The organism is Acinetobacter sp. 24-47-62 (assembly GCF_056779765.1).
Genome location: NZ_JBWYIN010000015.1, coordinates 57,672 through 99,643 on the forward strand (window position 1 = coordinate 57,672; position 41,972 = coordinate 99,643).

Below are 41,972 nucleotides of genomic sequence, written 5' to 3' on the forward strand. Positions count from 1 at the left end.
TCTGAAAGGCGAAATATATGAATCAACCTTTAATGCCACCGAGTACAACTCAAATAAACGAGCTGCTCTTGAATACACAAAAAATGAACGAACTCATGAAGTTACATCAGACGATTATCTTGAAAGAATGCTCGCCGGACGAGCAAAACGTAAAGAATATAACAAAAAAAAATACCCAGATCGAAGTAATGATCTAAAGACAATTAAAGAAATCTATAGCCAAAAATCGGGAATACAAGCTGCTCAACAGTCAAATGGAATTACAGCTAAATCAAATTTTTCAAAATTATATGAAGGTCCCTTAGCAAAAGGAAGAATAATACATGCAAATCAAAGTTCATTTACAGGCGATATGTCATCAACAACAGGAGCTGATTCTAACGCTCTAAACGACTCAGCAAAGTATTCAAAAAAAAGTCGATTCATCTATGAATCAGAATCAACAATTAGAGATCACCCGATCCTTAAATATATTACAAAAAAAACTAAAGAGAGGAAATTACATAATCCTGACAGTAGTGTTATGCATTTTGGTCACTCAAATATTCATGGAGTACATTTAAATGAACGAAATAAACTATCTCATACAGGAGCAAATTCAAATCTTAAAGACCGAGAATTTGCGACTGAAAAAGAATTTACAACAACAACAAGAATTGGACGAAAAATTATGCCATACAGTGAATTTTATAGAAAAATTTCTGAACAATCTGATCGAGCAAAACAATTCTTTGAAGAAAGAAATCGAGCAACAGAACGAGATTATCGACCTTCAAAGGAAATCAATACAGGAGAACCAAGTACCGCCAGATATACAAAATTTAATCAAAGAGATGGAGCAACGATTATTGTTAGAATTAAACAATTTTTTGAAAGATTCATTAGTTCAAGAGCACATCTTGACAACCATACAAAATCAATTGAAACCATATCAACCCGCGATGCAGAAGTTGTCACAAATCAATTGGGCCGATTTGGAGCCTTTAGACGACAAAGTCGTTCAGACATACAGAGATTCTTTGATGAAATTAGATGTTCTGATCATAGATTTGGAAACTATGCGGAGAGAGTTCAGAAGGTGACTGAATTCTTAATAACCAGAAAACTACCTCAAAACACCTTTCAAAAAAGACTTAAAGCAATTGCATACGATAATCCAATTCTGATTTCATTTGAATGTTTCAAATATGCAAAACAAGTCGACAATTATATTCAAAAGCATTATGAGAATAAGATGAAAAATTGGTTAACAAATAGGGATGCCCATATAGATAAAGATTATTTTTCAGATGTAAAGAGGATGTTTAAGGAGATTGATAACAATCTTGATAGAATCAAAAATGAGGAAGAATATAAGTCTTTGTATGAAATCATTGAGCTAGCTAACCATTACGCTTTACTAATTAGTAGCTTGTATTTAAAGAGTGATACTCAAACATCTTTTCAATTTCAAAATGAAGAAATTCAATCGATTACAGATCAATTTAAATATAGTTTAGATATGTCGAGACATAAATTTTTATCAAGTAAATTATCACGAATAGATAAGGACATAACAGACAACTTGGACAAAAAAGATACCGAGTTGATTTTATTGACACAAATTTATAATGATCTTAATCATTAGGGTTCTTTCATAAATCATTTTTTACTCAGTTCTAAATTATAAATCCCTGCGATTAAACTCAATCTTAATCCCAATCTTTTGCCACGGTTGCGATATCGCTCAGCAAGGATTTTGAAGGTCTTCAAAGTCCCAAATACATGCTCAATCCCAATTCTTCTTTTATTGATTTCTTGATTGTAAACTTTTAGCTCAGGTTCTAGTTTACAGTGCTTTTTTGCTTTTAATGGCAATAGACTATTTGGATACACCGTATAAATCCCTTGATAGCCTTTATCTGCAAGGATAAAAGACCCTTTAGGAATTTGATTCAGGTTACGTTTGAAGAGCTCGAAGTCATGTACTGCACCACGACTCGTGCATAAACTTAGAACTTGCTGTGTTCTATAATGGATAATGGCTTGAACTTTAAAAGTATGTGCCTTCTTCTTGCCACTATAGCTTTTCTTCTGTTTTTTTAGGTCTTTGTATTGGAATTTCTGTGGCATCTACGATCACCACATTCCAGTCGATACCTTCGCCTTCAGGCAAACTCTTGGGTAAATTAAATAGATTGGACTTGATCAGGCAATCCTCTACGTGGCGGACGATTCTTGAAGCAGTAGGCTCTGACACACCATAACTCGTTGCGACATGAAACAATGTTCGATATTCACGCCAATAACTTAAGCACAGAAGGCTTTGATCTTCTACACTTAACTTAGATGGTCTACCTTTAGCAGGTACAAGCATTTTTAGCTGTTCAGCCATTAAATCAAAGGTTGACCATGAGATGCCTGTATATCGCTTAAACTGTGTTTCAGAAAGCTTTTTTGAGTCGATGTATTTCATTCGCAAATTATGCATGAATATTTAAAATTATTCGGTACAAATAGTCAGCAAGGGATAGATCGTTTTTTGATTTATGAAAGAGATATATTAATTATCGCTTAAACTATGTTTCAGAAAGATTCTTTGAGTCGATGTATTTCATCCGCAATTACGTATGATTATTTAAATTTATTCGTATAAATAATCAGCAAGAGATAGAACGCTTTTGATTTATGAAAGTTATCTAATTATCTGAAATTTAGTGAGTCTTGATAAAAAAAGATTTGATTTGAGATTCAATCTAATTTATGAGATCTGAAATTTGGTTTTAAGTCTTAACGAAAAAATTATGTAAAAATACATTATATTTTTAAAAAATTTGAAATTTAAAAGATCTTTTCATTCATGATAAAAACTCATGTATTGAATATTATTTTTCACTTAATTTTACGAGCTGATTATGACATCTTATCAAAAGGAAAATAAGCAATTCTATTTCTTAAAATTTGTATAATTTAACAAATTGACATTGATAGTCTCACATAGAGTGACATCAAGGATCGTACTAGAAAATGTACAGTGAGGACAAATTGGGAGTGTCCATGAAAATTAGGCCCTTGCCACCAATGAACAGCTTAATTGTTTTCGAGGCAGCTGCACGCCACCTTAGCTTTACAAAAGCTGCAAACGAACTAAATGTTACTCAAGGAGCAATAAGTCGACAAATAAGACAATTAGAAGATTATTTAGGAAAAGAATTATTTATTCGAGCAAATCGTAATATTTACATGTCACCAACTGGATTACAATATTATCAATCAATTTATAATGCACTGTTAGAAGTAGCTAGAGCAACAGGTGAAATTAAAAAATGGCAAGGTGAACATCAAGTTACTGTAGCGACTTCAAATGCTATGGCAGCCTTATGGTTATTACCAAAAGTTGCTGAATTTCAGCAAAGTGCTGGTATTGATTTAAGAATTTTAACTACTGAAAATATTCAAGATCTGCATAAAATGGATTTCGATATAGCCCTATTTTATTGTCGGACTCCCCCAGAAGGGATGAATATTACTACTTTATTCCCAGAAGAAGTATTTCCTGTGTGTAGCCCTAGCTACTTAGCTCAGTTCCATGAAAATCCTTCACCAGAAAATATTCTTAGTAAAACGTTATTGTATTTAGATGATTCTCAAAAAGATTGGAATAATTGGGAAGATTGGTTTGAAAGCGTTAATTTACCTGTAATAAAACCTAGGAATAGAGTCAATATCAATAATTATCCTATGCTATTGCAGGCTGCTATAAATGGTCAAGGAGTTGCTTTAGCATGGGCTTCCTTAGGCGATAACTATCTTCAAACTGGTGCACTAGTCCGCCCTATTGAAGGTATATTAAGAACTAATGCTAATTTCTGTATGTTGGAACCGAAAGATAGAGGGGTAATTCCTCAAAGTGTTAAATTATTCCGAAAATGGCTCTTAGCCCAATTGACTGGTCCAATAGGAGAAAAAGGTTTAGCTTAGTACTCTCTTATTTGCTCAAAGTTGAGAATGGAATAAAACCATTCTCAATAGTCTTATTTTTTTTGAGAGAAGTAAGCTTTAAAAAGATGATTTGATTCTCGAGGCTGAAAGCGGAAATATTGTGGAGCGATTGCAATGGTTTCATTTAAAACAGCTGCTGCATGCCAAGGCCAGCGCGGATCATAGAGAATACCTCGAGCAATACCGATAGCATCAGCCTGTTTAGATTGTAATATTCTTTCAGCTTGCTGAGCATCTGTAATTAATCCAACAGCGATAACAGGTATATTGATCTTTTTCTTTATTTCTGCGCAAAAGGTACTTGGTATTCAGGATAGACTTCAATTTTTTGATCAACATGTAGACCACCACTAGTAACATGAATATAAGCTGCACCTAATGCTTCTAAAGCTTTAGATAATTCAATAATTGATTTTAGATCCCATCCACCCTCTACCCAATCAGTAGCTGAAATTCTTATACCAACTGGATAATCTTTTGGAACCACTTTTTTAATAGCTTCAAAAACTTGTAATGTAAGTCGGATTCGATTTTCAAAACTTCCTCCATACTCATCATTTCGTTGATTAGAAAGAGGAGACAAAAATTGATGTAGTAGATAACCATGGGCTGCATGAAGTTCAATTAATTCAAATCCTGCTTCTACAGAACGTTTTGCTGATAATACAAAATCTTCAATTATTTCTTTAATTTCCGATATTGATAAAGCAATAGGGGGATTTTCTGAAATTTGGAAAGGAATTTCACTTGGGCCATAGGTTTGCCAGCTATGAATTTCATTTGGATGATATTGTCCTTTTCTTTCGCCCCAAGGTTTATCACAGGAAGCTTTACGGCCTGCATGTGCTAACTGTATGGCAAATGGTGTAGGAGAAATTGTTTTAATTTTTGCTAGGAGAGTCTTTATTTGTTCACTCTGTTTATCATTCCATAGTCCTAAATCAGCATAACTGATTCGTCCATCAGGCCGTATTGCAGTCGCTTCAACTATACATAAGCCTGCTCCAGATAAAGCATAACTTGCCCATTATTGTTCATGCCAAAAGCTTAATTCACCATTTTCAGAGGAATATTGACACATAGGTGCAATAATAATTCTATTATCAATTTTAAGGCTTCCTAATAGAAGTGGTTGGAACAAAAGTGACTTATATAATTTCCAGATCTAAGAATATGAGAAAGTAGATAGGAATAGAGATATTCCTATCTTTTAATTTTTTATTGTTGAGTTGACAACAACCTTGATTCAAAAGGATATAAGGTTAGAACTTCTGGATCATTTTCTGTAATTAGAATTTGATTTTCTAATTTTACACCTGGGCCACCTGATTTATGCCCTACATAGCTTTCGACACATATAATCATTCCTGGCTCTAATAAACCGTCATATCCATAGCTATCCCATGCTTCTTTAAAATAAATACCGGGTGCTTCATCACATAAACCAACACCATGGTAGAGGAAAGAATAATGGTTATATTCATTTGGATCATACTGAAGTGCTTTATAGGTAAGTTCTTTATAAGTTACGCCAGCACGCAATAATTCGGTATTAAACTGAATTTGATCATAAGCCATTTGATAAATTTTTTTTTGTTCATCTGTTGGTTTTTTATCACCACATAACCATGTACGGGATGTGTCAACACAGATGCCATAGGCGCCAATCATATCCGTATCGAAACCTACTAGATCTCCATTTTGAATAATTCGCCCACTACATTCTTGATACCAGGGATTACATCTTGGGCCAGATGAAAGTAAACGTGTTTCAATCCACTCACCACCACGAGCGATATTTTCAGCATGTAAAAATGACCATAAACGTTGCTCAGAAATTCCAGGCTCAAGATGGTCATGCATCACTTTTATAGCTTTATCCGTTGCATGAACGGCACAACGCATTGCATTGATTTCGTCCTCACCTTTAATTGAGCGAGCAAGCTCCATAACTTCTTCACCATTTACAATGCTTAATCCAAGATGTTCTAGTTCTTTTATACCTTCATCATTACATTTATCGATAGCTATTTTTTTATTACCTTTGCCATACTCTAAAACTACATCATAAATTTCATTCGCCCATTTTTTCACTTGTTCATCAATACGACTACCTGCACAGAAATAAAACCAAGATATACATGGACGAACTTCATTGATTACTTTTGAATGATCGGCTAGGAAATCACAATGGTCAAATTCCCAAAGTATTACTTTACCTTCAGCTGACACATAGGTATAACGTCCAGCATTGTGTAAAAGCCATACCTGCATGTTGGTAGTACCAGTGGCATAACGAATATTGATAGGATCGTAAAGTAAAATTCCTGCTAATTCCCGTTGTTTTAAGAAGGTACAGATTCGATCTAAACGATATTGATGCATGCGATCGAGGTTGGGAAGAGTTAAACCTGCTTGTTGCCATTCAGCAGTTGCTAAATCACCCGGTCCAATCTGATGCATATTTAAGTGTTCTGGATGGCGATTGCCAATTATATTTTGGTGAGGTCTTTTATTTATCATCTTTTTTCCTTAAAACTTATGCTGTCCTGTTCATAGAGGATGATTAATAATATATTTGAGGACAAGTGATTTTTTTTGTGGATGATAATGAGTTAAACTCATTTTATTGATGGATTAGTCTATTTCAGTGAATGAAGCATAAATGTTAGAAAAGAGAGCCATTTTTTAAAATGGTTCTCTTTTTTCAAAAAAACATTTAAGAAAAAATAATTGTTTAACTTTCTTTTGGGTTTTGTGGATGTTTTGGTATATCACTAATATTGGAAATATATTCCTGTTTTAGTGATTTCATTAGTGCTATCATCGCAATTGTTAAGAATACAATAATTGGAAAGCCAAAAAGAATAACAGCTGCCTGAATGGTTTTTAAACCTCCAGCATAAAGTAAACCTAAGCTAATAGCTGTGACAAATACACACCAAATAACTCGTGTCCGGATGGGTGTGTCATTTTCGGATCGAGTATCTAAGAAACACAGTACATGTGTACCTGCATCTTGTGATGTGACTAGATAAGTAATAAGAAGAAGACATGTGGCGATACTTAGAATTGTGCCAAATAGACCACTATCAATTGCATTGAAAAGCTCAAAGACTGCAAGAGTATTATCTTTTTGAGTGGCTTTAACAATTAGACCACCAGTAAATTCCGTAGTGGATTGAGTCATATCACTTACTTGTGGTGTTTTAGTTACATTTGTCTGACTAGCAATTGAAGAAGTTTTTTCAACTAATATGCTTTGTTGATTTTCAAAGGCAAGGCGAGCATTCTGTTCAACTTTAAGAGCGGAACCTCCGAACACGGCAAACCAGAAGAATGTGACTAAGGTTGGAACAATAAGTACCCCTGAAATGAGTTGGCGAATGGTCCGGCCTTTAGAAATCTTGGCGATAAACATCCCCACAAAAGGTGCCCATGTTGGCCACCATAACCAATAGAATGCTGTCCACCAATTTTGCCATTCGGTGTCTTTTTGTGTGTCACTCCATAAACTCATTCCAATAAAGTTTGAAGCATAATTACCAATTCCCTCTAAATACGTGTTAGTAATATAACGTGCGGGACCAATAAGCATTAAAATAATGATGAGAAAAATTGAAAGAATAATATTGAGTTCAGATAGACGACGCATTCCAGTTCCTATACCTCGCACTACAGAGAAAGTGGCAATACTGGATAAGGTGATCATGAGAATGAATTGAACAGTGACACTGATTTCTACACCAAAAACTTTATGTAAGCCTGAGTTTATTTGTAAAACTCCAATAGCAAGAGTTTGGGAGATACCAAAAGTTGTGATAATTATGATTAAAATATCAACAATATGGCCTATTCGGCCATAAATACGATCCCCAATTAGTGGGTATAAAATCGAACGTAAAGAAAAAGGTAATCCCTTTCGAAATGAAAAGTAGGCAATTGCAAGAGCAGCTAAGCAATAAATTGACCAAGCATGTAAGCCCCAGTGAAAATAAGTGATTTGCATTGCAATACTTGCAGCTTCATCTGTCAGGCCTTTAGTAAATGGGTTACTGGCATAATGGTTCATTGGTTCAGCTACACCCCAAAATACAAGTCCCACACCCATTGCACATGAAAATAGCATGGAAATCCATGCGAAGTAGCTGTATTCAGGTTTATCTGAATCTTTCCCAATTTTGAGTAAACCATATCGACTGCACATGATATAAATTAGAAAAAAACACATCCCCGCAACAGAAGATAGAATAAACCACTTCAAGTTGTATAATAAAATACTTGAAAAATCACTGAATATTTTCCCTGCAGACTCTGCAAAAACAGCACAAAAAATAACGAATGCTACGATAAATATTTTAGAAATAATTGAAACTGCTGAATTGGATTCAGAAGCTCCTGTAGTAGTACGCATAATTCCTCCTTGGATGCGTTGCAAAACAGCTAAGACATAGCTATCAGATGCGAATAATACAGAATAGTAATTAGTAGAAAGTTATCTCAACTGATTTATTCTCATTTATTGGTGAGTTTTAATCATGCTCTATTATTTTTATAAAAATACATAATCCATCTAAAAAATTATTATCAAATTACATGATAAAAACTCATAAATACCCATCGAAAAAGTCGTTTGTCACTTTGAGTAGTGTTTACCAAAATCATTATTAAGCAGCACGCGGTGCTAACGCATAGTTAATACTAACGCAGGGAGTTCTGCGTTATTCGAAATAAATGGAGATTATGAGATGAACAGTCAAGTTAGTCAGAAACTCATCACGGTTCAGCAAATCGACAATGTTTTAAACCCAATTACTGAATCTAATGGTATGCCAAATTTAGCATACATCAGTGATGCTTATTTTAATTTTGAGCGTGACAATATCTTAAGTAAAACATGGGTCTGTGTTGGTTTTGCTTCAGATTTACCTAAAAATAGCTATGTGAAGCCTGTTAATTTTATGGGCATGCCCTTGGTAATGATGCGCAACCGTGAAGGGGAAATTCAGGTTTTCCATAATGTTTGTAGCCATCGCGGTATGATTTTGGTGCAAGCAGAAGGCACTATTGAAGGTGTGATTCGATGCCAGTATCACTCTTGGAGTTACGACTTAAACGGTAACTTAAAAGGTACTCCACATGTTGGTGGAATTAACCAGCATAAAGATGAACGTTTTAAATGTGAAAAGCATGGCTTAAAGGCTCTTCGTTCAGCAGTTTGGATGGATATGGTATTTGTAAATATTTCTGGTGATGCTCCTGCTTTTGAAGAACATATTGCACCGTTGGTTGAGCGTTGGAAGCCATTCTTGGGCGAAAACGGTTTAGAGCTTATTCGTTGCAGTAAAGTAGGTTCAACTTTTGAGTTGCCTGTAAAAAGTAACTGGAAACTTACTGTTGAAAACTATTGTGAAGCTTATCACTTGCCATGGGTACATCCAGCATTAAATACGTATTCAAAACTTGAAGATCATTACAACATTATGTTCGAAGATCGCTTTTCTGGTCAGGGCAGTTATAAATATAACTTGTCAGCTACTGCGGGTACGCATTTACCAAAATTCCCAAGCTGGCCAGAAGACCAGTTACGTCATGCAGAATATGTAGCTGTTTTCCCAAACGTATTGTTAGGGATTCAAGCTGATCATGCATTTGCAATGATGATTGATCCAATTGCTCCAGAACAAACAATTGAAAGATTACGCTTGTATTACGTTGGTGATGAATCACTTGATCCTAAATATGATGCATGCCGTGAAGCAACTCTAGAATCATGGAAAGTTGTATTTACTGAAGATGTGTTTGCAGTAGAAACCATGCAAAAAGGTCGTCATTCACCTGGGTTTGGTGGTGGAGTTTTCTCTCCAGAGATGGATTTACCAACTCACTTCTTCCAAAAGTGGTTAGCAACTCAAGCTAAGAAAGCCTTGGAGTCATAATATGCAACATTACCTCAACTATGTTGATGGCCAATGGCGAGATGCTTCTCGCCAATTGGAAGTTGTCAATCCAGCAACTGATAAAGTTTTTGCAACAGTGGCACGTGCAAGTATTGAGGATGCAGATGCAGCAATGGCAGCAGCTCGACGTTGTGTAAACAGCGGCGCCTTAACAGATGTGCGTCCTGCAAAACGTACAGCTTGGATGTTAAAAGCTGCAGAAGCGATTCGTAAAATTGCTGATGAAGGTGCATTAATTCTATGTCGTGAAAATGGCAAAAATATTGATACGGCACGTGAAGAGTTCGATGAAGCCGCTCGCTATTTTGAATACTACGCAGGTATGGCAGATAAAGTTGAAGGTATCTCGGTACCTTTAGGTAAAGATTATGTTGATTTTACCTCATATATTCCAATGGGTGTATCTGTTCAAATCGTACCTTGGAACTTTCCTGTTTCTATCTGTGCACGCTCACTAGCACCTGCTTTAGCTGCTGGTAATGCAGTTGTAATTAAGTCACCTGAAGTTTCACCTTTAGGAATGGTTTTGCTCATCAAAGCTATAGAGGAGGCTGGTTTTCCTCAGGGTGCAGTGAACTTACTTTGTGGTAAAGGTTCAGAAGTTGGTACTCATCTAGTTAAACATCAAGATACGAATCAAATCGTATTTACCGGTTCAGTTCCAACAGGCCAACGCATTTTGAAAGATGCAGCTGAACGTGCAACCCCTTCAGTAATGGAATTAGGCGGTAAGTCAGCTGCAATTGCTTTTGCTGATGTTGATCTTGAGCAATTACTACGTAGCGTTAAAGTCGGAATTTTCTATAACTCTGGTCAAGTTTGCTCAGCGATGTCTCGTTTATTGGTTCATCGCAGTCGCTATGAAGAAGTTAAAGCAGCAGTCGTTAATCTTGCAGAGAGTTTAACTGTAGGTATTGGCGAAAGTAATGCTGAACTTACTCCAGTTGTATCTAAAGATCAGCAACAACAGATTCTTGCCATGATTGATAAGGCACGTGAAGAAGGTGCCAATGTTTTAACAGGTGGGAAAGCTGCAGATCTAGAAGGTTACTTCGTTCTGCCAACAATTATTGAAGCAAAAGATGATATGTCGATTGCTCAAGAAGAAGTTTTTGGACCTGTAATGGTGATCATGCCATTCGATGACGAAGACCAGGCAGTTGCAATCGCAAATGGTACGGACTTTGGACTTGTTGCAGGTGTATTTGGTGAAAATCTGAATCAAACACTTCGAGTAGCAAACCGTCTTATTGCTGGTCAAGTCTTTATTAATGAATGGTTTGCTGGCGGTATCGAAACACCATTTGGTGGTGTAGGCTTATCTGGTTTTGGTCGCGAAAAAGGGCAGGAAGCCATCTACAGTTATGTTCAAACTCGCAATATCGGTATCCGTTTGAAACATAGCGTGTAATTTGTAAAAAATAAGGGAAATAGACAAGATGAGAAAGTGGTTATGTATTGTCTGTGGCTGGATCTATGATGAAGCTAAAGGCTGGCCTGATGACGGGATAGCACCAGGAACAAAATGGGAAGATATTCCAGATGACTGGATGTGTCCAGAGTGTCAGGTGGGTAAAGCTGACTTCGAAATGCTTGATATCACAGATATTGAAGAGGACGAAATCCCTCAAGTAGCAGCCGCTGCAGTCATTGAACCAGTTGTTATTATTGGTAGTGGCCATGCTGGTTATCAAGTGGCTTCGACTTTACGTGCACAATCTCCAGACTTGTCTATTACCGTATTTACTGCTGATGACGGTGCTTTATATAGCAAACCAGCTTTATCTAATGCTTTAGCATTAGGTAAAGACGGAGATAGTTTAGTTCGTGAGTCTGCTCTAAGTTGGGAACAACGTTTAAATATCCGCGTTTATCCACATACGAAAGTAACTCATATTGACCGTGCCAATAAGAAGCTTCAAACCACTATTGGTGATTATCCTTACGGTAGACTCGTGCTCGCTACTGGGGCAACACCAGTTGTAATTCCAATTGATGGCGATTCGTCTGCAACATTAAGCGTAAACGATCTAGCAGATTATCGCCGTTTCCGTCAGCAATTATCAAATAAAGAGCATGTCACAATTCTTGGTGATGGTCTGATCGGCTGTGAATTTGCCAATGATTTAGCTGCACATGGTATCAAAGTTACAGTTGTCGGTCTTGGCAAATGGGCAATGGAACGTCTTATTCCAGAGCCTTTAGGTCATGCTCTACAAAATGCTCTAAGCCAGTTAGGCGTAGAGTGGAAATTACAAAATAGTATCCGTTCTATTCAATCTGAAAACGGTCGCTACCATTTAACACTCCAAGACGGTCAAATTGTTGAGACTGACTTGGTATTAAGTGCCGTAGGACTGAGACCGAATATTGCACTTGCTCAAGCAGCTGGTCTAAAGACAGCGCGTGGTATTTGTACAGGACTTGATCATCGTAGTAGTGATCCTGCAATTTTTGCTTTAGGTGATTGTGCAGAAGTGAACGGCCAGTGGGCACCTTATATCAACCCAATCACGCAAGCATTACCAGCTTTGGTGAATAATCTTTTAGGTCAGTCAACTGCTGCAGATTTGAAATCAACACCAGTTTTAGTAAAAACACCAATTTTGCCGCTTTCTGTTTTGCCAGCAATGGGAACAGGTGAGTGGAAAGTGGAACAATATGACGGCGAATTAGCTGCAGGTTTTTATAATGAACAAGGCAAATTAACAGGCTTTGCCTTACTTGGCCGCCAATTACAGCACCATCGTAGCGAGTGGCTTGAAAAACTAAATTCGTGTCCATCCACAGTTTAAGTTAAGGGAATAACAAAATGATTGCTTTACCAAATGATGATAGTACCTGTGGTTGGTATGCGGCATTACCACCAGCAAGACCTGCTAAAAAATTAATTGGCCCACAAAAAGCTGACTATGCCATTATTGGAGCAGGCTTTGCAGGATTAGCAGCAGCTCGCAGATTAGCTGAACTCAAACCGGATGCCCGTATTATTCTAGTAGATGCACAACGTGTAGCTGAAGGTGCTTCCGGTCGTAACTCAGGGTTTGTAATTGATTTACCTCATAAGTTTGCGTTATCGCATCCTGACCCTTCTCATAAGCAAAAATTATTAAATCTGAATCGTTCAGCAATTGCTCAATTACAAGGCCTCGTGGAGCGCCATAACATTGATTGCCAATGGTCTGCCGCCGGTAAATATCAAGGTGCTGTAGGTGAGCGTGGCGAAGCACATCTCAATTATTTCGAGCATCTAATGAAAGATTTAGGTGAACCATATCGTTGGGTCGAAAAAGCAGAACTTAAAAAAGTTTTAGGTACCGATTTTTATAGCCGGGCGATTTTTACTCCTGGTTCATATTTGATGCAACCAGCAGCTTTAGTGCGCGGTATGGGTGATCACTTACCGGACAGCGTTGAGTTATTAGAGCAATCACCAATTCGTAATTTGCAAAAAACCAATAGCCAATGGCTTTTACAAGGTGATCATGGATCAATCACAACACCTAAAGTACTACTTGCGACAAGTATTTTTACACGTGAATTTGGATACTTAAAAAACCGTTTGTTACCGGTCATGACCTTTGCGAGCTGGACACGTCCATTAACTGATCAAGAAATGAAAGTTTATCGTGGTCAGTTGGATTGGGGGCTTACTCCAGCCGATCATGCAGGAACAACGTTAAGAATGACGGCTGATCACCGTATTCTAATTCGTAATACTTATAAGCATGTGCCTAAATATGGTGCAAATATAAACGATGACACTCGTCGCTGGATACAAGAAGATCATCGCAAAGCATATTTAGCTCGTTATCCAGATTTGGCCAATGTTCCATTTACCCATACATGGGGTGGTGTTTACGCAATTTCTCGTAACTTTACTAACTTCTTTGGGGAGTTAGAAGACGGCGTCTATGCAAGTGCTTGTGACAATGGTGTAGGAGCAGCATGGGGCACAATTTCAGGAACATTATTAGCTGATCTCGTTCTTGGCTCAGATTCCCAAGCTTTAAAAGATATTCAGTATGTAACTGGTATGCCTAGTTTAAATCCACCAGAACCGTTCTTAGGTTTAGGTGTTAGAACACGTATCAGATTTGAAAAATGGCGCAGTCGTAGTGAATTGTAAACGGGAGAAATAGATGAAAGAAGTAAAGTTAGTTGATAGCGCTCAACTCGATTTTAATTTACGTGGCGAAACACCAGATGGTACGGCCTATGTTGCAAGGGCATTAGGAGCTGATGTTTCCCCAAATATGGGTATTGGTTTTGCACGTTGGGAAGGGGCAGAAGTAAGTTGGAAATTGCTTTATGACGAAGTCATTTTTGTAATTGAAGGCTGTTTTGAACTTACAGCTAACGGTCACAAATATGAAGTTCGTCCAGGACAAATGTTGTGGATTCCTGAAGGAACCGAGCTAATTTATGGTGGACATGCGGTATTTAGTTACGTAGTACATCCAGGTAACTGGAAAGAATTGCACGGAATTGCATAAAAGAAACGACCCATATTGTTCAGGAAAAGAATAATGTGGGTCGTTTTATTCTTTCTGAGAACATAGCTCTGAATTAGGGCTAATACAAATTAACGAAAATTTTAAATTTCAGGAGCTTCTCCTGAACAGGGAAGTGTTGTCTGAAAAAAATAAGCAGATGACAGGAAAGGTTTTCTGCAAATCTTCATTTAAACAAGGATTTGTAAATGAGCAAAGTCTATTTAACACTTGGATTTGGGTTAATTTCGGTTGGAATGGCATTACCTGCTTTTGCTGGAGTAACTTTTGGAGATCCTAAAAGTGATACGGGTGCTTTAACAATTTCAGGTGCTATACGTGGAAATTATCAAGATAAGGATTACGACGAGTCTGCATCAGACCAGAAAATAAAATTTGATGCAGCTATTTTAAGACTAGGTTATGAGTCACCCGACTGGTTTGGAAAAGTCGAATATCGTTGTTATCAATACGATAAATTTTGCGATTTCTCGACTCTAGTTTATGGCTATGCTGGCTACCATTTAAACGCAACAGATCATGTTACTGTAGGTGTGCAACCCATTCCTTTTGGTCCAGGTCGTTTTTGGGATAGCAGCTTTTACGCTGGTATTAACAACACTATGGGTTTGCAGGATGCTTCTAATCTAGGAGCAAACTATCACTTTGAATTACCGTCTGCGACTAAAGTGGATTTGGCTTATTTCGCAACTGATGGCGGTAACTATCACGGGACTAGTAAAGACTCAGCGCGTTATACGGCTAATGTTGTTATCTCATCTGATCCACTCAAAACCAATCTTAATGAAAAAAATATGTGGATGGCACGTGTAGATCAAGATCTTAAGTTTTTAAGTACAGATGATCTCAAGGTATCGGTTGGGGGAAGTTATTGGTATTCAGACATTGAGAATAAAAAAACTTCTGCAGATGGTACGAGAAATACATGGGCGCTATTTAACCGTATTAACTATAAAAATCTGAATGTCGTGCTTACTGGAGGACGACAATCGATTAGTAATAAAGATGCTTTGAGTCCAGCTAGCTCAACTTTAGGATCATTTGATAGTGAATATGACATTGCCAACAAAGGTCATTTTTATACTGTTGATACGAGCTATACATTTAAGAATATTAAAGATTCGCTAAATGTTACGCCATATATTGTTTTTAGTGGTTTTAACAAAAAAGAAAAAGGATTCGATGACTCTCAGCGCAACATTGTTGGCGTGGCTTGGGACTACAAAAAAGTTTCTTTATATACCGAATATGTGATGAGTAAAAACGATCCGTTTGTTGGCGGCAATGGTAGCTCCCTTGCAGCAGGTGATGATGGGGAATGGAACAAACTCTTAAATTTCATGCTGATTTATAGCTTCTAAAAGTTTACTTGGTTTTTTTATTTATCAATTTTCAGGAAGTTTAAAAGCTTCCTGAAGTCGTTTAGGAATAATAAAAATGTCATCCCCCTTCATTAATACATTTATATTGTTTTTCTCACTACTTAATCCATTCCTCATGAGTATCTATATGATCGGGTTAATTCGTCATACAGAAACTAAGGTATTTAATAGGGCTTTAATTCAAGGTGGTCTTATTGCATATGTTGTTTTTCTCTTATTTGCATGGGGGGGAGAGGCAATTTTTAATCGATATTTAAATGTAAGGTTTGAATCATTTCTAATTTTTGGAGGCCTGATTTTTCTGGTAATTGGATATCGATATGTATTTCAGGGTGCTGATACCATTGGTGAAATGCGAGGAGCGCCTGAACATTTGGCTGGGACTGTGGCTATGCCATTTATGATTGGTCCTGGAACGATTAGTGCTGCTGTAGTGACAGGCATGAATATGTCTTTTGTGGAGGCAGCTTTAGTTATTGCTTTAGTGCTATTTCTGAGTTGTAGTGTTTTAATAGCAATGAAATTTTCTCATGATCACTTGCGTTATAGTCACGCCAAATATATTGATCGTTATTTTGATATTGTAGGGCGGTTAGCGGCACTATTAATTGGAACAATTGCAGTTGACATGATTGTGAATGGTGTAATGCGTTTGATTGATAAAATTTGAAACAAGTAAAAGTCACAGCCAAAATACGCTGGCTGTGACTAATAAAATTAAGAAACTAATTTTGCTTGCTCATGTTGGTTATGGTTTTTTCTAATTGAGAACCAGCAGATCAATGATCCTACAGTAACTGTTAATGCGCCATACCAAAAATTGATTGTTAAGTTAGAGTCCAAAACAAAAGCTGAAAATGCCGATGAGAATATTGGAGAAAAATAAGAAAGCATAACCAGAATGGGCATATTACCTTTGATAATACCAATATTCCATGCTAGATAACCCATCGAGAAAAAAATAGCATTGATGAAGACAAACAGATAGCCATTAATTTCCTGAGTATGAGGTAAGTTAAAGCCCTGAGTTGAGATAGTAAGAATCCATAAAGCTATAGCAGTTAAGATAAAATAAAGTGATACAGCATTAGTTCCATTGCTTTGCTTTTTGATATATATACAATATATAGCCCAAAGAACAGCAGCTAAAAAAATGAGAACGTAACTAGTTGGGTTTGTTGAAAAATTATCAATAAAATTTAAATTAGGGTGATAGTTAATAATAACTATTCCAGCAAAACTTACGCTCACTCCTAATATGGTCAAAAAGTTTATTTTTTCTTCTTTTAATACTGCCATCATAATAATAATAAGAGTTGGCCACATATTAAAAATAATATTCATTTCAATCGATTTTTCTGACGAATTAGCTAGAGTAATTGAAAAAGCAAAGCACAATTCAAAAATAACAAAAAGTAAGCTAGATAAAAAGAGAAACTTTTTTGGAACCTTTTTTAAATCAGGTAGACCACATGTTAGGTATAAAATTATAGCACTTATTGTATATACATATGTCACTGTATGGATAGGACCAAAACTTTCTGTAGAAAGTCTGAGTAAGCCAACTAAAGTGGACCAAAGCAATAAAGCTGAAATACCGATTAAGGTTGAGATATGGAGGTTCATACATTAAGTCAGATTAAATATTAATAATAGTTTTTAAATATCAGCTTTATTAGTTTTTCTACAACGATAAATATTCATGAACTTATGATTATTTAACATTATAAAAAATATTTATAGTAATATTTTATAGAATAATAATTATTTAATTTTAATAGTAATAAGCATTACACCCAAAATATTTAGAAAACAACCTAACCATTGAATAGCACTCAAATACTCGTTCAAAAGTAATACGGATAAGAGAATAGTCACTATTGGACTAATTGATGAAATAATAGCTGATTTTGTTGTACCTATGTATTCAATACTTAATATAAGTAAAAGTGTTGGTAGAACTGTAACAAATAAACCTAAACAGATCCCGTACCAAATTACCTCTATCGGTAAAGAGGTAAGAATCTCTACAGGGTGATTAGTTACCATTAGAAAATGTATAATTGTACCAATACAAGCTGCAGATAGAGAAAGACCTGTTAAATTCCATGAGCCGAACTTTTTTATTAATGGTGGGGTAAGTAAAAGGTAGCAAGCAAATGCAACAGCACTAGCAAAAACTAAGCTAGCACCAAGCCAGAAGTTATTATGATCTGGAAGCGCTTTCAGCTCTTGGATCATTACAATAACTGTTCCACCATAACTTAAGATCAGTGCAAATATCGTTTTAGAGCTTAATTTTTGTTTGAGTATTAAACTAGATGCCAATACGGTAATGGTAGGATATAAGAATAAAATGATTCGCTCTAGTGAAGCGGTAATAAACATTAGACCATAGAAATCGAGCCAGCTTGAAAAATAATAGCCTAGTAAACCTACTGAAAATAAATAAAGATAATCAATTAACTTAATTTTTTTATTTTTACAGCGAAAAAACCAACAAATAACTAAAAAAAATGGTAATGCAATACTCATTCGGATAGTCATTAGTGTAATGGCATCTAATGAAGGAGTAAGGCTATAAGCATGTTTTATGAAAATAGCTTTACTGCTAAAAAGAAATGCAGCGATAAAAGCAAATAAGGAACCAAGTTGTATTAAGGAAATATTAGACTTCATATAATTTGGTTGCTTGTGTAGTGATTATTTAAGATAGATATAAATTATATGAATTATTTTTTTGATTCTGAAATTTTATAATAATCAACATTATATATTGCTTTTCTATAAGCCTCGTAAGAGGCTTTACTAATAATAACTGCAGAATCTCGACCTCTTCTAGTAATTTCTACAGGATGTCCAGCAATTGCTTGATCCATAAGCATGCTCAATTGTGCTCTAGCGTTTGAATAATTCCATTGCTTCATTAGTAATTTCCTAGATTAATTCATGCTCAAGATAGACTAAATGTACACGTCAATACAATGGATATATTTTCAAGATATGATGAGTTTTAATCATGGGTATATACCATTTATTATTTAAACTAGCCATTGAGAAAAGTTAAAGAATTACATTGATCGTTTTAAATTCAAGAGTATTCACATTATTCTCAAGTTATAATATTAGTAAAATGATCTTGGTTCTTGCAAAATTAGATAATCAAAAATCGTTTCTATTTAATCGCTTTGTTGCAAAAAAAATTATAATTTGAACCTGTTCCCAACTCACTTAAATTTAAGTTACAACTCTGGTAGGGGCGACTCAATTCTAGAAATTTACTCAGTACAGTGATGTAGGAATGTATTTCATTTATTTGACCTACAAATTGCCTAGCTGACAACTTATCGCCTAATAATTTAATGCTAAGCATTTCGTTTTGACCAAACACTGCTGATGATAGCCTGATCATTTCATCCATCGGATTTTGCCTAAATGTTTAAATGTTCGAAGTAATTCATTTTGCCCCCTGCGAATGAACTTTGATATCTTTCTAAAGCTTTGCTTTTTCTATGTAGAATAACTGTGTGTGCTTGTCGCTCTGTAATGACCTTACGCATTGTTTTGTGTCAAACCGGCCATCTATACAGACTGATTCAATCTGTTCATACAACCGAATTTGATCACGTAAATTTCCGAAGACTTGTGAATCACTAGCATTTTTCGTTGTGAGCTCAACTGCACATATTTGTAGTGTTTAAGCATCTATAACAACATGTGGTTTATATTGCTGTCGGCGATATTTAGGCCGATGTTTATTGCGCTTCGATTCACATTCACCTAGAAATTTTAAGTAAGTAGAATTAGTCGGTTGAATAGCCACCAAAACTCTAGATACACATAACCATCTTTCTGGGTGCCATAGATTATCAAAGTGATCAATACAATATTCAATCCAACTTTTAAGATTTCGCCACGTTTATTGCCACAATTTAAGATTTAAAATGGCATCAAACCAAAAAAAACTGTACAATAAAAAATATAAGTGTTTGATTTTATTTGTTGTTTCTTTTTTTTTATATAGGGGAAGTGGGTTCGACTCCCGCCATCTCCACCAAAATTCTTGTTATAAATCAGCCACTTTTTTAAGTGGCTTTTTTATTGCTAATTAAAACTGATAAAACGAAAAAGTACGATGCTTATTTAATATTCGTATGGGTAGGGGGAGGCATATGGAACTGAAGCAACTTAGATACTTTATTACGATTGTTGAGTCAGGAAGTTTAGGTAAAGCTGCGCAGAAGTTAGATGTGGGCACATCAGCACTTAGCCAGCAAATTGCAAAGTTAGAAGATGAGCTGTGTACACGGTTATTGCAACGTAACTCTACAGGTGTGACTCCAACGCCTGCAGGTTTAGCGTTTTTCAAACAGGCACAACTTTCACTTCGTCATGCGCAATATGCAATAGAAGCGGCGCATTCATCACGCTTGACAGGTCATGTGAGTGTGGGATTTTCACCCAGTATTGCATCAGTACTCGGCATTCCCTTCATGCAACTAATGTCGGAGCGTTATCCCGATATAAAAATTCATTTAGTCGAGAGCCTATCTGGTAATCTCACCAATTTAGTCAATGCAAGGCAACTAGATATTGCGATCATTTTTACTAAAGATGTCGATAGTAACTGGGCTGTTCAACCTTTATTGAAAGAGCAAATGTTCATGATGGCCAATTGTGCTTTGTTAAAAGAGCAGGGTTATGAACAATGTATTTTAGAAGGAAAAATTGATTTAGAAAAAGTGAATAGCTTACCACTTGTATTGCCAAGTCAGAGACATGGTTTGCGTAAATTTCTTGATCAAAAAGTTGAATTATTAGATGTTGACTATGAAGTAGATGGTCTACATCTTCTGATGAATTGTGTTAGCAATTTAAACATGGCAACCATTCAACCTGTCAGTGCACATTTTGATTATCTAAAGTCGGATATTTGTTTATTAAAAGTGGTTGAACCAGAACTTGATCGAATTAATTATTTAATTAGTTTGGCTGAAGAAGAGCTTTCACCCGCGAGCTTAGCAACTAAAGTGGCGATTAAAAGCACAGTTAAAAGCTTGATTCAGAAAGGACTATGGCCAAGTGCTGAGTTATTAGACTTTTAACCTATTTAATTTTATTAAACACCTATTTAAATTCTGCCTATCACGTTAATTCGCACTTTTAGTCTTAAATTACATCAAATTCGAGAGGGAAGACATCGAATGCATGATGTAATTGTGATTGGCGGTGGGAATGCCGCATTGTGTGCTGCACTGACAGCAAGAGAACAAGGCGCATCTGTCTTATTATTGGAAGCTGCACCCAAAGAGTGGCGTGGGGGGAACTCTCAGCACACTCGTAATTTACGTTGTATGCATGACGCACCACAAGATGTTTTGGTGGACGCTTATCCTGAGGAAGAGTACTGGCAGGATTTGTTAAAAGTTACCGCGGGCAAGACCAATGAACATTTGGCACGCTTGGTGATTCGAAGTACAGCAACTTGTCGAGATTGGATGCGTAAGCATGGGGTGAATTTCCAACCACCGCTGTCAGGGGCACTGCATGTCGCACGTACTAATGCATTTTTTATGGGCGGTGGAAAAGCTTTAGTTAATGCCTATTTTAGAAGCGCACAAGATTTAGGTGTTGAGGTTCGCTATAGCACCAAAATTGTTGACTTGGACATAGAAGACAATACTTTCAAAGCTGCTATTGCTGAAGATGGTACACGTTTTGAAGGAGCGGCTTGTGTTCTTGCTGCAGGTGGTTTTGAATCGAACATCGCATGGCTTAAAGAAGCTTGGGGACAAAACGAAAATGGTGAGTGGCCAGCGGATAATTTTATTATTCGTGGTACACGTTTCAACCAAGGCAACTTACTCAAATTTATGATGGATCAAGGAGCCGATATCATTGGCGATCCATCTCAATCGCATTGTGTCGCTGTCGATGCACGTGCTCCTTTATATGATGGTGGAATTTGTACCCGTATTGACTGTGTATCTTTAGGGATTGTCGTCAACAAAAATGCAGAGCGTTTCTACGATGAAGGTGAAGACTTCTGGCCAAAACGTTATGCGATTTGGGGGCGTTTAGTTGCGAAGCAGCCGAATCAAATTGCCTATTCAATAATTGATTCAAAATCCGTTGGACGTTTCATGCCCCCCGTATTTGAAGGCACGAAAGCAGATAGCATTGAAGAGTTAGCAGCAAAGCTAAATTTAGATGTGGCGACCCTCTCGAAAACGGTGGATGAGTTTAACCAAGCCTGTGTTGTTGGTGAGTTTAATCATACTGTGCTTGATAATTGTCATACTGAAAATTTAAGCCCTGCGAAAACCCATTGGGCTGTTCCGCTGAATCAACCCCCTTTCTATGCTTATGCACTTCGTCCGGGGATCACTTTTACTTATCTCGGCTTAAAAGTAGAGGATGATGCGGCCGTTCGTTTCAATAATCGGCCAAGCCCAAATTTATTCGTTGCAGGTGAAATGATGGCTGGCAATGTGTTAGGTCAGGGTTATACCGCAGGTGTGGGGATGTCAATTGGAACGACATTTGGTCGTATTGCAGGAAAAAATGCGGCGAATGCTGCACTGATATTGGGAGTTTAATTATGAATGCCAATGCAAAAAATTTAATTCCTATCGTGCAGTTGAGTCAGAACGAAGATCAAGTCAAACAAGCCTTACAGATTTGTAATGCTTGTCGTTACTGTGAAACATTTTGTGCGGTTTTCCCTGCCATGACCAAACGTCTTGAGTTTACGCAGGCGGATATCCACTATATGGCTAATCTTTGTCATAACTGTGGCGCGTGTTTACATGCTTGCCAATATGCGCCACCGCATGAATTTGGCGTCAATATTCCGCAAGCCATGGCACAAGTTCGATTAGAGACTTATCAAGAATTTGCAGTCCCTGCTGCATTTGGATCAATCTATCAAAAAACAGGCATTCCACTGGTTTCTGCAATGTCAGTACTATTTTTCTTACTAATGTTGGCAGGTGTTTGGATGAATGGCACCGATCTATTTGGTCGCTACCAAGGTGATTTCTACGCCATTTTTCCTCACAATTTCTTAGCAGTGCTGTTTGGTTCAGTGTTTATTTTAGCGTTTGTGCTATTGGGTTTAGGCATTGCAAAATTCTGGAAGCAAACCTCTAAAATTATTCCTGAAGGCGTGGCGCAGCCAGATATTCTACAAGCATCTAAAAATGTTCTGACGCTCAAATATTTAGATGGTGGGCATGGCAAAGGGTGTAATGAAGAAGATGATCGATATACACAAATCCGTCGTGTTTATCATCACTTCACGATGTATGGCTTTTTACTCTGTTTTGCAGCAACAAGCGTTGCAACGTTCTATCACTATTTTCTTGGTCTTCAAGCACCATATGCCTACAGCAGTTTACCCGTAATTTTAGGTACGTTGGGTGGGATTGGCTTAATCATTGGCCCAGTAGGATTGTTATATCTCAATATTAAACGTCATCCTTTACATGGTGATGTGAAGCAAAAGCCAATGGACCGTGGATTTATTTTCTTGCTTCTGCTGATCAGTGTCACAGGCCTATTATTGTTGGCATTCCGCGATACTTCAGCCATGGCGTTATTGCTGATTATTCATCTCGCAACAGTTATGACTTTCTTCCTAACGATTCCTTTTGGCAAGTTTGCCCACGGTTTCTACCGCAGTGCAGCTTTATTAAAGTTTGCTGTCGAAGAGCGTATTGCAAAAAATCGAGCGAAAGCGAAGTAAAGACCCAAACCAATCTAGGCCAGAGGTTAGATTGGAAATAGGTAAAACATGGACATACATCAATTAATAATTCAGCAATAAGGATAGTTTGCTATGAAAAAAATGAAATGGTTAGCATTGGCATGTACGGGCGCTGTGTTAATGGGCTGTGGTACAGGAAATGCCTCCAAAGAACCTGGTCAACCTAAGCGTGCAGAATGTATTGCACCTGCTAAGCCAGGTGGCGGATTCGATATGACCTGTAAATTAATACAATCTGGTTTTAAAGAAACTGGCGTGATGACTGACCCAATGCGTGTGACTTATATGCCAGGCGGTGTAGGTGCAGTGGCGTATAACAAAATCGTCAACAACGATCCTGCAAATAACAACGCTGTTGTAGCATTTTCAACGGGATCGCTATTGAACTTAGCTCAAGGCAAATTCGGTAATTTCACAGAGAAAGATGTGAAGTGGCTTTCAGGCGTTGCGGTTGATTATGGTCTTGTCGCTGTTCACAAGGATTCACCTCTTAAAAACCTTGATGATCTCATGAAAGCGTTGCGGGACAATCCAAAGAAAATCAGTTTTGGTGGTGCTGGGAGTGTCGGTGGTCAGGACTGGATGCAAACCGCAATTTTGGCGAAAAAGGCAGGTATCAATCCTGCTGATATGAGTTTTGTTGCTCTAGAGGGTGGGGGTGAAGTTCTCACTTCACTTTTAGGCCAGCACATTCAAGTCGGTGTAGGGAACGTCAGTGAAATTGGCTCACATTTACAGTCAGGTTCAATCCGTGTACTGGCTGTATTTTCTAAAAATCGTTTGGAAGGCAAATTTGCAAGCTTGCCGACAGCACTTGAACAAGGCTATGACCTGGAATGGCCTGTGATTCGTGGTTTCTATATGGGACCTAAAGTGAGTGATGAAGCATATAGTTGGTGGAAAAATGCCTTTGACAAGATGATGATAGATCAGAAATTTGATGCAGTACGTGAAAACCAAGATTTACTCCCATTTGAAATGACAGGCAAGGAAATCCAAGCATACGTCTATAAACAAACGGATGAAATGCGTCAATTATCGGAAGAATACAAATTATCAAAATAACAAACAAACTGAGTTGGGGCGCATGTTCTCACTCAGTTTTTGTTTAGAGGGAAGATGATGAAATCTGAACGCATTCTTACAGCCATCATTTCAGTTATTGGATTGGGATTATTGATCTACGCGTGCAATTTTGAAGCACCGATTTCTTATGATCCTGTTGGGCCGAAAGCCTTTCCAATTCTTTTGATGGGGTTGATCACTTTTAGTGCTGTTTATCTAACTGTTCGTCCAGCCATTATGTTTGAGCCTGTAGAGCTGGGCTGGACCAAACATTTGCTCGGTAAATTAGTACTGTGTGCTGTCGCACTCACCATTTACGCGATGATTTTCGAATTCTTTGGTTTTGTCATTGCAACACTGCTCATGACGATTGCACTGGGTAAATTATTTGGCGGGAAAACCATTGCGACTGTGATCACAGGGATTGTGCTGAGTTTAAGTACCTATTATCTCTTTGATCGCGTACTTGATGTTCCATTACCACTTGGATTCTTTGGTTAAGGATAACACCCCATGGATGTATTAAATTTTCTCATGATGGGTTTTGAGGTTGCACTTCAGCCTCAGAATCTATTAATTGCCTTTATTGGTGCGTTTATTGGAACGGTGGTCGGTCTTTTACCGGGTTTAGGTCCAATTAATGGCGTCGCGATCCTGTTACCGTTTGCTTATGCCTTAGGTTTACCTGTAGATAGCGCACTGATTTTATTAGCAGCAGTATATTTAGGCTGTGAGTACGGCGGTCGTATCTCCGCAATTTTGCTGAATGTACCTGGAGATGCTGGTGCGATTATGACCACTTTAGATGGTTACCCGCTAGCACAGCAAGGTAAAGCGGGTATTGCACTTTCTTTGTCCTCTATTAGTTCTTTTATTGGTAGTACGATAGCATTTGTCGGGATCGTATTATTTGCTCCAATTTTAGCACGTTGGGCGGTGTCTTTCGGTCCTGCAGAATACTTTGCACTCATGGTATTTGCGATTGTGTGTTTGACAGGGCTAGTCAGTACGCAACCATTTAAAACCCTCATTATGGCTTTAATGGGTTTAGCACTTTCAACTGTTGGGATGGATGCGATTACAGGTGTTTATCGTTTTACCTTTGATAGTGTTGGTCTGAGTGATGGTATTGCGTTTACTACAGTTGTTATTGGTCTGTTTAGTATCAGTGAAATCTTACTTTTACTTGAGCGTACTACGCTAGGAAAAGTTGTTTTAGAACAGGGTAAGCGTTCTTTATTTAACTTTAAAGAATTCATGAGTACATTAGCGACCATGATTCGTGGTTCATTGTTGGGCTTCTTCTCAGGAATTTTACCAGGTGCGGGTGCGAGTGTTGCCAGTGCAATGGCGTATACTACTGAACGTAAAATGGCGAGTGATGGCAGTAAATTTGGTAAAGGGGATCTACGTGGTCTGGCTGCACCTGAAAGTGCCAATAATGCAGCAGCGTGTGGCTCTTTTGTGCCAATGTTGACGCTAGGTGTGCCAGGTTCGGGTACAACTGCTGTGATGATGGGTGCATTAACCATGTATAACATCACACCTGGCCCTCAACTGTTTGCTGAACAGCCAACACTCGTTTGGGCACTCATTGCATCTTTGATGGTTGGTAACATCATTCTACTGGTATTGAACTTACCATTGGTAGGCTTCTTTGCACGATTACTCAGTATTCCGAGTTATATCTTAATTCCTATTATTGCAACTGTAAGTTTCGTTGGTGTTTACGCAATTCATAGCACGATATTTGACTTATTGCTGTGTATGGGTTTGGGGATCATTGGCTATATCTTACGTAAGTTTGATTTCCCACTTGCACCACTCATTTTAGGTTTTGTATTGGGTGAATTGATGGAATCGAATTTGCGTCGTGCATTATCGATTTCTCAAGGTGAACTCAGCATCCTGTGGAGTAGTGGTATTAGCATCGGTCTGTGGATCATGTCGGCATTGCTTTTAATCCTTCCTTTTGTACGTAAGTACTTATTCATCAAAAAGCAAAAAACAATCTAATCCAAACATGAAGGTCAACGCTCTGTTGACCTTCATTGGTGAAGAATATGGAAAACATCAAATCGAATGCCAAAGGATTGGCAATTGCCTTGATTGGTGCATGGCTTGGTATTCTTGTTGGTCTACCACTACCTTGGTTATTAGGTCCACTTCTGATCACGCTCATCATTGGCAGTTTTGGGATATCTAATCCATGTCACGTCCGCTGGCCTCAGACAGGGCAAGTGATTATTGGTATGGTTTTGGGGCTGTATTTCACACCGGCGCTTGTGAAAGCATTATCGATTTATTGGATATTTATCTTGATGGGTATTTTATGGTCCATCGTGCTGAATTTAATTTTAGCGACTCTTCAATATTTTTTTAATCGCCTAGATTGGTCAACGGCGTGGTTTGCATCAGCGATTGGTAGTGCTAGTGAAATGGTCAATATTGCTGAAAAACATCGAGCACAGGTCGATAAAGTTGCAGCCACACATAGCCTAAGAATTGTGATTCTAGTTGTGTTATTACCCATTTTTATGAGCCTTTATTTGGGCGTTGATTGGCATATAACAGTGATAACCGTGCAGCATTTTGATGTGGGCTCCACCATTTTGATTTTTTTATTGGCTTTAGGCATCGCAAAATTATTTGAGCATTTCAATGTGCTGAATGCTTGGATATTAGGCCCGATTTTAATTATTGGTTTGCTGTCTTACATCGGTATGCTTCAGCATAGTTTGCCTAATTGGTTGATTGCATTTGGACAACTCTGTATCGGTTGGTCATTGGGCAGTAAATTTCCATTTGGCTTTTTAAAAGACACTAAACGTTTTTTATTGCTCACGATTCTTTTTAATTTATTGGCATTGATGCTCTCAATTTTATTTGTTCTTGGACTCATTCAATGGGCTTCAGTGGATGAAAAAGTTCTATTACTTGGACTGTCTCCGGGGGGGATTGCTGAAATGTCCTTAATGGCAAAAGTATTAGGTTTGTCAGTCCCAATCATTGTGGCATTTCAGTTGTCGCGCTTAATTTTTGTGATTCTTACCACAAAATATTTTTATCAAATCACTCACAAAATGTTTTTTTAGATATTAGGGTTCTTTCATAAATCATTTTTTACTCAGTTCTAAATTATAAATCCCTGCGATTAAACTGAATCTTAATCCCAATCTTTTGCCACGGTTGCGATATCGCTCAGCAAGGATTTTGAAGGTCTTCAAAGTCCCAAATACATGCTCAATCCCTATTCTTCTTTTATTGATTTCTTGATTGTAAACTTTTAGCTCGGGATCTAGTTTACAGTGCTTTTTTGCTTTTTATGGAAATAGACTATTTGGATACACCGTATAAATCCCTTGATAGCCTTTATCTGCAAGGATAAAAGACCCTTTAGGAATTTGATTCAGGTTGCGTTTGAAGAGCTCGAAATCATGTACTGCACCACGAATCGTGCATAAACTCAGAATTTGCTGAGTCTTATAGTGGATGATGGCTTGTACTTTGAAAGTATGAGCTTTCTTCTTACCACTATAGCTTTTCTTCTGTTTTTTTAGGTCTTTGTATTGGAATTTCTGTGGCATCTACGATCACCATATTCCAGTAGATACCTTCGCCTTCAGGCAAGCTCTTGGGTAAATTAAATAGATTGGACTTGATCAGGCAATCCTCTACGTGGCGGACGATTCTTGAAGCAGTAGGCTCTGACACACCATAACTCGTTGCGACATGAAACAATGTTCGATATTCACGCCAATAACTTAAGCACAGGAGGATTTGATCTTCTACACTTAACTTAGATGGTCTACCTTTAGCAGCTACAAGCATTTTTAGCTGTTCAGTCATTAAATCAAAGGTTGACCATGAGATATCGCTTAAACTGTGTTTCAGAAAGCTTCTTTGAGTCGATGTATTTCATTCGCAAATTATGCATGAATATTTAAAATTATTCGGTACAAATAATCAGCAAGGGGTAGATCTTTTTTTGATTTATGAAAGAGATCTATTTTTGTAATAAAAAGTTCTCATCAAATTAAATTTAAATAGATGATAGTAAGTTTAATAACTATAATTGATTCAAAAAAAGGTTCATTTGCTGTGTATAAGGAAATTTTAAAAAAATCAAATAAATCAATTGTTTTTATGCTTTTTTTGTACATGGTAATTAATTTTGCAGATAAAGCAGTTTTAGGTATTGTATCAACTGATTTGATCAATGATTTAAATTTAACCGCCTCTGAATATGGATTTATTGCGAGCAGTTTTTTCTTTTTCTTTTTTATATCAGGGATTGTTTTTGGCTTTTTAGCCAATAAATATCCAACCAAATGGATTATTATTTTATTGGTGTTTATTTGGTCTGTTGTACAGATTCCTATTATTTTATGGCCCTCTTTTTGTGTGTTGGTTATTTGTCGAATTTTACTGGGTATAGGTGAGGGTCCTGCTTATCCTGTTGCAATTCATGCCTTATATACATGGTTTCCTGACCAAAAACGCAATGTTGTCACCACGCTTATTTCACAAGGTGGGCCTGTAGGGATTATTTGTGCAGCACCTGTTTTGGCATGGATTACCTCAACCTACGGCTGGAAAAGTACATTTTTATTTTTAAGTCTAATTGGAATGATATGGCTATTTTTTTGGTGTTTGATTGGTAAAGAAGGACCACTGGTGGTACAGCCAGGCAGCTTAATCAGTGAAAATGTTCTGCATGTGAGTTATAGAACTTTAATTTTTAACCGAACCACTCTGGGTGTGGCTTTTTTATCATTTTCAGCTTATTGGATTTTAACGCTTTTATTGACGTGGTTGCCAGGCTATTTAAAAGTTGGTTTTGGGATTAATGCATTAAATATGGGCGTCTGGGTATCTGCCATTGTATTGATTACAATTCCAATGAGTATGGGAGGGGCATTTTTTTCTCAATATTTGGTTAATCAAGGTTTTAACAGTCGTTATAGTCGTGCTTTGCTGCTGAGTACATTTGTACTATTGGGGGGAATATGCACTTTATTAGCTGTGAGTTATGACCATGGCATGCTTATCGGATTTATATTACTTGCTTTAGGCTTTGCATTTCCAAATCTCGCGTTTAGTTTAGGTCCTACGATTATTGCTGAAATTACGCCTATTCGACAACGAGGAGCGCTATTGGCGATTGTGCATGCGATAGCCACATTTGCTGGTATTGTTTCTCCTTTGGTGACGGGGTGGTTGATTGACCATTCGACAGTTCCTTTATCGGGCTATATACAGGCATATTTGCTTTCAGCAGTACTGTTGTGTGTTGCAGGTGTTTCTGGGGCTTTTCTTATCACACCATCAAAAACTAAACAAAAATTATTATTTTCATAAGGTAAGTCGTACGCTTGTGGGATAAATTCTTGTTACATGTTTAATAGCTTCAACGCTATCACAAGGATAGCGCTTTTAAAGCTTTACGACCTTATGGGTTTAAAGATTTTGCTTCTATGTCGGTGTGTTTGACTGTTTTACGTGGTGCGGTTTCTTTAATAAATAAGCTGATGACAATACCTGCAATTGTGCCAATTAAGCTGAGGTAGAAAATATTTTCAATACCATAATGTTGTGCAACTAAGCCTGAAAGTACAGGTGCTACACCACCACCAAAAATTTCAGCTGTACCCACCACTAAGCCAATAGCAGAGGCAATTAAGCCAGCAGGTGCAGATTCTGCTGCAATTGGACCAGATAAAAGTGCGATCAGACCCAGGCTAAAAAATGACAATGCAAATAGCAGTGTAAATAGACTAGCTACAGATGTTGGTGCATTCATAAACAAAACAATAAATACAGTAGAACCAATGAAACTCAGGATAGAACTCATTCTACGACCTATCCAATCAGAAGCGGCAGGTACTAAGAATTGTCCTAAGAAACCACCAAAACCAATGGCAGATACAATAAAGCCCATTTGTTGAACATTCAATTTAAGGTGGTTTTCTAAGTACAGCGGTAACATCGCACTAATGACAAATACGCAAGACATGGTGCAGAACAGACCCAACATACTTAAAAAGATGTTGCGTGTTTTAAGAAGTGCCCACCAGTTAACATCTTTTTTGAGTTCGGTTTTTTTCTCAGTAATGAGAAGTTGTCCACCTTGTGTTTGTTCAGGTTCACGCAAAATATGGAATAAGAAAATTGCTAAAATAAAGCCTGGCACTGCCACAACTAGAAAAACTTCACGCCAAGAAGGTAAAATCAACAATAGCTGTGTGGCAATAATTGGGCCTAAACCTAAACCGAATAAAGCAAAGCCACTTTGCTGTAAACCTTGTAAAGTTCCACGACGTGATGGTTTTGCTGCGACAGCGGTCGCTGCAAAACTTGCAGGGCAGAAAGCACCCTCTGATACACCCATAATGGCGCGAATAAAAATTAAACTCGTGAGACCCATTGCAGCACCTGTAAAACCAGATGCTAAAGAAAACACTATTAAAGAAATGAGAAGAATCTTTCGATGGCCGATTTTATCTGACCAACGCCCTGCAAAAATAGCGCAGATTCCCCAAGTGATTCCTAATGCTCCAAAAATTAAACCAACATCCTGATAGTTTAATGAGAGGTCTTTCATGATGGAGGGTAACAATGGGGCAATGATCCAGCGATCTAGTCCGACTAATCCAAAGCCCAAAGTTAGTAATAGGACAATCTTCCATTCATAGGCAGTGTCCCATTTTTTTTGAATTTCCATATTTATTTTTCCTAATAACAATAATTATGCGTGTGTAGCGATAGTTAATCATTTTATGGGGAATCTCATTATAGGTTGTTATTTTTCGCATGATTGTTCGTAAATTACGAACTTTCATGTCGGGGAAGAGTTCATTGTTGTGGAGTTATTTTTATCTTAATTTTAAAACAGGAAATTTGTTAAAGGAAACAACAATGAATGCTTATACAACAAAGTTTGGCAGTTTAAAGCAGTATGACAAAGGGTCAATTCAGATCATTCAGGGAAAGGCAACGAACTATGCTTTTTCGAATGTGTTTGAGGTTGCTGAAAAAGCACAGTCTTATGATAAGACCATTGTTGGGTTAAATCAAAAATATGTGATTGAAACAGTACGTGCAGAAGGACAGTCACCTTGGTACACAGCATCACATGATGAATTTGTGATTGTGATGGATGGTGAGATTCGTATTGAGTTTTTAAAGTTGAAAAATCCATTAGATGCTGAAATTGAAGGAACACAACTTGCAGGTGAGCAGCCAGATGGTGTGCCAATGGGCTACGTGGTGTTGAAAAAAGGTCATCAAGCGATTCTACCTGCGGGTACTGCATACCGCTTTGATGCTGCAACAACATCAGTTTTATTGGTTCAAACAATTCAAGGGCCACTTTCATTAGAAAAATGGTCAGACATTTGTTTGAAATAATCATATTCAAGGAAGAAGGCAATGAATCAAATCGCTCAAATTGAACACGTAGATGTTATCGATACTAATCCAATCACTGGTTATCAATCTTTTAAATTAGGTAATTTTGTGATTAGCCGGGATGAATATTTTGCAAAAATCACATGGCAAGTTGAGGGCAAAGAACATTCACATTTAATGTCTGCTGATGCATTTTTACGTGCAGTGATGCGTGATGTAGCGTGGGGCTTTTTCTATGGTTGGGTGAACTTTGACCATGTGATTGGTACGCAAAACCATTATGGCAGCGTTGATTTTTACGCCGGTACCTTTAATGGCGTATTAAAAGCGGCAGGTGTGGATTATGTAGAAAACTTCCAAACACCTAAAATTATGGCAACGTTTAAAGCAATTTTACATGATTGGGTAAATGAAGGTTTTGACCCATTTGCAGCACCTGAAGAAACGGGCAGTGCATTTGGTCGTAAAAATGGCAATAACAGTGCTGCTATTGATCGTTACCGTGTAGCGACTAAACGTATGCCAGGTTTGGAGGGCGATTCACCTTTACGTGATGATTTGCCTGTAAATCGTCATTTCTTAGATGTCGATCAAGATGAGCCTTTAGTGCATTGTGAGCCGGGTTTCGAAGGTCAATTAAGTGGTTTTAATTTGTTTAAGTACTTGTCTAGGTCAGATGTGACATGGAATCCATCGGTAACATCGGTGTGTAAAGCAAGTTTATTCTGCCCAACGACTGAAGAGTATATTTTACCAATTTTCCATGGCAATGACCGCGTAGAGTGGTTCTTACAATTCTCAGATGTAATGACATGGAACATTGCCGATAAAGAAGATGGCTCACCTATCGCGCGTATTGAAATGAAACCAGGTGATATTTGTGCAATGCCAGCCAATATTCGTCACCAAGGTTATGCGACAAAACGCTCGATGATTTTGGTATGGGAAAATGCAACAGCTGATTTGCCAGAAAAATATGCAAGCGGTGAGCTACCTCCATATCCAATCGATTTCTAAATCATTCTCTCTATTTGTGGGGCGAGAATTCGCCCTCTTTTTTTTAAAATTAAGGTTAATATGAATACTCAATTATTTATTAACGGTCAATTTGTGCCGGCAAAAAATGGCGGTACTATCGACGTACTGAATCCTGCAAATGGAGAAATCATTACTCAAATTGCAGCAGCTGAAGCTGTGGATGTAGATTTGGCTGTTGAAGCAGCTAAGCAAGCATTTTCAGCATGGGCTGAAACGCCAGCAGCAGAGCGTGGGCGTTTATTGTTAAAATTAGCAGATTTAATTGAAGCAAATTTAGAAGAATTAGCGCAGTTAGAATCTTTAGATACAGGGCATCCTATTCGTGATTCTAGACGTTTAGATGTACCAAGAACAGCGGCTTGTTTCCGTTATTTTGGTGGTATTGCCGACAAAATTGAAGGGACGGTAATTCCTGTAGAACAAGGTTTCTTAAACTATGTGGTACGTGAACCAATTGGCGTAGTAGGGCAAATTGTACCTTGGAACTTCCCACTGATGTTTACCAGTTGGAAACTTGGTCCTGCATTGGCTGCAGGGAATACAGTGGTGTTAAAACCTTCAGAAATCACCCCATTATCTACCCTTAAAATTGCAGAATTAATTAAAGAAGCAGGTTTCCCAGATGGTGTGGTAAACGTAGTGCCAGGCTATGGTCAAACTGCGGGACAGCGTTTAGCGGAACATCCTGAAATTGGAAAAATTGCCTTTACAGGTTCTACGCTAACTGGTCAGGGCATTATCCATGCTTCTGCGGACAATCTGAAAAAAGTACAACTTGAGCTAGGTGGTAAAGGCGCGAATATTGTATTTGAAGATGCCAATATTGATGCTGCTGTAAATGGTGCGGCATGGGCAATTTTCCATAACCAAGGTCAAGCATGTATCGCAGGTTCTCGCTTAGTTTTGCACGAAGATATTGCAGATGAATTCTTAGAAAAATTCATCAAACTTGCATCATCTATTCGTTTGGGTGATCCAATGGATCCTGCAACAGAAATGGGTCCTTTAACCTCAGAAGCGCATCGCAATAAAGTATTGTCGTATACGCAAATTGCCAAAGAACAAGGTGGACGTGTGTTACTCGGTGGTGAAGTACCATCTGACCCTAGCTTACAAAATGGTTATTACGTTTTACCAACGATTGTTGAAGCAAAACCACATGACCGTGTGGCGCAAGAAGAAGTATTTGGTCCATTTGTCACCGTCCTGCGTTTTAAAAATGATGCTGAGGCACTCGAAATTGCAAACTGTACTGAATATGGTTTAGGCAGTGGCTTATGGACGCAGAATATCCATCGTGCACATTTATTTGCACGTAAGATTAAAGCGGGTATGTGCTGGATTAACAGCTATAAACGTGTGAGCCCGGGTAGTCCATTTGGTGGTGTCGGTAAGTCAGGTTATGGTCGTGAAATGGGCTTTGAAGCGATTCATGATTACACCGAAGCTAAATCAATTTGGGTAAACGTAGATGCGAAAATTCCACCGCATTTTCAGCGAGGTGAATAATGAATTTTTTTAATTATAAAGCGTTACCTATTAATGTACATTTTGGTGCAGGACGTTTAAAAGAAACTGCATCAATTTTAAAAGAATATGGTTATCAATCTGTATTGATTATCACCACACCTGAACAAGAACAAGATGGTCAAAAACTCGCAACACAGCTCGGTGAGCTGTGTGTGGGTGTGCATCCAAAAGCGGTGATGCACGTGCCTGTAGAAGTGGCAAATCAAGCCATTGCTGAGGCAGAGCGTCTTGGGGTGGATTGCTGTTTGGCACTAGGTGGTGGTTCTACCATCGGTTTAGCCAAAGCGATTGCGCTTAAAACAGCTTTACCAATTGTCGCGATTCCGACCACCTATGCGGGTAGTGAAATGACGACCGTTTATGGTCTGACAGAAAATCGTTTAAAAACGACAGGTAAAGATCTAAAAGTGTTACCAAAAGTGGTGATTTATGATCCTGAGTTAAGCTTGACTTTACCTGCCAAAATCTCTGCATGTTCAGGCATGAATGCGATGGCACATGCCATTGAAGCACTGTATGCACAGGATAAAAACCCGATTATTCAGTTAATGGCGATTGAGTCTATCCGTGCATTAAGTGAAGCCTTGCCACAGATTGTGCAAGATCCACACAATATCAGCGCACGTGAAAAAGCCACGTATGGCGCATGGTTAGCCGGTATTTGCTTGGGTTCTGTCGGCATGGCGATTCATCATAAAATTTGCCATACCTTAGGTGGAACATACAACTTGCCACATGCCGAAGCTCATGCGATTAGTTTGGCTTACTCGGTACATTACAACCGTAATGCTGATGTTGATGCGATGACCAAATTGGCACAAGCTTTAGGTGGCGAAGACCATACACAGGTTGGACAATTGATTTATGCATTAAATCAAAAGCTCAATATTCCAATGGCACTCAAAGACATTGGTTTACCTGAAGATGGCCCACAAACCGTTGCACGTATTGTATGTGACAGCCCGTATTACAACCCACGCGCATACGATTACCCAGAGCTAGAAGCATTGTTACAACGCGCTTATCAAGGACTCCCACCACAATAATTGTGGTGGCGTATAAACAAGGGAGGTGCCATGGGACAACTCACTCAAGAGGTGGTGCGTAGTTTTTCTAATATTGAAAATACGCGCCAACGATTGCTACTCACACGTTTAATCGAAAGTCTACATCACTATGTCAAAGACGTAGAGCTGACTCAAGACGAGTGGGCACTTGCGATCGACTTTCTGACGCAAACGGGTCAGAAATGCCACGCACAACGACAAGAATTTATTTTGTTGTCAGATGTGCTTGGGGTGTCGATGTTGGTGGATGAAATTAATCATCATCGGCATGAACAGCAAACGCCAAGTACGGTATTTGGACCCTTTTATTTACCAGATATGCCTGTACGGGACTATGGAAGTGCCATTTTTAGTACGTTGGATGAAGGGCAATTGCCCCTGTTGATCACGGGTCGGATTGTGGATCAAGATTTAAATCCAATCGAAAATGCTAAAATTGATATTTGGCAGACTGCTCATAATGGTATGTATTCAGGTCAAGACCCCGAGCAGGAAATTGATCATTTACGTGGTGTGTTTTATAGCCAAGCACAAGGTGAATATGCCATTCAAAGCATTTTACCTGTCAGCTATCAAATTCCATCCGATGGCCCTGTCGGGACTTTACTGAATTTTGCCGAACGTCATTTTTGGCGACCTGCACATATTCATTTTAAAATTCAGGCAGCAGGACACCATGATTTGGTCACACATCTGTTTATTGAAAATGATCCCTATCTAAGCTCAGACACAGTTTTTGGCGTCAAAGCACCGTTGATTGTTAATTATCATTACTGTGAATATAGCCCTGAAATAGAAGAAAAATTTAATATTTCTTCGGCGTACTATCACATCGAATATCAATTTGTACTCAGCAAGGAGTAAAGCAAATTGTCAAAAAAAATCTTGCTTTGCCAAATTGTAGAGCTAGAGGATGTCGCCACGAAAAAAGTTGCGCATCCTCTGCAAAAGAATCTTGATCTGGTCTTGATTAAAAAACAACAAGATTACTATGCCTACCACAACATCTGTCCGCATTTTTCTGTGCAATTAGACAACGCCAAAGGTCAATTTTTTACCTATGACCACCGCTGGATTATGTGTGCCCATCATTCGGCAATGTTTGAAATTGAAACAGGACTTTGCGTGGATGGCCCATGTAAATCGCGACAACTCACGGCAGAGCCGATAGTCGTTGAAAATGGTGGGATTTATCTACAAGATTGTTCGGAGAACATGAATAGTTAATTCGGTTTGAAGCGATTTTTCTCTTCAAGTTTTATCGTTAAATTCTCAATAAGCAAGGATTTTGCTCAATCACACAACTCAAGGATATTGTTATGGTGATGAAAAAATTAGCAATGGCAGCACTATTTGTGCCGACTTTACTCAGCATGTCATTGGCACAAGCCGCAGAAATTAAAAAACCAAACATATTGGTGATCGTTGCAGATGACCTTGGTTTTTCAGACACTGAGCCATTTGGTGGTGAAATTTCTACCCCAAATATTAAAAAGTTGGCAAAAGAAGGTGCAGTACTCACTAACTTTTACACAGGCCCGACATGTTCTGTCACGCGCTCAATGCTTTTAACAGGTAACGATAACCACCAAGCAGGTTTCGGTACAATGGCTGAATATTTACAGCCAGAACAAAAAGGTAAGCCGGGGTATGAAGGTCGTTTAAATAACCGTGTAATGACCTTAGCTGAAATTTTAAAAACTGAAGGTTATGCATCTTTTGTAACAGGTAAATGGCACTTAGGTGCAACTGAAGATAGCCATGCTAAAGCACGTGGGTTTGATCGTTCATTTACTTTAATGCCGGGTGGTGCAGCACACATGGATGCGAGCCAAATGTTCCCAGGCAACTATAAGGCGCGTTACCTAGAAGATGGTAAAGATGCGACCTTGCCAGAAGAGTTTTTCTCAAGTGATTTCTTTACCTCTAAATTAATTTCATATTTAGAAAATGACCGTAAAAAAGATCAACCATTCTTTGGTTATTTGGCATTTACAGCACCGCATTGGCCTTTACAAGCACCAGACCAATATTTGAAAAAGTATGAAAACTTCTATAAAGAAGGTTATGAGCAAGTTCGTCAATCACGTTTAGAGCGTATGATTGAGCTTGGCATTATGCCTAAAGGCACCAAGGTTAATAACCCATTAATGGATGCATTCCCAGCATGGGATAAATTGAGCGAAGCGCAAAAGCAAGATCAAGTGAAAACCATGCAGATCTATGCGGCGATGATTGACAACATGGACCATAACATCGGTCGTGTGATTGATTATCTCAAAAAGACAGGTGAATTAGACAATACCTTGATTTTATTCATGTCGGATAATGGTGCAGAGTCGGCTACACCAGAATCATTAGGCACGACTGAAGATAAAAATGGTATCCGTGAATGGGTAGATACGACCTTTGACAACAGCCTTGAAAACATGGGTAAAAAAGGCTCTTATGTGACTTTAGGTCCACAATGGGCGCAAGTTGCATCAACGCCATTACCATATTTCAAGAGTATTTTATCAAATGGTGGTATACACGTACCTGCGGTCATCCGTTACCCAGAGAAAATTAAAGCTGGTCAAATCCAATCAGAAACCATGCACGTGATTGACTTTGTACCAACGATTCTTGAATTAACGGGTGCAAAACGACCGAAGACACTCAATGGTCAAAAGTTGTTAAAAATGGAAGGGCGTTCATTCCTACCTGTATTTGAAAATAAAGCCTTACCTGAGCGCGCTTTAGGTTGGGAATTCAATACACGTCGCGCATTGTATAAAGGTGATTGGGCAGCACAGCTTCAAGTTCCTCCATATGGTACAGGTGAATGGGAATTGTATAACCGTAAAGCAGACCCAAGCTACAGCGTTAACCTTGCACTTGAAAACCCTAAAAAAGTGAAAGAGCTAAGCAAAGAGTGGGATAAGTATGCGAAACGTGTGGGTGTAGTAGAAGCACCAGTGCGTTACAAATACGGTCAAATGAACTGCTTCTATGATACGTGTATCCAACCTGAGTTCTTAAAAAATTTAGGTAAATCAATCAGCAATTGATTTACATGATGTTTGATGTCTAGAGATGTACTTTGTATACCAGCGCAATGCAAAGACATAAAAGGAAAATAACCGATAAAGAGTGCTCTGATCTCCTAGAGATAAGCTTTGTTATCGGTTATTGGCTCAAGGATGAGCACTGTATTTCTAAGTCTAGTATAGGTATTCAATTTGAAATGACCTATACAAATATAGATATAAGATGAAGATAGGATTACTTCAATACTTTATAAGGATAATTAAGGATGATGAAAATTTTAAAATCAGTATTACTTACATCAAGTGTATTGGTGACTGCATGTGGATCATCATCAAAATTATCAGAAGAGCCTATTGAAGTGAGTCTGCCTTTAGGGAGCGTTGAACAATGCCAACAATATTCGGGTTTACCAGAAGGTTGGCAACAGAAACCCGAAGCTGGCATGGTCAAAATTACAGGCGGTCGTTTCCAAATTGGGAATAACGAAGCCTATCCAGAAGAACGCGCTTTATATCAAAGTGAACGTCAAGTGGATGATTTTTGGATTGATGCCACGGAAGTCACCAATGCACAATTTAAAAGTTTTGTAGAAGCAACAGGGTATATCACTGAAGCAGAGCAACAGGGTGAAGCCGCAGTTTTTACCGCACCTGAAGCACAAGTTGCTGAATTAGGTTGGTGGTTTTTAACAAAGGGTGCCAATTGGCAACAACCTTGGGGAGCTGATAGTACACGTAAAATTCAACCCAATGAACCTGTGCGTATGATTACCCTCAAAGATGCCATTGCCTATGCAAATTGGCTAGGTAGAGAACTGCCTACCGAAGAACAGTGGGAATACGCAGCCAAAGGGTTTAGCCAACAACGCGATGTCAGTGCAGATTTAGATCATATCAACGCGAATGTATGGCAAGGACAATTCCCATATCAAAATGAAAACAAAGATGGCTTTTCTGAATTAGCGCCTGTGGGGTGCTTTAAAGCCAATGGCTTTGGTCTGTATGACATGATCGGTAACGTGTGGGAATACACCAATAGTCCGTTTATTGGTTCACATGATGATCATATGGGGATGCAACAACTCAATACCCATAATCAGCCAAGTCATAAAAGCTACACCATCAAAGGCGGATCATTTTTATGTGCGGCCAACTACTGTATGCGCTATCGCGCATCAGCACGGCATGCGCAAGAAATTGATTTAGGAATTAGCCATGTTGGTTTCAGGACGATCAAAAAGATCAAATAATTTAATGGATTAAATATGAATAAACATATTTTAATTGCGCCATTGGTTTGTGCCATGGCTGCAACGGCAAACTTCGCCTTGGCGAAAGATGTAAACCTTGATATTCAACTTAAAAACTTATATGCAGAGCGTGATTTCGATGATCCTGCTAAGCCTTCTATTGGCAGTTGGACACAAGGCATCATTGCAAAAGCAGATGCGCAGCACAAACTGACAGAAGATACCGCTTTAACGGTGACAGGCTCGCTACAATATGCGCAGCGTTTAAGTTCAGATAAACATCGTGGCGATATGATTTTGCCTTTTGATCCTGTTACACAGGAACAAGCCTCAGAGTATCATAAGGTTGCTGGCTCAATTGGTGTCAAACATAAGCAGCATTACCTGAGTTGGGGGGAGCAATGGGTGAATACACCATTGGCTACGGTAGACTATAGCCGTCAGTTACTGACTACTTTTCATGGGGTCGTGTATTCAGGGCAATGGCATGATCAATTAAAAGTTGATATAGGTTATTTAGATAAATTCTCACCACGCAATGAAGAGAAGTTTCGAAAAATATCAGTCGCGAAACAAGATTCAGATGGTTTGGCATATTTAGATTTAAAACACAAGGCGTTTAACGATAAACTCGAAACACAAATCTTTGCCAGTGAATTAGAGGATCTATATAACCAATATTCATTGGGACTACAGTACAAGACACAATATGATGATGTTCATTTAAACACTAAACTTAGATACTATTATACCGAAGAGCAGGGTGAACAACGTCTTGGTAATATTGATAACCAATATTATGCCATTTTACAAGAAGTGCGCTATGGTCCTAACACATTTGGTTTTGGTGTACAAAAAATTGAAGGGGACAGTGACTTCCCTATGCTAGATGGAGCTGTCCCTGTATTAAGTTATGTAAACTGGACACAAGGGACATTTAACAAAGCCAATGAATTATCTTATCACTTCACATTCAATCATAATGCAAGTTGGTTAGTGCCAGGACTTAATGTCTTGGTACGTTATGTCGATGGTCAAGACTATAGTATTAATGGACTAAAAGGCTTCGATGAAAGTGAGCTCGATCTTATACTGAATTACCGTGTCAATGAAGGTAAGCTCAAGGGTGTAGGTTTCCAATGGTTAAATTTAAACTATAAAAATGATCTCAATGGGGATTATAAGGAAAACCGCTTCTTTACAACTTATAGTCGTAAGTTCTAAAACTCGTAAATTTTAAAAAGAGGGGCATAGCCCCTCTTTTTATGTTTGGATTTTACTTAATTGGCGTGGGCTGATACGCAAATAATTTCAAACCTTCTAAGGTCTTTTTCCAAACAGATAATGTTCGATTAACCAGTAAAGTTGGCTGCTCTTGTACTAATAAATTGGCTTCAAGATCGGCAAACACAAGAACTGTATCATTAAACTCAACAATATTTTTTATGTCATAATTCACATTTTGAAAAACATAAAAAGAATTATTTAATTTCTCCACGTAAGAGAACAGATTGTCTTGTTTTCCACTACTATGAATATAGGTTAAATTTTCATCGCATAGATTTTGAAATGTTGTATAGTCTTTCGCAATAAGTGATTCAAATCGAAGATTTTCAAGTGCCTTGACTGTTTGAATATTGTCCATACCTTAAAATCCTAAATGTAGAAAAAGCCTATATTATTTCAAAACAATCAAAAGTTTGTTCTAACAAAGAGAACAATAAGTTTGCATAAAGTGAATAATGTGGTGACATTAGTTGAATACAATATTGTGAAAGGATTACCAAAATTTGAAGTCGTATGATCAATAAAAGTTTGAATTCAATTATAGAAGTTCTTTCCCAAATTAAAGACGGTTCAACCATTATGATTGGTGGGTTTGGTACTGCAGGTCAGCCTGCTGAACTCATCGATGGCTTAATTGAACTCGGTATTAAAGACTTAGTGATCGTCAACAACAACGCAGGTAATGGTGATT

General features: G+C 38.0%; 37 protein-coding genes and 4 pseudogenes (1 of these 41 only partly in view). 28 read left to right on the forward strand and 13 right to left on the reverse strand.

The features are described from left to right. Positions 1 to 1,627: the 3' portion of a hypothetical protein gene (locus AC1M87_RS12455; RefSeq protein ID WP_481593859.1), read on the forward strand. Its footprint begins 716 nt before the window's first position; the window shows 1,627 of its 2,343 coding nt (coding positions 717-2,343); its start codon lies beyond the left edge, outside the window; the stop codon is at positions 1,625 to 1,627. A gap of 14 nt (positions 1,628 to 1,641) precedes the next feature. Here the strand turns inward: AC1M87_RS12455 and AC1M87_RS12460 are convergent, their stop codons facing one another. Further along, positions 1,642 to 2,112 carry a transposase family protein gene (locus AC1M87_RS12460; protein ID WP_481593860.1) on the reverse strand — a complete coding sequence of 157 codons (471 nt, stop codon included), beginning with the start codon at positions 2,110 to 2,112 and terminating at the stop codon, positions 1,642 to 1,644. Beyond that, positions 2,060 to 2,455 (reverse strand): transposase family protein, encoded by a 396-nt coding sequence (locus tag AC1M87_RS12465; RefSeq protein WP_481593861.1) that lies wholly within the window; start codon positions 2,453 to 2,455, stop codon positions 2,060 to 2,062. Before AC1M87_RS12465 ends, AC1M87_RS12460 begins: the two co-directional genes overlap by 53 nt. 581 nt (positions 2,456 to 3,036) lie before the next feature. On the opposite strand from AC1M87_RS12465, the gene AC1M87_RS12470 reads away from it, so the two are divergent. Then, a complete protein-coding gene (locus AC1M87_RS12470; protein ID WP_481593862.1) occupies positions 3,037 to 3,960 on the forward strand; it encodes a LysR substrate-binding domain-containing protein in 924 nt (307 codons plus the stop codon). Positions 3,961 to 4,013: 53 nt separating this feature from the next. Here the strand turns inward: AC1M87_RS12470 and AC1M87_RS12475 are convergent. From AC1M87_RS12475 to AC1M87_RS12485, 3 genes and pseudogenes are all read right to left on the reverse strand, one after another. Then, a pseudogene (locus AC1M87_RS12475) lies at positions 4,014 to 5,146 on the reverse strand (NADH:flavin oxidoreductase/NADH oxidase). Positions 5,147 to 5,199: 53 nt separating this feature from the next. Next, positions 5,200 to 6,504 (reverse strand): M24 family metallopeptidase, encoded by a 1,305-nt coding sequence (locus AC1M87_RS12480; RefSeq protein ID WP_481593863.1) that lies wholly within the window; start codon positions 6,502 to 6,504, stop codon positions 5,200 to 5,202. Between the two features lie 214 nt (positions 6,505 to 6,718). Beyond that, positions 6,719 to 8,395: a BCCT family transporter gene (locus AC1M87_RS12485; RefSeq protein WP_481593864.1), complete on the reverse strand. Its 1,677-nt coding sequence runs from the start codon at positions 8,393 to 8,395 to the stop codon at positions 6,719 to 6,721. A 334-nt stretch (positions 8,396 to 8,729) separates the two neighbouring features. Between AC1M87_RS12485 and AC1M87_RS12490 the strand changes: the two genes are divergently transcribed. The 8 genes and pseudogenes from AC1M87_RS12490 to AC1M87_RS12525 all read left to right on the forward strand — a co-directional run bounded on the left by AC1M87_RS12490 (position 8,730) and on the right by AC1M87_RS12525 (position 16,507). Then, the gene (locus AC1M87_RS12490) at positions 8,730 to 9,920 is read left to right on the forward strand and encodes an aromatic ring-hydroxylating oxygenase subunit alpha (RefSeq protein ID WP_481593865.1); all 1,191 of its coding nucleotides are present in this window, start codon (positions 8,730 to 8,732) and stop codon (positions 9,918 to 9,920) included. Between the two features lies 1 nt (position 9,921). Beyond that, positions 9,922 to 11,352, forward strand: a complete 1,431-nt coding sequence (locus AC1M87_RS12495; RefSeq protein ID WP_481593866.1) for an aldehyde dehydrogenase family protein — start codon at positions 9,922 to 9,924, stop codon at positions 11,350 to 11,352. A 28-nt stretch (positions 11,353 to 11,380) separates the two neighbouring features. Next, positions 11,381 to 11,542, forward strand: a pseudogene (locus AC1M87_RS12500) (rubredoxin); the annotation flags it as partial. Then, positions 11,531 to 12,736, forward strand: coding sequence for an NAD(P)/FAD-dependent oxidoreductase (locus tag AC1M87_RS12505; RefSeq protein ID WP_481593892.1), 1,206 nt, complete (start codon positions 11,531 to 11,533; stop codon positions 12,734 to 12,736). The pseudogene AC1M87_RS12500 and the gene AC1M87_RS12505, both read left to right, overlap by 12 nt. Before the next feature lie 17 nt (positions 12,737 to 12,753). Next, entirely contained in the window at positions 12,754 to 14,070 is a 1,317-nt protein-coding gene (locus AC1M87_RS12510) for an NAD(P)/FAD-dependent oxidoreductase (protein WP_481593867.1), read from the forward strand. A 13-nt stretch (positions 14,071 to 14,083) separates the two neighbouring features. Beyond that, entirely contained in the window at positions 14,084 to 14,437 is a 354-nt protein-coding gene (locus AC1M87_RS12515) for an ethanolamine utilization protein EutQ (RefSeq protein ID WP_481593868.1), read from the forward strand. A 206-nt stretch (positions 14,438 to 14,643) separates the two neighbouring features. Further along, entirely contained in the window at positions 14,644 to 15,816 is a 1,173-nt protein-coding gene (locus AC1M87_RS12520) for a hypothetical protein (protein WP_481593869.1), read from the forward strand. 76 nt (positions 15,817 to 15,892) lie between these two features. After that, complete coding sequence (locus AC1M87_RS12525; protein ID WP_481593870.1) at positions 15,893 to 16,507, forward strand: MarC family protein; 615 nt, start codon at positions 15,893 to 15,895, stop codon at positions 16,505 to 16,507. A gap of 47 nt (positions 16,508 to 16,554) precedes the next feature. On the opposite strand, the gene yddG is transcribed toward AC1M87_RS12525, so the two are convergent. From yddG to AC1M87_RS12545, 4 genes and pseudogenes are all read right to left on the reverse strand, one after another. Further along, the gene (gene yddG / locus AC1M87_RS12530; protein WP_481593871.1) at positions 16,555 to 17,463 is read right to left on the reverse strand and encodes an aromatic amino acid DMT transporter YddG; all 909 of its coding nucleotides are present in this window, start codon (positions 17,461 to 17,463) and stop codon (positions 16,555 to 16,557) included. A gap of 138 nt (positions 17,464 to 17,601) precedes the next feature. Then, the gene (locus tag AC1M87_RS12535) at positions 17,602 to 18,516 is read right to left on the reverse strand and encodes a DMT family transporter (protein WP_481593872.1); all 915 of its coding nucleotides are present in this window, start codon (positions 18,514 to 18,516) and stop codon (positions 17,602 to 17,604) included. Positions 18,517 to 18,569: 53 nt separating this feature from the next. Continuing rightward, complete coding sequence (locus AC1M87_RS12540; RefSeq protein WP_481593873.1) at positions 18,570 to 18,764, reverse strand: type II toxin-antitoxin system Phd/YefM family antitoxin; 195 nt, start codon at positions 18,762 to 18,764, stop codon at positions 18,570 to 18,572. A gap of 326 nt (positions 18,765 to 19,090) precedes the next feature. Next, positions 19,091 to 19,642: pseudogene (locus tag AC1M87_RS12545) on the reverse strand (transposase); the annotation flags it as partial. 367 nt (positions 19,643 to 20,009) lie between these two features. Between AC1M87_RS12545 and AC1M87_RS12550 the strand changes: the two are divergent. From AC1M87_RS12550 to AC1M87_RS12580, 7 genes are all read left to right on the forward strand, one after another. Further along, positions 20,010 to 20,942 carry a LysR family transcriptional regulator gene (locus AC1M87_RS12550; RefSeq protein ID WP_481587849.1) on the forward strand — a complete coding sequence of 311 codons (933 nt, stop codon included), beginning with the start codon at positions 20,010 to 20,012 and terminating at the stop codon, positions 20,940 to 20,942. Between the two features lie 99 nt (positions 20,943 to 21,041). Further along, the gene (gene tcuA / locus AC1M87_RS12555) at positions 21,042 to 22,436 is read left to right on the forward strand and encodes an FAD-dependent tricarballylate dehydrogenase TcuA (RefSeq protein WP_481593874.1); all 1,395 of its coding nucleotides are present in this window, start codon (positions 21,042 to 21,044) and stop codon (positions 22,434 to 22,436) included. A 2-nt stretch (positions 22,437 to 22,438) separates the two neighbouring features. Beyond that, the gene (gene tcuB / locus AC1M87_RS12560) at positions 22,439 to 23,584 is read left to right on the forward strand and encodes a tricarballylate utilization 4Fe-4S protein TcuB (protein WP_481593875.1); all 1,146 of its coding nucleotides are present in this window, start codon (positions 22,439 to 22,441) and stop codon (positions 23,582 to 23,584) included. Between the two features lie 93 nt (positions 23,585 to 23,677). After that, a complete protein-coding gene (locus AC1M87_RS12565) occupies positions 23,678 to 24,670 on the forward strand; it encodes a Bug family tripartite tricarboxylate transporter substrate binding protein (RefSeq protein ID WP_481593876.1) in 993 nt (330 codons plus the stop codon). Positions 24,671 to 24,724: 54 nt separating this feature from the next. Beyond that, the gene (locus AC1M87_RS12570) at positions 24,725 to 25,171 is read left to right on the forward strand and encodes a tripartite tricarboxylate transporter TctB family protein (protein WP_481587845.1); all 447 of its coding nucleotides are present in this window, start codon (positions 24,725 to 24,727) and stop codon (positions 25,169 to 25,171) included. A gap of 12 nt (positions 25,172 to 25,183) precedes the next feature. Further along, on the forward strand, positions 25,184 to 26,686 hold the full coding sequence (locus AC1M87_RS12575; RefSeq protein ID WP_481593877.1) for a tripartite tricarboxylate transporter permease: 1,503 nt from the start codon (positions 25,184 to 25,186) through the stop codon (positions 26,684 to 26,686). Between the two features lie 47 nt (positions 26,687 to 26,733). Then, the gene (locus tag AC1M87_RS12580; RefSeq protein WP_481593878.1) at positions 26,734 to 27,765 is read left to right on the forward strand and encodes an AbrB family transcriptional regulator; all 1,032 of its coding nucleotides are present in this window, start codon (positions 26,734 to 26,736) and stop codon (positions 27,763 to 27,765) included. A gap of 21 nt (positions 27,766 to 27,786) precedes the next feature. Here AC1M87_RS12580 and AC1M87_RS12585 read toward each other — a convergent pair. Together AC1M87_RS12585 and AC1M87_RS12590 are read right to left on the reverse strand one after the other, a co-directional pair. Continuing rightward, positions 27,787 to 28,257: pseudogene (locus AC1M87_RS12585) on the reverse strand (transposase family protein). Continuing rightward, on the reverse strand, positions 28,205 to 28,519 hold the full coding sequence (locus AC1M87_RS12590; RefSeq protein WP_481593879.1) for a transposase family protein: 315 nt from the start codon (positions 28,517 to 28,519) through the stop codon (positions 28,205 to 28,207). The pseudogene AC1M87_RS12585 and the gene AC1M87_RS12590 overlap by 53 nt, the downstream one beginning before the upstream one ends. A 312-nt stretch (positions 28,520 to 28,831) precedes the next feature. Between AC1M87_RS12590 and AC1M87_RS12595 the strand changes: the two genes are divergently transcribed. Further along, positions 28,832 to 30,031 (forward strand): MFS transporter, encoded by a 1,200-nt coding sequence (locus tag AC1M87_RS12595; protein ID WP_481593880.1) that lies wholly within the window; start codon positions 28,832 to 28,834, stop codon positions 30,029 to 30,031. Positions 30,032 to 30,122: 91 nt separating this feature from the next. Here AC1M87_RS12595 and AC1M87_RS12600 read toward each other — a convergent pair whose 3' ends face one another. Then, positions 30,123 to 31,394: an MFS transporter gene (locus AC1M87_RS12600; protein WP_481593881.1), complete on the reverse strand. Its 1,272-nt coding sequence runs from the start codon at positions 31,392 to 31,394 to the stop codon at positions 30,123 to 30,125. A 194-nt stretch (positions 31,395 to 31,588) separates the two neighbouring features. On the opposite strand from AC1M87_RS12600, the gene AC1M87_RS12605 reads away from it, so the two are divergent. The 9 genes from AC1M87_RS12605 (at position 31,589) to AC1M87_RS12645 (ending at position 41,218) form a co-directional block, all read left to right on the forward strand. Next, on the forward strand, positions 31,589 to 32,080 hold the full coding sequence (locus AC1M87_RS12605; RefSeq protein WP_481593882.1) for a cupin domain-containing protein: 492 nt from the start codon (positions 31,589 to 31,591) through the stop codon (positions 32,078 to 32,080). 21 nt (positions 32,081 to 32,101) lie between these two features. Beyond that, complete coding sequence (locus AC1M87_RS12610; protein WP_481593883.1) at positions 32,102 to 33,097, forward strand: hydroxyquinol 1,2-dioxygenase; 996 nt, start codon at positions 32,102 to 32,104, stop codon at positions 33,095 to 33,097. Positions 33,098 to 33,157: 60 nt separating this feature from the next. Continuing rightward, entirely contained in the window at positions 33,158 to 34,627 is a 1,470-nt protein-coding gene (locus AC1M87_RS12615; RefSeq protein WP_481593884.1) for an aldehyde dehydrogenase family protein, read from the forward strand. After that, positions 34,627 to 35,694, forward strand: a complete 1,068-nt coding sequence (locus AC1M87_RS12620; RefSeq protein WP_481593885.1) for a maleylacetate reductase — start codon at positions 34,627 to 34,629, stop codon at positions 35,692 to 35,694. Before AC1M87_RS12615 ends, AC1M87_RS12620 begins: the two co-directional genes overlap by 1 nt. Positions 35,695 to 35,724: 30 nt before the next feature. Next, positions 35,725 to 36,579: a dioxygenase family protein gene (locus AC1M87_RS12625; RefSeq protein ID WP_481593886.1), complete on the forward strand. Its 855-nt coding sequence runs from the start codon at positions 35,725 to 35,727 to the stop codon at positions 36,577 to 36,579. Between the two features lie 6 nt (positions 36,580 to 36,585). Further along, entirely contained in the window at positions 36,586 to 36,942 is a 357-nt protein-coding gene (locus AC1M87_RS12630) for a Rieske (2Fe-2S) protein (protein WP_481593887.1), read from the forward strand. A gap of 92 nt (positions 36,943 to 37,034) precedes the next feature. Then, a complete protein-coding gene (locus tag AC1M87_RS12635; protein ID WP_481593888.1) occupies positions 37,035 to 38,765 on the forward strand; it encodes an arylsulfatase in 1,731 nt (576 codons plus the stop codon). 248 nt (positions 38,766 to 39,013) lie between these two features. Then, positions 39,014 to 39,994: a formylglycine-generating enzyme family protein gene (locus tag AC1M87_RS12640; RefSeq protein ID WP_481593893.1), complete on the forward strand. Its 981-nt coding sequence runs from the start codon at positions 39,014 to 39,016 to the stop codon at positions 39,992 to 39,994. 15 nt (positions 39,995 to 40,009) lie between these two features. Beyond that, on the forward strand, positions 40,010 to 41,218 hold the full coding sequence (locus AC1M87_RS12645) for an OprD family outer membrane porin (RefSeq protein ID WP_481593889.1): 1,209 nt from the start codon (positions 40,010 to 40,012) through the stop codon (positions 41,216 to 41,218). A gap of 52 nt (positions 41,219 to 41,270) precedes the next feature. Here the strand turns inward: AC1M87_RS12645 and AC1M87_RS12650 are convergent, their stop codons facing one another. Further along, entirely contained in the window at positions 41,271 to 41,639 is a 369-nt protein-coding gene (locus AC1M87_RS12650; protein WP_481593890.1) for a nuclear transport factor 2 family protein, read from the reverse strand. Positions 41,640 to 41,794: 155 nt separating this feature from the next. On the opposite strand from AC1M87_RS12650, the gene AC1M87_RS12655 reads away from it, so the two are divergent. Then, on the forward strand, positions 41,795 to 41,972 hold a 178-nt coding region (locus tag AC1M87_RS12655), incomplete at its 3' end, for a CoA-transferase (RefSeq protein WP_481593894.1).

What these genes read in the sequence shown, in the direction of transcription:
- AC1M87_RS12460 (WP_481593860.1), bottom strand. Translation starts at nt 2,112, where the DNA reads ATGCCACAGAAATTCCAATACAAAGACCTAAAAAAACAGAAGAAAAGC.
- AC1M87_RS12465 (WP_481593861.1), bottom strand. Translation starts at nt 2,455, where the DNA reads ATGAAATACATCGACTCAAAAAAGCTTTCTGAAACACAGTTTAAGCGA.
- AC1M87_RS12470 (WP_481593862.1), top strand. Translation starts at nt 3,037, where the DNA reads ATGAAAATTAGGCCCTTGCCACCAATGAACAGCTTAATTGTTTTCGAG.
- AC1M87_RS12480 (WP_481593863.1), bottom strand. Translation starts at nt 6,504, where the DNA reads ATGATAAATAAAAGACCTCACCAAAATATAATTGGCAATCGCCATCCA.
- AC1M87_RS12485 (WP_481593864.1), bottom strand. Translation starts at nt 8,395, where the DNA reads ATGCGTACTACTACAGGAGCTTCTGAATCCAATTCAGCAGTTTCAATT.
- AC1M87_RS12490 (WP_481593865.1), top strand. Translation starts at nt 8,730, where the DNA reads ATGAACAGTCAAGTTAGTCAGAAACTCATCACGGTTCAGCAAATCGAC.
- AC1M87_RS12495 (WP_481593866.1), top strand. Translation starts at nt 9,922, where the DNA reads ATGCAACATTACCTCAACTATGTTGATGGCCAATGGCGAGATGCTTCT.
- AC1M87_RS12505 (WP_481593892.1), top strand. Translation starts at nt 11,531, where the DNA reads ATGCTTGATATCACAGATATTGAAGAGGACGAAATCCCTCAAGTAGCA.
- AC1M87_RS12510 (WP_481593867.1), top strand. Translation starts at nt 12,754, where the DNA reads ATGATTGCTTTACCAAATGATGATAGTACCTGTGGTTGGTATGCGGCA.
- AC1M87_RS12515 (WP_481593868.1), top strand. Translation starts at nt 14,084, where the DNA reads ATGAAAGAAGTAAAGTTAGTTGATAGCGCTCAACTCGATTTTAATTTA.
- AC1M87_RS12520 (WP_481593869.1), top strand. Translation starts at nt 14,644, where the DNA reads ATGAGCAAAGTCTATTTAACACTTGGATTTGGGTTAATTTCGGTTGGA.
- AC1M87_RS12525 (WP_481593870.1), top strand. Translation starts at nt 15,893, where the DNA reads ATGTCATCCCCCTTCATTAATACATTTATATTGTTTTTCTCACTACTT.
- yddG (WP_481593871.1), bottom strand. Translation starts at nt 17,463, where the DNA reads ATGAACCTCCATATCTCAACCTTAATCGGTATTTCAGCTTTATTGCTT.
- AC1M87_RS12535 (WP_481593872.1), bottom strand. Translation starts at nt 18,516, where the DNA reads ATGAAGTCTAATATTTCCTTAATACAACTTGGTTCCTTATTTGCTTTT.
- AC1M87_RS12540 (WP_481593873.1), bottom strand. Translation starts at nt 18,764, where the DNA reads ATGAAGCAATGGAATTATTCAAACGCTAGAGCACAATTGAGCATGCTT.
- AC1M87_RS12550 (WP_481587849.1), top strand. Translation starts at nt 20,010, where the DNA reads ATGGAACTGAAGCAACTTAGATACTTTATTACGATTGTTGAGTCAGGA.
- tcuA (WP_481593874.1), top strand. Translation starts at nt 21,042, where the DNA reads ATGCATGATGTAATTGTGATTGGCGGTGGGAATGCCGCATTGTGTGCT.
- tcuB (WP_481593875.1), top strand. Translation starts at nt 22,439, where the DNA reads ATGAATGCCAATGCAAAAAATTTAATTCCTATCGTGCAGTTGAGTCAG.
- AC1M87_RS12565 (WP_481593876.1), top strand. Translation starts at nt 23,678, where the DNA reads ATGAAAAAAATGAAATGGTTAGCATTGGCATGTACGGGCGCTGTGTTA.
- AC1M87_RS12570 (WP_481587845.1), top strand. Translation starts at nt 24,725, where the DNA reads ATGATGAAATCTGAACGCATTCTTACAGCCATCATTTCAGTTATTGGA.
- AC1M87_RS12575 (WP_481593877.1), top strand. Translation starts at nt 25,184, where the DNA reads ATGGATGTATTAAATTTTCTCATGATGGGTTTTGAGGTTGCACTTCAG.
- AC1M87_RS12580 (WP_481593878.1), top strand. Translation starts at nt 26,734, where the DNA reads ATGGAAAACATCAAATCGAATGCCAAAGGATTGGCAATTGCCTTGATT.
- AC1M87_RS12590 (WP_481593879.1), bottom strand. Translation starts at nt 28,519, where the DNA reads ATGACTGAACAGCTAAAAATGCTTGTAGCTGCTAAAGGTAGACCATCT.
- AC1M87_RS12595 (WP_481593880.1), top strand. Translation starts at nt 28,832, where the DNA reads ATGGTAATTAATTTTGCAGATAAAGCAGTTTTAGGTATTGTATCAACT.
- AC1M87_RS12600 (WP_481593881.1), bottom strand. Translation starts at nt 31,394, where the DNA reads ATGGAAATTCAAAAAAAATGGGACACTGCCTATGAATGGAAGATTGTC.
- AC1M87_RS12605 (WP_481593882.1), top strand. Translation starts at nt 31,589, where the DNA reads ATGAATGCTTATACAACAAAGTTTGGCAGTTTAAAGCAGTATGACAAA.
- AC1M87_RS12610 (WP_481593883.1), top strand. Translation starts at nt 32,102, where the DNA reads ATGAATCAAATCGCTCAAATTGAACACGTAGATGTTATCGATACTAAT.
- AC1M87_RS12615 (WP_481593884.1), top strand. Translation starts at nt 33,158, where the DNA reads ATGAATACTCAATTATTTATTAACGGTCAATTTGTGCCGGCAAAAAAT.
- AC1M87_RS12620 (WP_481593885.1), top strand. Translation starts at nt 34,627, where the DNA reads ATGAATTTTTTTAATTATAAAGCGTTACCTATTAATGTACATTTTGGT.
- AC1M87_RS12625 (WP_481593886.1), top strand. Translation starts at nt 35,725, where the DNA reads ATGGGACAACTCACTCAAGAGGTGGTGCGTAGTTTTTCTAATATTGAA.
- AC1M87_RS12635 (WP_481593888.1), top strand. Translation starts at nt 37,035, where the DNA reads ATGGTGATGAAAAAATTAGCAATGGCAGCACTATTTGTGCCGACTTTA.
- AC1M87_RS12640 (WP_481593893.1), top strand. Translation starts at nt 39,014, where the DNA reads ATGAAAATTTTAAAATCAGTATTACTTACATCAAGTGTATTGGTGACT.
- AC1M87_RS12645 (WP_481593889.1), top strand. Translation starts at nt 40,010, where the DNA reads ATGAATAAACATATTTTAATTGCGCCATTGGTTTGTGCCATGGCTGCA.
- AC1M87_RS12650 (WP_481593890.1), bottom strand. Translation starts at nt 41,639, where the DNA reads ATGGACAATATTCAAACAGTCAAGGCACTTGAAAATCTTCGATTTGAA.